We start from the raw sequence: 55,928 nt of genomic DNA, 5'->3' as shown, positions 1-55,928 counted from the left end.
CGGGCGTGAGGACGCATCGAGGTGGCGGAGTGGGATCCCTCGGGCTCCCCGCCGTCGCGGTCGTCCTCGGCGCGCTGATCCTGAGCCGGCCCTGCCGCTCGACAGCGGTGAGTCGGTGGAAGACGGCAGCCTGGCTGAGCCGTGATCCATCCCATGGAGAAGGTCGTGGATCTCGACGAGGCAGCTGCAGAGGTGGCTGCGCGGACGCCTGCTTGGCAGACCGCTGGTCTCGTGGTGGGCGAGGAGACGTGGCGTAATGTAGCGGCGCCATGGCCACATAGCCTTGAGACGGACAGGTCACAGGTGAGCGATCCCGACTCGGTGGGTGTTCTTCTCTCCGGCCCCGCGGAGACCCTGCTGTCCGTGGTGCTCTACCGAGGTGGCTGGGCCGACGTCGACCATCTCGCCGACGTGGATGACGCTGGGACGCTTCCGGGTTCGGAGATCGACTCGGCGGCGGCGTTCGGCACCCGGCTCGACGAATGGGTGGTCCGCGTGTTCGTTGACATCCTTCCCGCCCTCAAGGAGCGGGGATTCCGGCCGCGCCTGCGGCGTGGGGCTTGCGCCCCGTTCCGCTCGCGTTCCGGTGGGTTCCTCGTTCGACGGGCCGTGCCCGGCGTGGGATCGCCACACCGGGACTTGCCGGCCCTCCAGGGGCGTTTAGCCTGTCCGCCTGCCCGGCGGCCAGGATGTTGCGAGCAGCGTTGAGGTCACGGTCGTGCAGCACGCCGCACGCCGTACAGGACCACTCCCGCATGTGCAGGGGCTTGGGGCCGTCGCGGTGTCCGCACTGCGAGCAGAGCTGGGAGGACGGGAACGCGCGGTGCACGACGTGGACGGTGCGCCCGTACCGGGCTGCCTTCTCTTCGAGCAGTCGCCGGAAGGTTGCCCATCCGGCGTCGTGGACGGACTTGGCCAGAGGGCCGCGGGCGAGGCCGCGCACGTTCAGATCTTCCAGGTAGACGGCTTGATTCTCGCCGATCAGCCGGGTGGTCTGCTTGTGCATCCAGTCCATGCGGGCGTCGGCCACCTCGGCGTGCGCCCTGGCGACCTTCCTGCGGGCCTTCGCCCGGTTCTCCGAGCCCTTGGCCTTGCGGGACAGCCGCCGCTGCGCGGCCTTGAGCTTCTTCTCCGCCTTGCGCAGAAAGCGCGGGTTGTCGATCACCTCGCCAGTGGACAGGACGGCGTACGTGGTCAGCCCGAGGTCGATCCCGATCTCGGCGGCAGCCTCGGGCAGGTGCTCGGGTTCCACGTCCACAACGAAGGAGGCGTGGAAACGCCCCGCCGCATCGAGGACGACCGTCACGGACGACGGTTCGGCGGGGAGGGCGCGGGACCAGTTCACCCGCACGTCGCCGATCTTCGCCAGGTTCAGCTTGCCGTTGCCCCGGATGCGGAATCCGTTGCGGGTGAACCGCAGGCTCTGCCGGCTGTCCTTGCGGGACTTGAACCGGGGCAGCCCGACCGGCCGTCCGGCGCGCTTGCCCGACACGGAGTCGAAGAAGTTCCGGTACGCGACATCCAGGTCCCGCAGGGACTGGATCAACGGGTCCACCCCGACCGATGCCAGCCACGCCCGCTCGGCGGTCTTCTTCGCCGCCGTGATCACCAGTTTCTGGAGATCGGTGCTCTTGGGGTACGGCAGGCCGCCCTTCCGGGCGTCCTTCCGCGCGGCAAGAGCGTCGTTGTACACCACCCGTGCACACCCGAACGTCCGTTCCAGCGACGCACGCTGACCAGCTGTCGGATAGATCCGAAAGGAGTAGCGGAGATGCACGGGAGCAACCTACCGAAGGCCACCGACAACGGCTCACGCCAGAACACCCGAAGATCACTCCGCCGCTTCGCGGCTCCGGGCCAAGGAGCCATTCCTCCCCGGCCTGAAGGCCGGGGCATCCTGGGAGAACAAAGGTGAGCGGGTTGTGTGACGCGAGCCTTACCGGAGGTCCGTCAGCCAGTTGTGCCCCGGATGCACCTGTGCAAGGAACGCGGCCAGAGCCTGCCGCTGGGCGTCGTCCATCAGTGGAAGTGCGCTGGCGAAGTCCCACTGGTCCTTGGGGCGGGCCGCCTTGGCCTTGAACAGGAGTACCAGCTCGGCGCGAGGTAGGGGATTCCGTGCGGTGTGGAGCGGATGACCGCGGTGTACGGCAGGCGGATCGACGGATCTCTCCGGCAGATCCAGGTCGGTCCGTCGTGCGGCTCACGGAACACGTCCACCAGGTAGTTCCCCGTCGCAGGGTCACGCAGCCAGGTCTGGTGGGTCAGGTCCGCAACCTCCGGCGTGAGATCCCAGATGCGGCCTGCTACCACAACGTCGAAGGCATGATCAGGGAACCGGGCACGGACTTCGGGGAACCGTGCGGCAGGGACGGCGATCTCGAGGTCACCGTGCTCGCGGGTCTGCTCGCCCTTGAAGAGGTCGATGGCCCAGCCCCCGGCCACGTACCAGGGGGCCGAAAGTCCTGCCAAGATCGGGCGACCTCGATGTCCTCATCGCCTACCGGTACCTGCCCGAGGACCCTCCGGGCGTTTCGGACGAGTGGGCCACCACCTCCCTGGGGTACGAGCCGCTGGTCCTCGTCACCGGCAGGCGGCCGGGCCGTCGCCCGCCGGAACTGGCGGAATGCCTGGGGATGGAATGGACCTCCGGTCATGCCCACAGTCCCGACCGCCGTCTGCTGCACCGCTGGGCCGCGGATCTCGGGATCTCCCCCGACGTGACGCTGGAGACCGAGGACCTGCACAGCATGCTGGCCATGATCGGAGCCGGCTTGGCGGTGGGGCTGATCCCGGCCTCGCTCATCGGCGAGGGGGGCGACCGGTCCGGCGTCGAACCGGTCGCTCTTCCGCCCGGCGTCGCGCCGCTCAACCGCGAGGTCCTGGCCGTGAGCAGACCCGGCGCCCGCCTCCCGATCATCGAGGAGTTGGTCACGCTTCTGGCCGAGGCTCTCGAACGCGTCAGGTCGTCGTACCGGTGAAGAACCCGGGGCGGGCACGCCCCCGCCGGCCACACACGACCGCCCTCCGGCCGACTCTCCACGGACGCTGCCCGAACCGCCGGCGGCAGTAGGACCATGGAATGGCCCGCCACGCTCGACTCCGGCCCGGGACATCCCCCGAACGAGGCCGCGCAGTGCGCTTCCGTCTCCGGGTCGACCACCGGCACCAGGACCGGTTCGTTGTCTGGAGAGACCGGCCGGGAGGGGCGGATCGGGCAACGCGAACAGCGCGCCATGATTCATCTGCCCGTGTGCACCAAGGGCGCGCTCGTGCCCGGACTCGCTCCGCGCCGACCGTCGCCGCGCACCACGCCACCCGCCGGTGCGCAGCCTGGCGGGCGCCGCGGGGATTCACGTCATGGGTGAGCGCCCCCTGGAGGACGCCCCCTGCGCGATCCGCTGCATCCGGGATCGCAAGAGCTGCCCGCGAGCGGTGCAGCACGGGTTGGACGAGGGCCCGGCGCCGGCCAGCGGCGCCCTGGGTCAGAGCTTGAACATCCCGGGGAACGGCCGGGTGATGCGTTCCTGCCGCGACCCGAAGTCGACGAGGACCGCGATGTCGCCGTCGCCTTCGACTCCGATGACCCGGCCGAGGCCGTAGCTGTCGTGAGTGACGCGGTCACCTAGGGCGAACCGCTCGACTGGCGCCTCGATCTTGGCTTTGAACGGGCTGGTGGGCAGAGGCCGCCGGAGTGCTGGTGGTTTCGTCATTCCGTCCAGTATGCGCCAGAAACCACGGGCGCGGGGCCTTCAGGAGGTCTCGGATTCGCACGGGCCCGAATTCGCATGGCGCCGTCCACCGTCTCCACGCTGCCGACGGCGACCAGGCGCCGGGACGCCCGCGACCGTGGCAGCCGGGGCGGGAGCCCACGCGACACGCTGCCCCGGGCCTGTCCGCGTCACCCTGACGAGGGAGTCGCCGGCCCGGACAGCGCCTGCGGACATGCCTTCAACCAGCCTGGCCCCACGGCGTGTTGAGGTTCCTGGCAGCTCGTGGACGGCGGTCCCGGAGACGGCTTCCGAAAAACTGGGGGTGGAATATTCCGCCGCAGCGGTCCAGGGCCTGCTAGAGTCGAGTTAGTTGCAGTAGTGGTTCCCATGAACTTTGTGTGCGCCTGCTGATGTATCGCAGGCGCATTTTTTGTTCCCGGCTTGTCGCCGGGTGGGTGCTCATCGCGGTGACTCGAAGCCCGCGCTGTGCGAGCTTCGGACAGCCCCTTGAAGGAGAATTTTTATGGCTAATGGCACTGTGAAGTGGTTCAACTCGGAAAAGGGCTTCGGCTTCATCGAGCAGGAGGGTGGCGGTCCTGACGTGTTCGCCCACTACTCGAACATCAACGCCAACGGCTTCCGTGAGCTGCTCGAGGGCCAGAAGGTCGAGTTCGACGTCACGCAGGGTCAGAAGGGCCCGCAGGCCGAGAACATTCGCCCGCTGTAGTTTTTCTGCCACGGCACCCGCCTAGCAGCGAGGGGCCCGCACCGCGTACATGCCCGGTGCGGGCCCCTCGGCTTTGCTCCACGACGCTCCTGCCCCCTGGCTCCGCCACGGGCGGCCATACCCATGCGAGACGCACGGCGCCGCGCCCGGTTCGGCGCCCTGCCGTGACATCTCACGGTTCGAGGTTCTGCGCTCCCGCCCGGTCGGGCGAGCGCCAACCATGGGTGATGTGGCGCACGCTTCTGCCGTCCGCGCCCCGCTCTTCACATTTTTCCGGCCCGTTCCCATGCGGTCTCCGCCAGCGCCCCCGCTGCGGAGCCTTCCTCGTGACGCGCCGCCCGAGGAAGGTCTTCCCATGAATCGTTCCAGTCGCTCCTCGTACCAGAACGCCAACTCCCGTCCCGCCGGCGGATCCCGCTCCGGTGGCGGCTCCCGCTCCGGCGGCAGTTCCTTCTACGGCTCCCGGCCGGCCGACGGCCGGCGCTCCTCCGGTCGAAGCGGCCGTCAGGGCTCCTCGCCGCAGGGCGAGTTCGCGATGCCGGAGAGCACCACCCCGGCGCTGCCCGCCGTCTCGTCCTTCGACGAGCTGGACATGCCGAAGGCACTGCAGTCGGTGCTGACCCGTCAGGGCGTCACCTCCCCGTTCCCCATCCAGGCCGCGACACTGCCCAACTCGCTGGCCGGCCGCGACGTGCTGGGCCGCGGCCGCACGGGCTCGGGCAAGACCATCGCCTTCGGCCTCGCCCTGCTGGCCCGCACCGCCGGACGGAGGGCCGAACCGCGCCGGCCACTGGCGCTGGTGCTGGTCCCGACCCGCGAGCTCGCGCAGCAGGTCACCGAGGCACTCACCCCCTACGCCCACGCGGTGCGCCTGCGGATGGCGACCGTCGTCGGCGGCATGTCGATCGGGCGCCAGGCGCAGGCACTGAACCGAGGTGCGGAGGTCGTGGTGGCCACCCCCGGCCGACTCAAGGACCTGATCCAGCGCGGCGACTGCCGGCTGGACGACGTCGCCGTCACCGTCCTGGACGAGGCCGACCAGATGGCCGACATGGGCTTCCTGCCGCAGGTCACCGAGCTCCTCGAGCAGGTCGCCGAGGGCTGCCAGACGATGCTGTTCTCCGCAACCCTGGACCGCAACGTCGACCGCCTGGTGCGCCGCTTCCTCCAGGACCCGGTCACGCACTCGGTCGACCCGTCCGCCGCCACGGTCAGCACCATGGAGCATCACGTCCTGCACGTGCAGAACGGGGACAAGGACGCCACGATCGCGCACATCGCCTCCCGGGAGGGCGGCGTGATCATGTTCACCGACACCAAGCACGGCGCGGACCGCCTGGTGCTCGACCTGCTCTCGAAGGGGGTGAAGGCCGCAGCCCTGCACGGAGGCAAGTCCCAGCCCCAGCGCACCCGAACCCTGGAGCAGTTCCGCACCGGCGACGTCACCACGCTGATCGCCACCAACGTCGCCGCCCGCGGCATCCACGTCGACGGGCTCGACCTGGTCGTCAACCTCGACCCGCCGGCCGACCACAAGGACTACCTGCACCGCGGTGGGCGCACCGCCCGGGCCGGCGAGTCCGGAACCGTCGTCACCCTCGTCCTGCCCAATCAGCGTCGCGAGATGGCCCGCATGATGGCCACCGCCGGTATCACCCCCGAATCCACCCGGGTCCACTCCAGCGACGAGAAGCTGGCCCTCATCACCGGCGCCCGTGTGCCCACCGGCCTCCCCGTGGTGATCGCCGACCCCGTCGTCGAGCGTCCGCGCCGCAGCGCGTCCACGAGCCGCAACCGCCGCGGCCGTCCCAACCACGCCGGCCGCAACGCGCAGGCCACCGGCGGCTCCCGCAGCGCGGCACCCAGGCGCGTCGCCCGCCCCGCGTAGGACGGTGGGCGGGCCGGGCCCGCGTTGTTCACCGGTGGGTGACACCCGATTTCCACCACAGCCGGACGAGGAGCCCGGAGCCGGCGCCGCGGCCCCGTCCGGCGGGCGCCGTCGACCGTCCCGCCGCCAGTGCCCTGATCACCGCCGGCCCCGGCGGGACATACGCGAAGGAGCCCGTCCATGACCGTCATCCCCGAACACCCCGCGACCACCGCCACGGTCGGCGACCTCATGAAACGCCCGGACCTGCAGATCAGCGACGATGTCATGGTCGATACGGCGATGGACATCCTGCAGAGCTCCGGCGAGGACCACGTCCTGGTCCGCGACGAGAACGGCCGCTGCGCCGGCGTGCTGACCCGCCTGCACCTCGCGCCGTTCCAAGCCCGGTCCTGGTACACCGAGCGCACCGCGGTGCGCGACATCGTCCTCGACCGCGCCCCGTTCGCGACCGCCGACCTGCCCGCCACTGCGGCGGCCGCCACCATGCGCTCCCGCGGTCTGGACGCGTGGCCGGTGGTGGACCACGACGGCTACGTCATCGGCCTGCTCAGTTCCTAGGGCCGACCGCAGGCGCCGACACGCCGGCATCCGTGCCGCGGAAGGCGCCTGCTGTCGGCTGCGTCATCTCGCGGTGGTCCCTCGGGGTGCGCTCACTGTTGCGGGTGCGGTCCGGCCGGATCGGCATCAGCAGCCGGGCGGAGTCCAGCGTGTCCGCGACCTTGGCCGAGCCCCATCGGCGGTGATCAGCGCGCACAGGTCCGCCCAGCCGGTCCGGTCGCGGGCCGGCAGGGTGACGCGGGGTGCGGGCTCGTCGACGAGCCCCCCCCCCGGGGGGGCGCGGCCGCAACTCCCCCACCGCGGCACTGCGTCTCCACTGGACTGTGTCGTTGAACCGTTTTCGCCCGAATCGGCATGAATAGCGCGAGACCGGCACGGCACGAGGTTCACGAAGCGGATGTGTCGGAGGATGTCGAGAACGGGCTGGCGGCTCCGTCCCAGCGGCGGATGCGGCCGCCGTGGCCGCACCACACCAAGGAGATCCGGCATGGCGATCCAGCGGATGGACAACGTCCTCATCGTTGTGGACGACCTCGACGCTGCCGTTTCGTTCTTCGTCGAACTCGGCATGGAGTTGGAGGGCCAGATGCCAATCGCGGGACGTTGGGTGGAGCTTGTCATCGGGCTGGACGACGTCCGGCAGGACATCGCCATGCTGCGGACCCCGGACGGCCACGGACGAATCGAGCTGGCGAGGTTCCACACGCCGAAGGCGATCAGCGCCGAGCCGAAGAACGCCCCGACGAACACGCTGGGCATCCGCCGCATCATGTTCGCCGTCGACGACATCGAGGACGTCGTTGCCCGCCTGCGCACCCACGGCGCCGAACTCGTCGGCGAGCTGGCACAGTTCGAGGACAGCTATCGACTGTGCTACGTCCGCGGCCCCGAGGGCATCATCGTCGGACTGGCCGAGCAGCTCAACTGAAGACTGCCTGACGGACTGTGCCCCCGGAGAACCGTCCGGGCACGAAGCCGGGCGTCGGAGATCGGACGCGGACTGGCTGCTGGAGCAACTGCCTGCAGCGCCCGGCGCGAACGACGACCCGGACTGCCTGGTACTGCCGCCCGGAAAGCTGCGCGACGTACAGCGACGCAACCTGGAACTCCGGATCGGCTCAACCGGCCCGACCGGCGACGGACAGGAGGCGGGGGAGACCGGGTGTGTACGGCCCGGCCACCCCCGCGACTGCGCGGTGTACCGGGCCGGACACCCGGGGGGGGTGAGCATCCGGACCGGTGCGCGAGGCGCAGCCTGAACGCCCCCGCGGGGGGTCGGGGACGTCCACACATACAACGACTGGGCGGCACACCAGGACACCCGCCAGACGGCGCGGAGAATTCCGCCCCTCGCCGGACGCATCGAAAGGGGCGCTCACATGGGGAGCGAGCGCAACCGCACCGCTCCCGGCGGCCAGTGCGCGCCGTCGTGCAGCGGCGTCACCATGGTCCGCAGCGGCATGACGACGAGCCGGGATCCGGGCTGTTCCACGACGACGTCGGTGTCGAGCGGGTGCCAGCCCAGGCGCCGGTAGAGCGGTACGAGGGGTGGTCGGCAGAACAGCAGTGCGTGCCGCGGCCCCATCGTGCGGGCGTGCGAGACGGCGGCCGTCACGACCTGCCGGGCCAGGCCGCGGCCCCGTACGTCGGGGGCGACGGCGACCCCGCCGACACCCACCACCTCGGTCTCGGCCTCGCCGATGGTCACGGGCAGCCGTAACAGGCCGGTGTGCGCCACGAGCCGGTCGCCCTGCCGGATGCCGAAGTGCTCGTCCTTGGGCAGCCAGGTCAGGCCGGTGTGGGCGACGCCGAACGGATCGTCGCCACCGCCGAGGATCTCGCTCTGGTCGGCCTTGGTGTACTGGGAGAGCCGTACCACGGTCGGTGCGGCGGGGGTTCGGTTCGCGGGCATCCCCACATGATGATCTTCGCCGCGAGTGCGCGCAACGCTGAAGTGGCCACGAGTCGGCGGCGCGCCAGGACCTCCCGGGAGAGGCTGGCTGGGCCCTGCTGCCCGTGACGGCCCGGTTGGGGACGCCCCGGCCGGACACGAACCGGGCGCCCGGCACGGATGCGGCGGCGGGTGCGGTCAGGGCCGGCCCCAGGTCCTGCACGCCGGCTCGTGCCAGGTCGTCCGGACGACCATGCCGCCCTGGGAGATGTGCTCACTCGACCAGGTCCGGCAACACCCGCCGTCGGCGCCGTTTCCGGCCCGGGCGGGCGTGGCCTGCGGCTCGTGTGTGCGGGCCGAAGCAGCGGGCGCCGGGACGGCACGAGTGTCCGGACGGCGGCGATGGCGGCGGTTCCTGGCAGGAGTCGTCATGCCGCATGGTCTGCCCGCAAGAGTGCTCCGGCGAACCCCGCCGACACCTGAACGGAGTACTCACGGCCTGCGCCCAACCCGCCCTGCGGGCCGCCCAGGGTCCCGGACCGCAGATCGGCCGCCACGTCGTCGGCAGTCCGGGCGGCGGGGGCAAGGGGGGCTGATGTCGGGCCGGTGGGCGAGGTGGCGCACGGTGTCGGGCTCGGCGAGTGCGCGGTGGGGCCGGGCAGGCTCGTGCCTGGCGACCGGGGGGGTCGCGCGGTTCGCTGTGAGAGTCACGCCGCCGGATCGTGCGGATCGTGCCGTCTGGCGGCCTACGTGCCCTGCCCGGCCGCGATCGGGCGCCGGCTCGTCACTGGACCCGGACGATGCTCTTTCCGCGGGTAACGCCGCTCGCCAGGTTCGCGATCGCGGTCTCCACGTCGGCGAGTTGGTGTTCGGCGGTGATGTCGATGTGCACCGAGCCGTCGGCCACCAGTGCCAGTGCGCGGGCTGCGCTGGCGGCGAGCAGGGCCGGGTCGGTCCGGCTCAGGAGGTTGCTGTTGTAGGTCATCAGGGACTGCCCGTTCATCAGCAGGTCGTTCGCCGGGATGTCGACGGGTTCGAAGGTGGCGATGTTGCCGTAGACCGCGAGCCGGCCGTGCGGCGCCAGGTGTGCCAGGTTGGTGATCCGGGTCGCGCCTCCGACGGGGTCGAGGATCGCGTCGAAGGTCTCCCCGGCGAGGGCCTCGGGGAACTCCGCCCGGGTGAGGACCTGGTGGAAGCCGAACCGGCGTGCGTAGTCGGCCCGGTCGGTGGTGCCGGCCACGCCCACGATGCGCCGTGCTCCCGCCGCGGCGGCGAACTGGGCCGCCAGGGTGCCGACTGCGCCGGATGCCGCGTGGATCAGCACGCTGTCCCCGGGTCCGATCCCGGTGACGGTGTTGATCAGGTCGTAGGCGGTCGGGGTGGTCCAGCCGAACCCCGCCGCAGTGCGGAGGTCGACGCCCTGTGCGCGGACGGCCAGTGCGGCCGGCGCGAGCGCGACCTGCGCGTAGCCGCCTGCGCCGATCAGTGCGATGACTCGCTCGCCGATGCGGCTCTCGTCCACGCCGTCGCCGACCGCGACGATCCGGCCCGCGGCCTCGAAGCCGGGCACGAACGGCCGCGGGACGGGGAAGTGTCCGTCACGCACCAGCACGTCGCCCCACTGCACACCCGCATAGGCGACCCGGATGGCCACTTCGCCCGGCCCGGGAGTCGGCTCGGCGGTCTCGGCCAGGCGGAGCTGATCGTCGGTACCCAGAACAACAGCCTTCATCGAGTTTCAACCTTCTGTGGTGACTCAGTAACCTGACACTGACGAACATAGTGAGTCTCAGGCAATTGAGTCAAGTAAGGAAGTTGAGAGATGGATGAGGTGCCCGTCGAGGAACACCTGTGCGCCCGCCTCCGCCGCGCCGAGCAGGCGCTGATGGCCCATCACGAAGCGGTGTTGCGCACCTACGGACTGTCCATGACCCAGTACACGGTGCTCCTCGCCCTCTCCCGTGACGACGGCCAGTCCGGCGCCCAACTCGCCCGCGCCTGCGGCGTCTCCCAGCAGAGCACCGCAACCGTCCTGAACGGCATGCAGGCCAAGGAACTCATCGACCGCACAGCCTCCCCGGCCCACGCGAAGGTCATGATCGCCACCCTCACCGACACAGGCCGGGACCTGCTCGAGCGGGCCTATCAGGAGGTGATCGTGCTCGAACGCGCCCTGACCGACCGCTTCAGCGCCGACGAACACCGCCGGTTCTGCGAATTCCTCGACCGCGCCACCGCCACCCTCGTCGAACAGACACCCACAACTCGAACACGCTGACGACACCCACCGGGCGGAGGAGGCCACCACGCCCACGACCGCAAGGTCGCCCCGAAGCGGCCGGGGGCGGCCCCGTGGGAGTGCCGGGCGGTGCGCGGCCGGCGGCGAACCGGGCCGCGTTCGCGCCGTCCCGCGACGGCTCCCTCGCCACGGTGGATCACGTCGACCCGGGCGCCTCCGTGGGGCCGCAAAGCGGTGAGCGGGGGGTCCGGCGGAGGCGCCGCCGTCGCGGTCGCGGCGACGGGGGCACGGGTCAAGAAGGCCACAGGCCCGCCGGGCCGAGTAGAGGTAGGAACGGCGCGGGCAGCCGGTGGCCCTGCGGCATGGCCATGTCGGTCCCGCGCGGGGCCGGGAACGGTTCGCTCCCCGCCTCCCTCGGCCTCGACACCGACAAAGTCCCGAGCCAGCGGCCCGGTGTCGGGTCGGCTCCGGACGGGCGCGTAGCGGTGCGGGGCCGGCCACTGCGCAGGCACCGGCCACGGCCCTGTGCGGGTTCTCGGCACGCCGGAGCCGGGTACGCCCTCGACGAGTACGGCGCCGCACTCGGCACAGGCCGGGGGCCACGGGCAGCGCCCCGAATAGCTGCGCGTCCATTCCATCGACGGCCTTGAATGCTCGCACGTCGAAACTCTGGTCCATCACCGGACGGAGCAGTTGGTGCACCCTAGAGCACTCGGGCCGCGCCCCGGGCTGCCCAAGCATGCGCAGCCGACCGTGTCGGTCACCGGTGCGGGTGGACACGGAATGCACACGACCGACCCAGGTTCGCACGCGCACCGGGGCTGCACCTTCGAGGGCGTGTCGGAGCGCGGGACGGCCCCGCCGATTGCCCGATCCGGCGATCGGATGGACCGGGCCCCTGTCCACCGCTGACGCCCTGCTCGGCCGCCCGCGCCGACACGCGGGCGCGAGGGCGCTCGGAGAACCGGGTTGTGCGGGCTCGGCCGGGAGCGGCCGCCTCTGCGGCGAGAGGCCCCACCCGGGCCGGCCAGGGGTGTGGCGCGGCGCTCGCCGGCCGGGCGCGGGGTGGGGCGGGATGGAAAGCGTCCGAGATCGCGGCGGTCCGCCGGACAGCCCGCCCGCGGCCCCCGTCCCCGCCTGGCTGCCGGTGCGGATCTTCGCCCCGATCATCGCGCGGCGCGCCTGGCCTGGCGTTCCGCAAACCGCCCAAATGTCCCAAATACCCCAAACGCCAAGGGCGACAGGCGCTTTTGTGACGTACACCGCCTTCACGGCTTTTTGCGGGAAAAGTGTGGACTCCGGAGCCGCCGGAGGGATAGAAAACCCCAACCCCATCGGTCAGTGCACCGACCAGTTGCCGCAGGGACCCGCGCGGCGCCGATCCGCGACCGCACCCGAGCACATCCGCCCCGGTGCGCCCTGCACGCCCACCACGCCGCCCCTCCTGCCGAGGTGACACCGTGACACCATTCGCCGATTCCCCGCGCGCCGAACGATCCCCCGCATCCGGACGATCCCGCCCTCCCCCGCGCCGCCACGCCCGCTCCCGCGTCCCTGTGCGGTGGCCGCCGCCGTTCGGGGGCAGGCCCCCGGCACGAATCCCCCGCACCCTGCGCTGACCCCCGCGCACCCGCTCCCCCGGCTAGCGCGGCCCACAGCGGCGCACACCCCCGGACAGCGCCCCACCCGGCCCGTCGCGCCCGCCGGGACAGTCCGTGCTGCCCGCACCGCCCCTCCCCCAGCCTTCCCGCGCAGCGCTCCCGCGCGTCCCGATCGCGCCGCTGTGCCGCTGTGCCGCTCGGCCGCTGTGCCGCTGTGCCGCTGTGCCGCTGCCGTGTGCCCGTCCCCCGCCCTTGCGACCTGTCGCCCCCGAATACCGGAGCCCCTATGCCCAAGCACGCCCGCCCGCGCCGAGTCCCCGCCGTTCTCCTGTCCGGCCGGTGGATCACCACTGCGGCCCTGGCCACCGCGGCCGTCGCCGTCACCACCGCCAACGCGGCCCCCGGCCATGGCAGCGGCCCCGGTCCCACCGCCGCGACCCGCAGCCAGACCCGGCCGCTCGAACCCACGGCATGGAGCACTCCCTCGCCCACCCATCACGCCGCCGCGGCGCACCACACGACCGGCGCGATCCCCTCGCAGCGCACCGCTTCCCCCGCGAAACGCACCGCCGTCCTGCCCGCACAGCGCGGCACCGCCCCGACGCACACGGCAGCCCCGCCGCCGCACACGGCACACCCGACCACCGCACCGGCGAAGGCGGCCCACCCCCGGACGGCCGTCCACCCCGGCACCGCGACGTCTCCCACGACCGCCCGGGCCACGACGACGCCGACCGCGGCCGCACCTACGACGACACCGACCGCCTCGGCCTCGTACGCCACCGCCGGCAGCCACACCACCACGCACTCCTGGGACGGAACCTCCCTCACCACCCACGCTTGGTCGGAGGAATCCGGCGGTACCACCCCGCAGACCCACGACTCGTCCCGGCCGACCCCCACCTCGTACGGGACCCGGACCGCCGGCGCCCAGCCCGCCGCACAGCCCGCCGCGACGCCGAGCCCCGCACCGACCACCACCACGAGCGCCACCCCGGCCACCGGCGACCTGGACACCTGGATCAACCAGGCACTGACCGTCATGGCCGAGAACCACGTCCCCGGCAGCTACGACGGCATCTACCGCAACATCATGCGTGAGTCCTCCGGCAACCCCAGGGCCATCAACCTCACCGACTCCAACGCCGCCGCCGGCCACCCCTCCAAGGGACTCCTCCAGGTCATCGACCCCACCTTCCAGGCCTACCACGTGCCCGGCACCTCCACGGACATCTACGACCCGGTCGCCAACATCACCGCCGCCTGCAACTACGCCGCGCACTTCTACGGCTCCATCGACAACGTCAACGGCCCCTACTGACCCCGACACCACACCAACCCACCGACACCGCACCCGCCCGGGCCTGCCAGGCCCGGGCGGGTGCGGCAGCCTGACGGAGCGTGAGTGGATCACGTGGCTCCCCGGCTGCACGCCATTGCCCGTCGGGGAGCTCCTCCGTTCACCGCTTACCGGTCGCCGCTTAGCGTTTACCGGTCACCGGGCCCGAGGTCTCACGCGAGGTGCTGGTCGAGGGCCATGCGCAGCAGGGACACGGCGTAGAGGGCGTCCTGGGACAGCCAGGGCTCTCGGTCGGCGGCGTCGACGACCAGGCGGCCAGCGATGTAGGACCCCCAGTGGTCACCGACTGCGGCGACCCATCCGACCGGACGTCCGTCGGCCCGGCGGACCAGCAGCACCCGCGGGTCGTGGTCCCAGCCGTCCACGAGGAGGGTGCCGTCCTCCGCGCTCCAGGTACCGGTCGGGGTGCCCAGGCCCCGGGCGAGTGGCGGCACCGAGGTGCGCTCGGCGGCGAGCGCCAGGCGCAGCGGGGTCTGGGCGGCCGCGCTGCCGGCAGGTGTGGTGTCCGGGGTCGGCGGCGGCGCCTCGGCGGGTGCGGGGCGATGGTGCAGCGGTCGCCGCTTCACCGGGCCCGGGATTTCGACGCGCGGGGAAACAGGACCGGGTTCGACGCGTGCGGTGACGGGCGGCTGCTCGGGGTTCGCTCCGACGCGCGCCGGTTCGCCGGTGGCGGCCTGTTCGTGCCGGGTGGCCTCGGCGGCGTGCGCGGCACGGCGCTCGAGGAGCCTGGCGTGACGCAGCGCGCGGGCGGTGTGCAGCAGGCGCCAGGTGGTGGACGTGACGCTGCGCTCGAGCAGGTCCAAGGCCTGGCCGCCGTCCTCGTCGGGCCCACCGTCGCGGGAGTTCTCCAGGTTTTCCAGGAAGTGGGCCGCGGCGCGCTGCAAACCGGCGGCAACGTCGAGCAGCTCCCGGGCGCCGTCGTCGGCGTCGTCGGGGATTGCGGCGCGTGAGGCGACGAGGGCGTCCGTGACGGCCTTGTGCTGGTCCTCGGCACGACGGCGCCGGTATGCCTTCGAGGAGCAGGAGCGGGAGCAGTAGACCGGTCGACGGCCGGGCCCGGAGGCCCGCACAGCGGTGCCGCACTCCGGGCAGGCCGGCCCCTGCGGCCTGGCCTCGATTCCACCCGCGTCGATTCCGCCGGTGGCCCTGACTGCCCGCGCGTCGAAACTCTGCTCCATGACCGGGGAGGGTAGCCGGTCCGCCCCGCGCCGACCCGGGCCGGGCGGACGATCCCCCCGCGCGGCCCGCTGCCGTACTGCCGTGCGTCATGGCGCGGGCTCCCGCGCACAACCGCTGACCGGGTACCACGAGGAAGCCGGCGCGTTCGGCGGGTTCGTCACCGCGTTGAGGTGACCGGCGGTCAAAGGAAACGGAGGGGAGGCGATTTCCCACTCCTCGCCACTTACAACGTATAGCGCACCGGGGGGCTTGTGGGAAGGCCCCGGTCGTGCTGCAGAATCTGCAGCTCAAGGCAAGAGCCTGCACAGATGGGGGATTCACGGAATGCGTGTGCTGTTGTCCACGTACGGGTCGCGCGGAGACGTCCAGCCTTTGGCGGGGCTCGCGGTGCGGTTGCACGAGCTCGGGGCGGAGGTCCGGGTGTGTGCGCCGCCGGACGAGGAGTTCGCACAGCGGCTGGCCGAGGTCGGTGTGCCGATGGTCCCGGTGAGCGAGTCGGTACGCGCCCTGGTGACAGGGGCGCCGCCGGTGGCGTCGGACTTTCCCCGGCGCGTGGCCGCGCTGGTCTCCGCGTACTACGACGCGATCGTGGCCGAGGCCGAGGCAGGCGCAGTGGTGGTGGCGACCGGACTGTTCCCGAGCGCGGCCGGCGCGCGGTCGGCGGCCGACAAGCTGGGTCTCGGGTACGTGTACCTGGCTCTCCAGCCGACCGTCCTGCCGTCACCGCACCGCCCGCCGTTCCAGTACCCGAGCCATCCGTACCCGCCGGAGGTGACCGACAACCGGGAGCTGTGGGACCTCAACATCCAGACCATGAACGCGTTGTTCGGCGGGGCGGTCAACACCCACCGGGCGTCGGTCGGCCTCCCGCCGGTGGACAACGTCCGCGACCACGTCCTCACCGACCGGCCGTGGCTGGCGACGGACCCCGTCCTGGACCCCTGGCAGTCGGCCGACCTCGACGTCGTGCAGACCGGCGCGTGGATCCTGCCGGACGAACGCGCGCTCCCGGCCGAGTTGGAGGCGTTCCTGAACGCCGGCGCTCCGCCCGTGTTCGTGGGTTTCGGCAGCATGCCACTGCGCGGAGCCGGAGACGTGGCCGGGGTGGCCGTCGAGGCCGTCCGCGCGCAGGGCCGGCGCGTCGTCATCGCACGCGGCTGGGCGGAGCTGTCCCCGACCGACGACAAGGACGACTGCTTCGCTGTCGGCGAGGTCAACCACCAGGCGCTGTTCGGCCGGGTGGCCGCCGTCGTCCACCACGGCGGCGCCGGCACCACGATGGCGGCCACCCGCGCCGGCACCCCCCAGGTGGTGGTGCCCCAGATCGTGGACCAGCCGTACTGGGCGCAGCGGGTGGCCGAGTTGGGTATCGGCGCGGCCCACGACGGCCCGGCTCCCACGGTCGAGTCGCTGTCGGCCGCGCTCAGGACGGCCCTGACCCCCGAGACCCGCGCACGGGCGAGGGCCGTGGCCGACACGATGAGCACCGACGGCGCGTCGGTGGCCGCGAAGCTGCTGCTCGACGTCGCCGGTCGGTAAGGGCCCTCGAAGCCCGCGGCCCACCGGGCGCCCCGCCGTCCCGTTGCCCACGGGCGTGTCTGACATCGCGTCGGACTGATGCACCAGTCCGGCCGGTGCGACATGAGGCGGGGCGCTCGAGCGGGTTCAGCTTGGACGTCCGGGTCCTCTCGTCCGGTTCTGCGGTTCGGCCTCATGGTGCTGGTCGAGCGCGGTTGCGTGGCGGAGTTTCACCGTGCTGTCGAACAGGGGAGCCTGTCGGGCCGCGCTCACGGCCCCCTGCCCGGGGTCACAACCGTCGACAAGACCGTCACCACCGGGCAGCGAGTCGTTCGGTGCGCTGCCTCGCAGTGCCGCCCGAAGAACGGACACATCGCGAGGAGGAAGTGCACGACCACCGGGCCGACGGCGAGACAGCAGGGCAGGCCGTCCTCCGGCCGGTGGCGTTCGTCCAGCGGTGCGGGGCGGGCCACCCTATCGTTCGTGGACGGGGGAATCCTGCGGACCCGAGGTGTGCATGATGCCGAGACACCCAGGCCGGACGATCGCCGCGGTGCTACTGGCCGCGGCCGCGGCCCTCACTGCGTCGGCCGCCCCCGCTTGCGCGGCCCCCGACCCGACCGCCCTCTGCGCGCTGGCGCAGCAGTCGCTCGAGGCCGGACATCTGGCGCAGGCCGCGGCACTGTACACCCAGACGGCCGACGGGAACCCGTCGACCTGCGCGTCGGTCGGTCTCTCCCTCGTCGCTGCACACCACCAGGTCGCCGCCCAGTCGGCTGCTGCCGGGCAGGAGTTACTCCAGGCGGGCGACCTCGCGGCGGCCGAGCGGAAGTTCCGGGAGGCCCTGGCCATCGACGCCGAGAACGCCGAGGCGACGGCCGGCCTCAACGCGATCACTGCCCGTCAGCAGAACCTGGCCCTCTCTCAGTGGGATCTGTTCTACGACCGCTGGGTCCTGCCGATGACCCAGCTGCTCACTGCCGCCGCCATTCTGCTCCTCGTCCTGCTGACGCTGAGCGGGCTGCTCAGTGGTGTCGTGGTGAAGGTCGACTCGATCGCGTGGCCCAGGCCCTGGCGGATCTCGCTGGGCGTCATCGGTTTTCTCCTGCTGGTCGGATCGGCGCTCATGTTCGCGATCTACCAGATGTTCCATCCCTTCGACCCGGGCGACATCAGCGACTGGCCGGCGGACCTGACGGCGCTGGTCGTCTTCCCCGCGGCAGTCACCGTCGCGGCTGCTTGGACCCACGAACGCCACCGAGTCGCCTCCGAGTGGGAGTCGCGCGGGAAGACGCTGATGCGGCTAATCCGCAGCTGGCGGCCCACCTTCGCGGGGGCATGCACCTACTGGTGGCGCCTGCTGGTCCCGCTCGTGATCATCGGCGGCCTCGGCCTCCTCCTCCGCACGGTCGTCCTGCACGACCCACGCCGGCAACTCCTCACCACCTACGCGGTACTCACGCTCGACGGGATCCTGCTCACCGCCGCGACCTTCGGTCAGAACCTCCGCCTTCAGGTGTCAGTGCAGTCCCCGGACGGCGAGAATGACCCGGTCGCCACCGACTACCTGCTCGCCCGGGTCCAGGACCTGGGTATCGACACCCCGCCGATGCGCCTGCGGGCGGTCACCAGCTCCATGCACCTCAGCAAGATCAAGACCGAGGACCTCAGCGCCCTGCCGTCCGGGAAGATCGCCGCGGCTCTCTCCAGCATCTTCTTCGCCATCCGGCCGGACCTCACCTGGCGGGTACGGGCCGCCATCATGGACGACAACCGGATCACCGTGACGCTCACCCGCAACGGCCGCCACGCCGAGAGCGACATCTTCAGCCGCGCCGAGCTGTTCCTCCCGCTGAGCAAGGGCCAGGAGGCCCGGGAGCGCGCAAAGGCCCAGCTCCTCACCGGCGCCGCCGCCGTCACCCTGCTGCGGCTGAGCCGGGCGCACCCCCGGCTCAGGGACCAGCTCTGTGGTGCCACCGCCTGGCGGAGCGTCACCCTGCAGGTCATCGCGACCAGTCGCTCGCTCATCGACGATCCCGACCTGCGAACGGCCTTGCTGGCCCGAGCCGTCGACGAGGATCCGGGAAACGTCCTCGCCCGCGTCGACCATCTCTGGGCCCTCCAGGACGCCACCCCGCACGACAGCGCCGCCTACCGGCAGCTCGCCGAGGAGGCGGACGACCAGTTCGACGACATCAAGGCGTTCTGCCCCGACGCTCTGGTGATCCGTGCGCTCTACCGCAGCGCCTCCCAGTGGATCAACAGCTTCGTGGTGTCGGGCCGCTCGGACAAGCACGCCCTCGGCCTGGCCGAGAAGCGGGTCGAGGAGCTGGAGAGCGCGTGTGAGGACGTCGACACGAACGACATGGATCTCCTGACGCTCGCCAAACAGATCCGCCCCATCGGCAAGGCCATGCGGCACGAGATCAAGGCACTCACCGATGTGCGGTCGGATCGTCACTCGTTCATGGAATCCTCGCCCGCGCCACGGCTGGCCTACGAGTACGCCCGCCTCGCCGGCCTCGACCGGCGGAGCCATCCCATGTCCAAGCGCACCGCCCTCCGCTACCTGCGGATCGCGCTGCCGACCGAGGCCCTCAGAGCCGAGGCCCGCAAGGATCCCTGCCTTCGCGCGCTGCACGACAGCGAGGAGTACCAGGAGCTCACGGCCACCGCCTCCACCTTCGTCGATCTGCCGGTCTTCGACTCCTGCCGGCCGAAGCTGGTCGAGGCCGGACTCAGCGCTCCGACGGATTTCCTGTTCCGCACCGCGACCACCCGGCAGCGCGCCGTGCTGGCCGAGTACCTCGACATCTCGCCGGTGCTCGTCGAACGGTTCGTCCAGATCGCCCAGCTGACCCAGCTGCACGACCGTCTCGACTGCGCCGCCGCCCTGGGCCTGCTGGTGGCCTGCGGCATCGACTCACCGGCCCGGCTCCGCCTGGAGTTCGCCAGGGACAAGGACACATTGTTCGAGGCCCTCAGGGACGCGAACAGAGACGGTCCGCGCATCCAGGAGATCGAGGACGTGGAGTCCTGGCTACCGGACGCGGTCTCCACGGCTGCAGCCGCCCAGCGTTCCCGGAGGGGTCGGCGGGCGGCGGATCTGGTCGGCCGGCTCCTCTAGACGGTTGATGCCAAGGGCTCATGTCGCACATGAGAGGAAGCGAGGGAGTCCGGAGATCGATTGCGACGCCTGATCTGGACTCCCTCACTGCGCAAGGCGGCCGGCCTTGTGCCGTTGAATGACACGCAGCCGGCGCGAATCGAGCCGTTGCTTCCGGAGCGGGTGTTCATCGCACTGATGGCCGAAGCAGATGCCGATGAGGACCTGGACCGGCGGTGCGCCGTGGCAGCAGCAGCGGGGTCGCCAGCAGGAGTACGCCGGCCAGGCCGATGGCCGTGCGCGGGCCGAGCAGGCCGCCCAGCACGCCCCAGACGGCCGTCAGGAGCGCGGTCGCGGCCTTGGTCGTCACTGCCCACGCGGACAGCGTGCGGGCGATCCGGTCGGTTGCGGTGCGCTGGAGGCGGTAGGTGGCGTGGACGGGGTTGAAGACGCCGCAGCAGAGGGTGAGCCCGAACTCGACGCCCATCACCAGGAGCAGCCCTCCGGTGCCCGGCTGCAGGAAGGCCAGGCCGACGGGCCAGAGCGCGCGCAGTGTCCCCGTCGCGATCAGGACCTGGTGCTGTCCGAACCGGGTGACGAGCGGTCGGGCCAGCCGCGAACCGAGCAGGCCGCCGATCGAGGGCGCGGCGAAGGCGAGGCCGTACTGCCACGGTGTGAACCCGAGTCGGCCGAGCATGAGGACGGCCAGCAGTGGCTCGGCGGCCATGACCAGGCCGTTGAACAGGGCGGTGTTGAGGAACAGTGGGCGTAGTGTCGCGTCGGCGAGGATGTACCGCCAGCCGTCGAGCAGGTCCCGGGCCCGCATATGTGCGGTCTCCCGACGCTCGGGCGGCGGCTCGTTCCCGCCCGTCACGCGGATGCCCAGGGCCGAGAGCAGGTAGCTGGCGGCGTCGGCCGTCACCGTCGCCACCGGACCGAGGAGCCCGATCGCGGCGCCGCCCAGCGGCGGTCCGATGATCGTGGTCGTCCAGGCCGTGGACTCGAATCGGGCGTTCGCGACGAGCAGGTCCTCGGCCGGCAGCAGCGTCTTCAGGTACGCGCCGGAGGCGGCGCGGAAGGTGATGTCGGCCGCCGCGACGACGACCGAGACCAGTAGGAGCTGAACGAGGGTGAGCGCGCCGAGTACGAAGGCGGTGGGGATCGTCAGCAGCGCGCCGAACCGCACCACGTCCATCGTGATCAGCACCGACCGCTTGCGGCGGAACTCCACCCACGGGCCGAGCGGCACCGCCACGGCCGCACCCACCGCAGCCCCAACGGAGGAGAGCGCGGCGACTCCGGCCGGTCCGGCGTGCAGCACCTGGACGGCGATCAGCGGGAACGCGCCGAAGGCGAGCCAGGTGCCGAGCGCGCTGGTCCCGTACGCTCCCCAGAGCCACCCGAACCGCCGCCCCAATCGATGTCCCGGCCGGCGCCGCGGCCGGTGCCCGCTCCTCATGCCCGACGCCCCTCGCCACACCCGCACAACCGATCCGCGATCGGAAGCCATCAAAGCGAGGCCCACACCCCGGGATCAAACAACCACAGGGCTTCCAGGACACAACCAGTGGTTGTACCCGTAGGCTGTCGGCATGGACCTCGACACCGTCCGGACCTTCGTCGCAGCCGCCGACGCGGGGCAGTTCCAGGAGGCCGCCGCGGAGCTGGCCGTCACCCAGCAGGCCGTCTCCAAGCGCATCGCCGCACTGGAGCGCGACCTCGGCGTGCGGCTGTTCACCCGCACGCCGCGCGGGGCCGAGCTCACCATCGACGGGCAGGCGTTCCTGCCGCACGCCCGCGAGCTGCTCCGGGTCGCCGAACGCGCGGCCGCGTCCGTGCGCACCGGCAGCCGACCGCTGCGCGTGGACGTGATCGCCTCGCGCGTCGCGCCGTCGGGCCTGATGCGCGGCTTCCACCGCGCGCACCCCGAGATCGAGCTCGACGTGGTGATGCTGTTCGACGTCGAGACGGCCGTCGCCGCCCTTCGCTCCGGCGCGATCGACGCGTCCTTCCGCGCCGTCGCCGTGCCCGGCCGGCCCCTCCCCGCGGACATCGAGTCCGTCCGGGTGCTCGACGAGCCGCTCCAGCTCCTCACCGGCCCCGCGCACGCACTCGCGGGCGCGAGGTCGGTGACCGTCGCCCGGCTCGCCGGGCACAGGATCTGGATGCCCGGCATCGTCCCCGGTACCGAGTGGGCCGCCTACTACGACGACCTCGCCTCCGAGTTCGGCCTCACCATCGAGGCGACCGGCCCCAACTTCGGCTCCGACGCCCTTCTCGACACCATCGCTGACACTCCGGCCCTGGCCACCTTCATGGGCGAGCAGACCCGCCTCGTCTGGCCCGCCGACCACGGCCTGCGCCGCATCCCGGTGACCGACCCGACGCCCGTCTACCCGCACTCGCTCCTCTGGCACCGCGACAACCCGCACCCGGCGCTGGCCACCCTCCGCACCCACCTCGCCGCCACCACGGCCCGCCAGGTCGCCGCCGAAACCTGGGCACCGGCCTGGGTGACTCCGCGCTGAAACACCGCCGAACCGGGGCGCGTGACCGACACGACGAGTCCGGCCGCCACCGCCGACGAACCCCTGCTCACCCGCGCAGTTGCTCTGGTCGTGCCGACACTCCGCTGACACGCGGCCCGGACCGGGGCCACACGGTCGATCCTCCGGACTACCGGCCGGGGTCGGCTCCGTTTCGGCTGCTCCCGCTAGCCACGTCCGCCACACGTGGCGGGTGTTCGGCATCTCGAGCGTCCCAGCTGTTCTGTCTGGCCCTGCGCTGATGCGCGAGCGCCGCGGTCCGCTCGGCAGGATCGTCCGCTATGAGGTCGAAGGCCCAGCCCAACCGTGCTCTCCAGGCATCGGCGTCGTCGCTGCCTGCTCCCGCGCCTGCCGCGGTTTCGTCCGTCACGCCGAAGATCATCCCCCGGCGACCGGAGCGCGTACACCGGTTTTGGCCGGGCGAACCGGACGCCGCGGCACAGCGGCGGCGGTCACGCCCGGCCCCAGGTCCTGCGGGCGACCGTGCCGCGCTGGGAGAGATGCTCGCTCGACCAGGTCCGGCAGCACCCACCGCTGCCCGGTCGGGTCGGGGCGGGCGTTCCTGGTGCGCGGACGGGAGCAAACTCGGCGGATACCGGCACGCCGCCCGGACACCTCGCCCATGGCCCGCCGCCGTTCGCCGGCGTGCGCTCCGAAGAGGCTCTGGCGGGCGCTCGGCTTCCCTCCGTCGCGCTGGTGTGTCGGACGGGCGACTCCGGCGTGCGAGGAGAAGGTGTTGGGAGAGCCCCCGTCCGAAGGAGAGAGAATGCCCGAGGTCACCACTCCGTACGCGACCGGCACTCCGTGCTGGATCGATCTGATGGCGAAGGATCAGCAGGCCGCGCTGGACTTCTACCGCGACCTGTTCGGCTGGCAGGGACAGCCCGGCCCCGCCGAGTTCGGCGGGTACGCGGTCTGCGAGCTCAACGGCAAGGCGGCGGCGGGCATCGGCCCGGCGATGGCGCCCGAGGGTATGCCGGAACCCCCGACCGTGTGGACCAGCTACCTGGCCAGCACCGATGCCCAGGCCACCCAGGACGCGATCGTCGCCGCGGGCGGCACGCTGCTCGTCCCGGTGATGGACGTCGGCAACCTGGGCCGGATGCTGATCGCCGCCGACCCGCAGGGTGCGGTGTTCGGTGTCTGGCAGCCCGGTGAGTTCTTCGGCGCCCAGGTGGTCAACGAGGCGGGCGCGCTCACCTGGAACGAGCTGCACACCAGCGACGTGCCGGCCGCGACCGCGTTCTACGGCGAGGCGTTCGGCATCGAGATCGAACCACTGGACGGCGCGGACTCCTACTGGGAACTGCGGGTCGGCGGCCGCGCGGTCGGCGGCGTCACCCTGCTGGCCAACGACCCGCCCGGTACCCCCGCGCACTGGCTGAGCTACTTCGCGGTCGACGACGTGGACTCCACCGTGGACGCCCTGGTCAAGGCGAACGGCACCGTGCTGGCCCCGCCGTTCGACATGATGGCCGGCCGCATGTCCGTGGTCGCCGATCCGCAGGGCGCCCCGTTCGCGATCATCAATCCGACTCCGCTGTAGGTGGCCGACCGGTCCTGGGCCCGTGGCAGTCGGCCGGGGTGGAGGCGTTTTTGAGGGCCGACAAGGACGACCGCTTCGTCGTCGGCGAGGTCAGCCACCAGGCTCTGCCGGGTGACCCCCCTCGCGCCCCACGGGACACGCCCCGAGGGCCGAGGCCGAACACGGTTCCTCCTCGTCGGAGGCCCGGCAGATCGTCTGCCGGGCCTTCGTCGCGTCCGGGGTGTCCCTTACGCCGCTCCCGGTACTCAGGCGACCGTCAGGACGATCTTGCCGGTGGTGCGGCCCTGCTCGCCGATCTCGTGCGCCTTCGCGGCCTCCGCCAGCGGCAAGACCGTCTCGACCACGGGCTTCAGCGCGCCCCGCTCGACCAGGGCGGCGATCTCGCGCAGGCCCAGGTGGTCCGGCTCGACCAGGACCCACGAGGCCTGCACCCCGTCCGGGGCTGCGGGCACGTCGTCCGGGCCGGGCAGGGTGATCAGCCGGCCGCCGGGCCGGAGCACCTTCAGGGAGCGCTCGGCCGTCTCGCCGCCGAGCCCGTCCAGCACGACGTCGATGTCGGACACGACGTCCTCGAACCGCACCGCCCGGTAGTCGACGACCTCGTCCGCGCCCAGCTCCCGCACCAGGTCGTGCTTGCCGGCGCTGGCCGTGCCGATGACGTAGGCGCCGCGGGCCTTGGCGATCTGTACGGCGAAGTGGCCGACCCCACCGGCCGCCGCGTGCACCAGCACGCGCTCCCCGGGACGGACATCGGCCGCGTCCACCAGGGCCTGCCAGGCGGTCAGTGCGGCCAGCGGCAGTGCCGCCGCCTCGACGTGCGTCAGGCCGGCGGGCTTCGGGGCGAGGTGCCGGGCCGGCGCGACCACGTACTCGGCGTATCCGCCCGCCTGCCGGGGGAACAGCGGCATTCCGAAGACCTCGTCGCCGGGGCGGAAGATCCCCACGCCGGGCCCGACGGCCTCGACGGTGCCGGACACGTCCCAGCCGACCGCCGGTACGGCGCCCCACTCGATGAGGGCGCCGCCGGCGCGGGTCTTCCAGTCCACCGGGTTCACTCCGGCCGCGTGGACCCGTACCAGGACCTCGTTCAGTCCCGGCTCCGGGCGCTCGATCTCGCGCTCGACCAGGTTCTCCGGTCCGCCCCACTGCTCCACGACCACCGCGCGCATGCTGTCCGCCTCGTCCTTCGTTTCGATCTTGGTTTCGATCCTCATGCCGCCGGGTTCCCCCGGCGACGCAGTCCACGATCCGACATGCGGGGGCGGCGCAGTGTTGGCCGTCCGGCCACTATGTGACAGGATCTGGCCATGGGCGGAATGCAGGCGGCACGGAGGGTGGGCGAGCGGGACGCGGAGGCGAAGGCACCGCCCCGGCGGCACCGGATCGCGGTGCTCGCCCTGCCCGGGGTTCCGCCCTTCGAACTCGGCATCCCCTCCCGCGTCTTCGGCAGTGCGGCGGACTCCGAGGGCCGGCCGCTCTACGACGTCACCGTCTGCACCGCCGACGGCGCCCCCGTCCTCAGCGACGCGGGCTTCACCGTGCAGCCTGCCGCCGGCCCCGAGGCGCTGGCCGCCGCCGACACCGTGATCGTCCCGCCCACGCACGCCATGCCCGAGCTGGGCCGCGGTGGCCCGCTGCCGCCCGAGGTCGGCGCGGCCATCGCCGGCATCCGGCCCGGCACCCGGCTGGTGTCCATCTGCACCGGTTCCTACGTGCTCGCCGCGGCCGGGCTGCTCGACGGCCGGCCGGCCACCACCCACTGGAACCTGGCGCCGGAGTTCCGCCGGGCCTACCCCGCCGTCAAGGTCGACGAGGACGTCCTGTTCGTCGACGACGGCGACGTGCTCACCTCCGCCGGTGTGGCAGCCGGCGTGGATCTGTGCCTGCACGTGATCCGCCGCGACCACGGCGCGGCGGTCGCCAACCGGGCCGCCCGCATGTGCGTCGTGCCGCCCTGGCGGGACGGCGGACAGGCCCAGTACATCGACCGCCCGGTCCCCGAACCCACCGTCGCCAGTACGACCGCCACCCGCGCCTGGGCCCTGGAGCACCTCGGTGAGCCCCTGCCGCTCACGCGGCTCGCCGAGCACGCCCGGATGAGCCTGCGCTCCTTCACCCGGAGGTTCCGCGACGAGGCCGGCATGACCCCGGTGCAGTGGCTCACCGCGCAGCGCCTGGAAATGGCCAAGCAACTGCTGGAGACCACCGACCTGCCGATCGACCTGGTCGCCCACCGGGCCGGCTTCGGCTCCGCGAACTCCCTGCGCACGCACATGCGGACGGCCTTCGGCGTCTCACCCGCCGCCTACCGCCGCACCTTCAGCCCCCACGACCCCGCGACCGCCCCCGGCCCGCCCCACGACGAACGAGCGGCGTAGCACTGCGGGTTCACCGGAGCACCCACGGCGGCCTCGGGGGGCCGGATGACGGGGACCCGGATCGACGGCGCGTCAAACATGGATCTCTCCATCAGGGTTGGCGGCAGCGCCCCCGGCGGACCGTTCCGGGGCGGCTGCTATCTTCACGATCATGAAGCTGAAGGGCGTTGTCCGCCTTGCGGTGGCCGCCGCGGTCGTCCTCGCCGGCCTCTGGGTCCGGGGTGGCGCGGCGGCGGGATTCCTGCCGGAGAGCAGTTGGGGGAACTGGCGGTCGGAGGAGGTGGAGCACTGGTCAGTCCACGTCCGGGTCAACACCTGGAGCCATGCGGCCGAGGCCGACCTCCACTACGGCAAGGCCGAAGACACCACGCTCAAGGCCTATGGAGCGAGCGACAGTTACGCCGCCGACCTGGAACCCGTCCGGTTCACGCTCAGTCCGGGTGGCACGCTCACTGTGACGCGGCTCGCCCCGAACGGTGCAGGCGCCGGGGGTTCATAGTTCCTCCCCGCGGCGACGGCGGTCGCCGCGCACGCCCTGCGCACAAGGCCCCGGTGAGCATCGAACCTGACGAGCTCACCGGGTGGTGTGCGGCACGGGCCTTTCGCCCCGCTCGGCCGTGCGCCGGGTCAGAAGTGCGCCGGGTCAGAACCAGTGCAGGCAGTGCGGGGAGCGGTCGGCGCGGAAGAGTGCGTCGGCGAGGGCGGCCGCGCCCGGGTGGTGGGCCGGGATGTGCCCGGCCCGTACGAGCGTGCTCGGTGCGGTACCGCCGAGGTAGACCGAGCCCAGGTCCCGCACGGCCAGGGACAGGTCGGGCTCGCGGTCCGTCGGGACGCAGTCGGCCTTGCCGTCCCGGACGGTCAGCAGGTAGCGGCCGTGCTCGCCGAGGAACGGGTCGTCGACGTCGAGGACGAGCTCGCCGTCCGTGAACCAGCCGCGCGCGGTCAGCGCACGCGGGACGTCCAGCAGCCGCACCCAGAGCCAGTCGGTGTCGTGGCTCACCTCGCCGGCGCGGAAGTCCGCGAGCTGCCAGCGCAGCGGGTGGTCGGGCGGGACGTGCTTGAACACGACCTGAGTGACCAGGTCGTGGCCGATCACGAACCGGGCCAGGGCCGTGAACACGGCGTCGTCGGCGGCGATGGTCTCGTCGACCGTCAGGGTGTCGGAGTCGCCGAGCGAGTAGCTGGCGTACCCGTCCGGGACGCCGTCGGCGTCCCGGTGGACGGCGACGTAGCGCGGCGCCGCGGAGACCGGGGGCTGTCCCGCGCCGAGGGCCCACCAGCGGTGCGGCCGGGACAGCGCGCCGGGCTGGGCTCGGCGGTACCGGTCGTACACCTCCTCCAGGATCTCGCCGCACTCGGCACGCCGCAGCACCTCGACCGAGCCGGTGTCCGCACCGGTCGCCGGTACGTCGGCCGTCCCGCTCGCCCTGGAAGGGCTGAACGCGGCCTGGCGGCGCGGCATCGTCAGCCGCTGCGTGTAGGTCGCCGGTCCGTAGCCGAACCTGCCGTAGATCAGCGCCTCGGTGGCCAGCAGCACGGAGAGGAACTCCCCTCGGGCCCGCAGCTCGGTGAGCTGATGCCGCATCATCGCGCTGAGCACGCCCTGACGTCGGTGCGAAGGCAGGACACCGACGAAGGACACCCCGGCGGCCGGGGCGAGGATCTCGCCGGGCAGGGTGAGCTCGAAGGAGTGCGCACCGGCGGTTCCGACGGGCCGCCGGTCCGCCGTCACGGCGAGCAGGCCGCGGTCCAGTTCGAGCGCCGACCACCAGAGCCCGCCGCCGCCCTCGGCCGGGGTTTCCGGGAAGCGTCCGAACGCGGCATGGAGTGTGTCGACGAAGACGTCGAGGTCCTGCTCGGTCGTGGGACGGATCTCCATCGCTGCCCTGGCCTCCCCGGGATACCGGCACCACCGGTCGCGGCGCCCCGCCACAGTGCAGCGTCGCCCTGTGGACGGGTCAAGCGAATTACGGCCGGTCACAGTCCAGGCCTGCCCCGCCCGATGATCAACTGCCGGTACGCTTGGCCGAGTGACGGTTCCCATGGGCGTGGTCGAACGCATCTGGCGCTACCCGGTGAAGTCGACCGGCGGTGAGCGGCTGCAACAGGTCCCCGTCGACGCCCGTGGACTGCTCGGGGACCGTCTGTTCGCCGTCCGCGACGCCGAAGGCAAGATCGGTTCGGGGAAGAACACCCGCCGCTTCCGCAGGATGCCCGGGCTGCTCCACCTGCGCTCCCGCTACCTGGAGCACCTGGACCGGCCGGAACTGCTCGACCCGCACGGCACGGCCGCGCCCGACCCGACGGCGTACATCCGCGGCTACCTCGGCCGCGAGGACGTCGAGGTCGCCCGTGAGGGAGTCATCTCGCACTTCGACCAGCTACCGCTGAGCGTCCTCACCACCGCCACCCTCGACTGGGTGCGCTCCGCCGCCCCCGACGTTCCCGTCGACGAGCGGCGCTTCCGGCCGAACCTCCTCGTCCGCACTCCCCCGGGCACCCCACCCTTCGTCGAGGACCAGTGGTTCGGCCGCCGGGCCCGCATCGGCGACACACTCCACGTCGACTTCCAACGGTCCAGCGAACGCTGCGCGATGACCAACGCCGCCCAACAGGACCTCCCCCACTCCCCGTTGATCCTGCGCGCGATCGCCGCCGAGCACGACAACCGCCTGGACGCGCTCGCCACCACCGCCACCCCGGGCACCCTTCGGCTCGGCGACGCGGTCGTCCTGCTCTGAGCCCACCGCGGTGCCGCAGCCCTCGCCGAGGCGCCGTTTCGGCGTCGCTATGCCGCCACGTCTCCCGCGGCGGTGCAGAGTGCGTCGACCAGGGCATCGACGAGCGGGTCGACACAGCCGGCGTGCCGGGCGGCGACGACACGGCTCGGCGGGTGGCCGTCCACCGGTACGAAGGCGACGCCGGGCCGCGCGTGCCGCACCGCGGCCCCGGCTGGCAGCAGCCCCACTGCCCCCTCCCACAGGACGCTGTGCAGGCACTCCTCGACCGACGCCACGACCGGGCCCGCGGAGTCGTCCTCGGCGGCGAGCCAGTAGGTGCGCCACCGGGCGTCCGTCCCGGGCGGCAGCCGGAAGCGCGCGCGGTCGGCCAGCTCCGTGACGTGCAGCCGGTCGCGGGCCGCGAGGGGATCGTCGGCGGGTACGGCCGCGACCACCGGCTCCAGCCCGAGCGGGCGGATCGTCAGACCGCCGGTGTCGAAGGGCAGCCGGGTCAGGGCCAGGTCCACGCGCCGCTCCCGCAGCCCGGCCGACGGGTCGGTGATCGGCGCCTCGCGCAGTCGGACCCGCAGGCCGGGGCGGCTGCGCCGGAGCGCCGCCAGTGCCGCCGGGCCTACGTCCAGACCCGCGCCGGCGGCGACGCCGACCACCAGCACCCGCTCGGCCTCGGCGCCGCGCACCCGCTCCCGGGCGCGCTCGACCCGCTCCAGGAGGTCGCGCGCCTCCGCCAGCAGCACCTCCCCGGCCGGGGTGAGCCGCGCCCCGGTGGGGATGCGGTCGAACAGCCGACACCCGAGATCCGCTTCCAGGTCCCGGATCCGGCGGCTGAGCGGCGGCTGGGCCAGGTGCAGCCGGGCGGCCGCGCGGCCGAAATGGCCCTCCTCGGCCACCGTGACGAAACAGCGCAACGCCCGCAGGTCCATGACCGGCCACGATACCCAGAACGGAACCGCCCGACCGAAACCGGTCTTGGACGGGCCCCGGCCGCCCGCGGTGAGGTGGTGTCAGGCGCCGGACATCAGCGTCCGTCGCCACCCGCCCGGACGAGGAGTCCACCCGTGTACGAGCACCCCGACGACCTGCACCGCGCCCGCTCCGTCGGCCGCGCCGCCCCCGCGGAGTTCGCCGCCTGGCTCGCCTTCCAGGAGGCCGTCGACCGGGAGGACGGCGCCGTTCCGCGCCGCTACCGCGAACTGATCTCGGTGGCCGTCGCGCTCGTCACCCAGTGCTCCTACTGCCTCGACGTGCACACCGCCGCCGCCCGCCGACACGGCGTCACCCCCGAGGAGCTCGCCGAGACCGCGTTCGTGGCTGCCTCCGTCCGGGCCGGCGGCACGCTCGCCCACGCCCTGCTCGCCGACCGCCTCTACGAGCAGCACGGACACGCTGCGGCACCCGCGCACGGCTGACCGCCGGCGGGCGGCGCCAACGGGTCAGCGTCCACGGGCGGCCAGTGCCCGGACCGCCGCGGCGGCCGCGTCCCGGACGGTCGGAAAGGGGTCGTGCGCGGCCGACTGCCGCAGCTGCACCGTCGCGTCGTGTGCGCCGACCCGGCCGAGTGCCGTAGCGGCGCGGGCGCGGACCCCCTCGTCGGGATGGGCGAGGGCGCGCTGCAGCACCGGGCCGGCCGCGGGGTCGCCGCGCAGACCGAGCGAGGCCGCGGCCTCGCCGCGGGTGCGGGAACACGGATCGGAGAGGAACTCCGTCAGCATGCCCACCGCGCGGCGTGTCCCGCAGTCCGCGCGTCCGAGGAACCAGGCGAGCGACTGTCGCAGCCGGCGGTCGGCTGCCACGGTCCATGGCACGTACGGGAGCAGCGCGGCCACCGCGGCCGGGCCTGCCGCGACCAGCGCCCGGCTCGCGGCCCGGTGCACGCGCCGGTCGCCCACCGATCCGGTGAACACGGCCGCCAGGGCGCGCACCGCGCCGGAGCCCGGGTGGAGCGTCGCCAGTCCGTCGAGCGCCACCAGGGCGACCGGGCGCGGTCCCGTACAGAGGCGGACGAGCAGCGGGACGAAGCGGTCGTCGGCGAGCCGGACGACAGCCCGCGTCAGCTCCTCGTCCCAGCGGACGTCGACCGCCGTGACCAGCCGCAGCAGCGCGTCAAGGCTCACCGGGTCGTTTCGACGGCACAGGCCGAGGACGAGAAGCCGCACGCAGGTGGGGCACGCGGACGCGGGGGCCGTCGGCGCGGAGGCCAGAGCCCGCGCCACCGCGGTGAGTTCGGCGGGCGACGGCCCGGACCCGCCCACGGGACCGGAGGGCCCCCATGGCCGGCGGCGCATCACGCACAGCGCCGCCGCACCCGGATGTTCGACATGCATGGGTGCGATCCAACTCGCCCGGCACACGGCCGCGCAAAGGAGATTCCGGCGCACGGCGCGTGGCCGGTCGCCCACCGGCACCGGTGCTCTGTGTCGATCACCGGCACCCGCGCCGCGCAGCGGGTCTTCGGTCTCTCGGAGGGCTCCCCGGCCGGCTGTGCCGGCCGGGAAGCCCGCCCCGACAGGTTGTTCAGGCCGTCTGGGAGGAGGTCTCCTTCATGCCGTTGACGATCGCGCGTGCCGTGATGGCCTGGGTGAAGACGACCGTGCCGGGCTTGATCAGGTCCTTCTCGCCGGAGGTGCCCTCGACCTGGACGGTGCGCTCGCCGAGGAAGGTGAACGAGGTCTTGTCGAAGATCCACTCGGTGCGCTGGCCGGAGGTCTTGTCGAGGCGGGCCACCGCGACCCCGTGGCGGCCGACGGCGTCGACCGCGTCGTCCACCTTCACCACACCGGGGATCTTGGCGGCGGCCTTGTAGAGCGCGGCGGACAGCGTCGCCGGCGGGTAGCTCTGGCCGAGCAGGTCGCCGATGGTGGTGAACGCCTCCGCGTCCGGGCCGGAACCGTGGCCCGCGGTCTCCGTGTAGATCTTCTTCAGCAGGGCGTCGGGGTCGGCGGGCAGCGCGGCCAGGTAGTCGTACGACGGTGCGTTGAGGTACGGCTTGACCTTCGAGTCCAGGGACGTGCCGTCGGTGGCGCCCTGCTCGATCAGCCAACCCTTGTGGCCGTCCGGGGACTTCCAGGTCCGCCGGGTGTGCAGGGCGTCGCTGACCAGCGAGCTCTTGCCGTTGACCGTCCGCACGTAGGTGTTGGCGACCTTCGTCTCGAGGTAGACGAACTGTCCCGCGTTCGCCTGCGGGACGGGGGCCCCCTGGGCGGCCAGGGAGATCCGGTCGAGGAGCTGGGTGACGCCCTGCGGGTCGGCGGCACCGACGACGGTGGTCAGGGCGGGGCCGGCGGCCAGGGTGGTGGTGTCGCCCGAGTCGGCGATCATGTTGACCCCGGTCAGGACGGCACCCGCCAGGGCGCACGCCGCCACCGGCAGGACGATCGCGCGGCGCAGGAACGGGTTGCGCGGCTTCGCGGCGCCGGCCCGGGCGGGGCGGGAGACGGGAGTGGTGTCGAGGTCTTCGTGGATACGGGCCATCAGGCGCTCCTTGTGGAACTGGTGGCGGCCCGCCGGCAGATCCCGCTCCACGGTCGGCAGGAGCCTTTCGGCATCCGGCCACTCAGCCGGATGCGGCTGGGAGGGGCTGGCGTTCATCGGTTTCCTTCCTGTACGGGCCGGACCGCTGTTGCGCGGTCGCCATGTATCTGTCGAGTGCGGCTGGTGAGTTCCCGTCTCTCTGCCATCAGTTCCGCGCTTGCGAGCTTGCGCAGTCTGGTACGGGCCCGGGACAGCCGGGAGCGGACGGTGCCGAGCGGGATGCCGAGGGCCTCGGCGACCTCGGCATATTCCAAGCCCTCCCACAGGCACAGGACGAGGACCTCGCGTTCGGAGCGGCGCAGCGAGCCCATGGCGGCGATCGCGGCGGCGATCCGGCGCCGGTCGTCGACCTGGCCGGCCACGTCCTCGGCGTGGTCGGGCACTTCCGTCACCGACGGTCCCGTGGCGGCGAGCGCCGCGGCCGCCGCGCGGTAGCGCCGGTTGCTGCGGCAGTGGTTGCGGGCGAGGTTGGTCGCGATGCCCAGCAACCACGGCCGCAGTGAACCCCCTTCGGGGGTCACCTTGCCGCGCAGCCGCCATGCCTCCATGAACGTCGCCGACATGACGTCCTCGGCGACCGACCAGTTCGCGGTCAGACGGAAGGCGTGGTTGTACACCGCTCGGGCGTAGAGGTCGAACAGCTCCGCGAAGACATCCGGGTCCCCGGCCCGTACCCGGGTTCGCATATTGGTGATCACTCCTGTGCACTGTCCGGCATCCGAGGGCGAGTTCCCGTGACGTGCGTCACACCCCGCGCCGGCACCCGCCCCGGCGGCGCGGCCGGCGCCGCTCGGCGGTTCGGTCACAGGTGCGCGAGCAGATCGTGGAGAGGAACGGGTACCCGCTCGGCGTCGAGGGCCTCGACCAGGAGGCGGCCGTAGCGGATCTTGCGGCCCTTCGTCGTACCGAGGAAGCGCCGCATCTGCTGCTGCGGGGGCCGGCCCAGATGTGCAGGTTGGCTCACGAAGGTCCGCCAGGCTCGGAGGTCGCCCGCTGCCCGGACGATCTCCTCGACCTGTGCCACGCCCAGCGTGCGGATGAGTTCGTCCTCCAGGTCCGTCGCACACACGAAGAACGATTCGCGCGGCACGCGAGCCCTTTCAAAACCGCGGTCGTAGTAGCGCTGCTCGCCCTCGTCGCACAGTCCGGCGAGGCGCAGACCCAACCCCGGCGGCCCGAGGAGGTCGGCGTAGCGGCCGACGTTCATCGCCCCGCCCATGGATACGAGGCACACCCCCTCGGCGGGTAGGTCCCGGCCTCGGCGCGCGGCCAGCGTCTCCACGGCCGCGAGGTCGCTCGGCCCCTCCAGCAGCACCGCGGTCCGCACGCGCAGTCGCACGGCGAGCTCGCCCGCCGGCTCACCGGGGCTGCCCGCCGCCCAGCCGGTGACCGCGTCCCGGAATGCCTGCATGTCCGCCATGGGGCGATTCTGCTCCTGCTCGGAGCGTCGGGGCACGGATTTTCGCGCTGCCGCGTGCCAGGGGCTTCGAGGGAGGAGGAGCGCCGGCAACGCCCCGGTGAACTCGCCCCCTGTCAGTGTGGCCCCGCAGCGAAGCCGTCCCCCGACGCGCCGACGCCGCCGGACGGGTGGATTGCGTTCGGGGCGGCGCGGCGGCCGCCGGAGCCGCCCCGGGCCGTCGAATACTCGCGCCGTGAGGCGGACGGTGGCGCCGTCGGAATCGGGGCCGCGTCGCCCGGACGAGGAGGGACGTTGATGCATCGTCACGGCGTGGCCCGGCGGACCGTCGCCCGGCCGGGGCTGCGTGTCGCCGCGCCGCTGCTGGCCGGCGTGCTGCTCGCCGGATGCACCTCGGCGACGGGCGATCGCGCGGCCGAGCCCGCGCCGAGCCCTTCGTCCGCCCCTGCCACCGCGCCGCCGACGCAGCCGCCGCCCCAGTTGACGGAGGAGCAGGTGTCCTCCGCCGTGGCCCGGATCGACGGCTACGTGCAGGACGCCATGGCGAAGACGGGCGTCCCGGGGTTGGCCCTCGCCGTCGTCTACCGGGACAAGGTCGTCCACGCTAAGGGCTTCGGCGTCCGTCAGCTCGGCAAGCCGGAGCAGGTGAGCCCGGACACGGTGTTCCAGCTCGCCTCGCTCTCCAAGCCGATCGCCTCGACCGCGGTCGCCGGGGTGGTCGGCCAGAAGGCGGTGACGTGGCAGGACCCTGCCACCGCCCACGACCCGGGCTTCGCGCTGGCCGACCCCTGGGTGAGCGGCCACGTGACGATCGCCGACCTCTTCTCGCACCGCAGCGGCCTGCCGGACCACGCCGGCGATCTGCTGGAGGACCTCGGCTACCAGCGCGACTACATCCTGCAGCACCTGCGGGACCATCCGCTCGCACCCTTCCGGGCGAGCTACGCCTACACCAACTACGGCCTGACGGAGGCGGCGGTGGCCGTGGCCAAGGCCAAGGGGGTCGCCTGGGAGGACCTGGTGGCGGACGTCGTGTACAAGCCGCTGGGGATGAGCTCCACGAGTTCGCTGCGCTCCGCCTACGACAGTGCGGCGAACAAGGCGGTGCCGCATGTCCGGACCGACGCCGGCTGGCAGGTCAGCACCACCGAGAACCCGGATCCGCAGTCCCCGGCCGGCGGGGTGAGCTCGAGCGTGCAGGACCTCGCCCGGTGGATGCGGCTGCAACTCGCCGACGGCAGGTTCGAGGGCCGGCAGATCATCGACGCGGCGAGCCTGAACGAGACCCGGCTGCCGCACATCGTCTCCAACCCGCCGAAGGCGCCGGCGGGCAACGCCGGCTTCTACGGCCTCGGTTGGAACGTCAACCAGGACACCCACGGCCGGCTCCGGCTGAACCACTCCGGCGCCTTCGAGCTGGGCGCGGCGACCGTGGTGACCCTGCTGCCCTCCGAGCAGCTCGGGATCGTCGTGCTGACCAACGGTCAGCCGATCGGGGTCCCGGAGGCGGTGGCCGAGGCGTTCTTCGACTTCGCCCAGGAGGGCCGGGAGACGGTCGACTGGCTCGGCTTCATGGGCAAGGTCGTCCCCGCCGCCGCGGTGGTCGGCGTCTCGCCGACCGACTACAGCAAGCCACCGGCCGGCGCCGCCCCGGCCAAGCCGGACGCGGCCTATGTCGGGACGTACGCCAACGGCTACTACGGGCCGCTGACCGTGAGTGCCCGGGACGGCGGGCTGGTGATGAGCCTGGGACCGGACAACCTGCAGTTCCCGCTCCGGCACTACGACGGCGACGTCTTCAGCTTCCAGACCCGGGGGGAGAACGCGGTCGGCCTCTCCGGGGTGACGTTCACCGTGGGCGCCGACGGGCGGGCCTCGACGGTGGTGGTCGAGCAGTTCAACCACGATGGCCTCGGGACGTTCACCCGCTCCTGAACGGCCCGAACGGCCGGAGCGGTCGCGTGGCGGCGGGACCGGCGAGGGCCGCACGGGCCCGCCGCGGCACCGGCGGTGTCATTGACGATTCAACGGTTCTCGTCCGGGTCGGTCACCCGGCGGAGCAGAGGTTGTCGTTCGGACAGAACATCGTCCAGACGTCCGAATCCGCCGGGCGGTGGCCGGTCTCGTTCACGGCCGGTCCGGCCGGGCCTCGCCGACCACGGACCGTACACGCCCGGACGGTGACCGTGCCGCGCGCCGCCGCCGTCGGGACGTACCGCCCGGTCCGTTCTCACAGCGTGTGAGAGGCCCCGGTTGGCGCGTCACGGGACTATCGGCATTGGCCGTACCGGGGCGCCTTCGTGGTGTTGTCGCTCTGGCGTAGTTCCGGTTCGTTGCCTTCGCAGCGCAGCGGGCCGTTGACGGTGTTGGCCCGGAGTGTGGGGACGGCGTCGTCGGGGAGCGGGCCGCTTCGTCGCACTGGAGGAAAGGCACGGAACGGTCCAGCCCGGGGCCCGTGGCGGCCGATTGCGGCGGGGTCAGCCGTGGCCGCCGGCGCTCAGGAGCTGGGCGGCTGCCCGGCCTGCGGCGTCGGCGCCATGGCCTGCGCCCTCCACCTCCACCGCCACGGCCAGGTCGCCGCGGTAGGCGATGAACCAGCTGTTGGGTTTCTTGCCGTCGACCTCGGCGGTGCCGGTCTTGGCGCCGACCTGCCCGGTGAGGCCGGCCATCGGCCCGCGGGCGGTTCCGTCGCGGGCGGTCCTGGCCATCATGGCCCGCAGGGCGCGCCCCACCTCCCCGGGCAGCCGGCCGGGGGCGGCGGTCCGGTCGGTGACGCCGTCCATCACGACCGGCTGGCGGAAGGTGCCGCTCTGCACGGTAGCCGCCACGGAGGCCATCAGCAGCGTGTTCACCTGGATGCCGCCCTGGCCGATGTACTCGGCGGCCTGCTCGTCCCGGCTACCCGGGACGGGGATCCGGGCGTCGAAGCTCTTCAGGCCGGTGTGCCATTCCAGGCCGAGGCCGAACTGCTCGGAGGCGACCTTGGACAGCGTGCCGGGCGCCAGTTTCGCCAGACCCTGGTCGATGAAGGCGGTGTTGCACGAGTGCGCGAAGTCGTCGGCCAGGGTGTAGCCGGGATGGTCGCCGCGCTCGTCGTTGTGCCACACCTTCGGGGAGGTGGTGGTGTCCTTGCACGGCGCCGGGCTGTCCGGGCCCAGGCCTGCCTCCAGCAGCGCGGCGGCGCTGAGCACCTTCATGGTGGAGCCGGGCGCGATCCCGCCTCCGAAGGCGCGGTTGAACATCCCCGCCGGGGCGTTGGCGATGGCGAGGATGCGCCCGGTGCTCGGCTCGACGGCCACCAGCGACCCGGCCCTGCCGCCGGCGGTCTGCTCCTTGAGTGCCGCGTCCGCGGCCCGCTGGAGTGCAGCGTCGAGGGTCACCCGCAACTCGGCCCCGCCCGGCTCGGTGAGGGCGAACAACTGCTCCGGTGGCCGCCCGGAGCCGTGAACGAGCACCACCGCCCGGCCCGGCGTGCCGGAGGCGCCGCCGGGGGTCTTCACACCCGCCAGCAGCGCCTTGACGGGCGAGGAGTCGTCGAATGCGGTGCCGTGCCGGTCGACCAGCCGGCCGGCCGGTGCGTCGACCGGCTGGACCGCGATCGATCCGCCGTTCGCCAGGCTCGGGTGGATCACATCGGGCGCCCAGTGCACGGCCGTCCGCCCCTCGCCGGTGCGGACCACGCCCAGCCTGCCGTCGTACTCCCAGGCGCGACCGGTTCCCTCGAACCGCAGCCGGGCGTGGAAGCCCACCGCGCTCTGCCCCGTCCGTCCCGCCTCGGTGGGGACGGCGCCGGTCGGGGTGAGGGTGAACTCGCTCGGCCGGAGCGCCTGTTGGAATCCGGACAGCGCGCCGGCGGCGATGTCCTGGCGGTCGGTCAGCGCGGCGGCCGCCGTGAAGTCACCTCGTCCCCAGGCGTCGATGAAGTCCTTCGCCGCGGTCACGGCCTGCTCGGCGGTCGGCGCCTGAGTGGCGGGCGTCGACGGCGGCTGCGTCGGCCCGGCAGCGCTGCTCTTGGAGCCGCCCCGGATCGCGTGGGCGATGTTGTACGCGCCCAACCCCCCGACCGCCAGCATGATTCCGCACACGACAGCGACACCGATCCTGACCGCCCGCCGTGCGGGCACGGCCCTCGCCGGCGCGTCCTCCGCGTCGTGCTCGTCATCCGCGTACTCGATCATTCCCGCCCCCGTGGAGAGTCACAACGGTGGTGATCCTCTGCTCCCGAACGGCCGGCCGTCATGAGTACGCGTACTCAGAAACCGGGGCCCCGCCCGGAGAAGAACTACGTGGCTGAGGTCTCGTCACCCGGCGCCTGCCGTCGCCGACCGGCTGACGGCGTACCAGGACCGAACACACCGGCGGTCCGGTCCCGTCTCGGGGCCGGACCGCCGGCAGGCCCGTGGCCGACGGTGGCCTCGACGCGGAGCATCGTCGACGGTGGTCGGCCTATGGGTGGTCAGGCGGTCAGGGCTGCGAGCTCCGCGTTGGCGCGCTCGGTGACCAGGGCGAGGACGCGGCCGGCGGCGGCCAGGTCCTCGGTGGGTATCCCGCCCCAGATGCGGGTGGTGACGGGGGCGGTCTCCGCGCCGACGGCGGCGAGCAGCTCGCGCCCCGCGTCCGTGGGGCGGAGGTGCGTGCCGTCCGCGACGAGCAGCTGCTGGGCGACCAGCTCGTCGAGGGTGGTGCGGAGGTCGGACGGGTCGGCCTTGAGGGAGCCCCGGACCTGGGTGACGAGGTCGTCCGGCGTCTGCGGGGCGTCGGAGGTGACGGCGGCGCGCAGGGCGATCTGCTGCTGGAAGGTGATGCCGTGCCGGGCCAGGACGTGCTCCAGGACGCCGCGGGCGGCGTAGTGGGCCAGGCCGAGGGCGCGGGCGTCGGCGGTGGGTGCGGTGGTGGTCATGGTGTTGTCCCCTGAGTGCTCTCGTCGTTCGGTACGGATGGAGCGAGAGGTGCGTCGAGCAGGGTCGTCAGCTCGTCGGTGAACGCTTGCGTCCGCGGGTCGTCCAGGCCGCCGAGCGGTTCGAGCAGTTGCTGGAGCAGTTCCTGGACGACGGCGATGGCCTGCCGCGTGACGGCCCGGCCCTGCTCGGTGAGGGCGAGCTGTACGGCGCGCGGGTCGCGCGGGTCGCGGGTGCGCTCGATGAGGCCTGCCGACTCGAGGGCGCGCGCCAGCTTCGAGACGTACAGCGCCTCCAGGCCGGTGTGGTCGGCGAGTCGGCGCTGGCTGGGCCGTTCGCCGGTGCGCTGCATGCCGTACAGCGCCGCGACCAGTGAGTACTGCGCGTGGGTGAGGCCCAGGGGGGCCACCGCGCGATCGACCGCGACGCGCCATTTGTTGGCGAGCCGCCACACCAGGAAGCCGGGCGTGGGGCCCGGGGAACCTTTGCTCATGGAATTTAGAGTACATGGCTACTATGTCTATGGCTACTATTTCGAGCCTAGTGACACCCCGAGCCCACCGGTCCACCCTCGCTCAACCTTCGATCACAAGGCCGCAGCGCGATCACAGCCAATCAAATGAATCCCATCGGGCGAACTTTGGTGTAGAATCTAAAGCGCGAGGGCGGCCTCCCGGGCCGGCATCACGGCGATGTCGGCGACCGCTCTCCCAGGGGGAGATCACCATGGGCTACCAGCTCGATGCAGCACGGGCGACGATCGACGAGCGGCTCCGCCAGGCCGAGCAGTTCCGCCTCGCCCGCGCCGCCCGGCGCAAGAACCGCCGCACCCGCAGCACACCTCAGGCCCCGGCCCGCCCGAACGCCTGACCGTCCCGACCTCGACGGGCCGCCACCGCAACTCCGGTGGCGGCCCGTTCCGCACCCGACACCCCGCACCCGGCCCCGCTGGCGCGCCGAGCACCAGCGTGCCGGCGGCGATCGTCGACCTCCGCCTCGCACTGACGATCGGTCAGGACCTGTGCGACATAACCGGTCGACACCCTGATCGTGATGGCGTTGGCTGGGCGGCATGCCCGAACTGCGTACCGATCGCCTCCTGCTCCGGCGGTGGCGGGAGTCCGACCTCGAACCGTGGGCGGCGATGAACGCCGATCCCAAGGTCCGAGAACACCTGGGGGAACTGCTGACGCGGGAGCAGAGCGATGCCGCGGTGGCATCCATGCAGGCCGCGTTCGACGCGCGAGGTTTCGGGTGGTGGGCCCTCGAATCGCGGGAGACCGGTGAGTTCATCGGCCGCGCCGGCTTGGACGAGGTGGGCGAGTCCATGCCGTTCGCGGGCGTGGACATCGGCTGGCGGTTGACGCGTTCGGCGTGGGGGCACGGTTACGCGACCGAGGCCGCCCTGGCCTGCCTGGCCTTCGGCTTCGAGTCCCTCGGACTGCCGGAGGTCGTTGCGTCGACAACCGTCGACAACCGGCGCTCCCAGGCAGTGATGCTCCGGATCGGCATGACCCGGGACCCGGCCGACGACTTCGAGGATCCGAGCGTGCCGGAAGGACCGCTTCGCCGGTGCGTGCTGTACCGGACTCCCCGCAGAGCCGTCCACGACCTGCACCGCCCGGCGGGACCGGCGGGCGGGGAGGCCTCTCGCCCGCGCTGAGCCCGCGGGGTGTCAGAACTGCACGAACTGCCGCTTGGACCCGGAATGCCGATGCGGTGATCCAGCGGTGACCACAAGGTACCCATGAACGTTCCCCCCGGGCCGAGTAACGCACCGCACCACAACCCCGTCGCGCGCACCTGAGTACACCTATTCGGACTCGGCAGTCGGCGAGTCGGTGTCAGCCTTCCATGCCCGATACGCGGGTCAACAGGTCCATGAACCGGTCGCGTTCGGCTGCGGAGAGGGGGGCGAGCAGCGCGTCGTTCGCTTCGCGCGCCGCCTTCTCGCAGCGCTGGAGCAGCCGATCGCCCTCGTCGGTGAGCGACACCGCGTTCTTGCGGCGGTCCTTCGGGTCCGGCTCACGGACGACGAGGCCGGCCGCCTGCAGGTCGTTGAGGACTCCGACCAGGTCCTTGGGGTCGAGGGAGACGCCGCGGCCGAGGTCGGCCTGGGCGACGGGGGCGAGGTCGCGCACGGCCGAGAGCACCACGTGGTGCCACATCTTCATGCCTTCGGCGGCGAGGGCTTCGGCCACCAGGGCGCGGCCGCGCGCGGCCGCGCGGCCGTGGAGACAAATAGGCAGCGAGGGGGTGGGGGGGTTGGGGGGTTGGGGCATGGGTGGAGCCCCGCCCCCCCCTCCCCCCCGCGGGGGCCCCCCGCCCCCCCCCGGCGGCGCGGGCGCGCGCCGCCCCCGCGGCCGGCCCGCGCCGCGCCCCGCGGCCGAGGAGCCAACTCGGCAGCGAGCGGATGGCGGGGAGGGGTGCTTCGGCCATGGCTGCAGCCTAGCGAAGAACTCGTTGGACTTTCCAATGAACCCACGCTTATCGTTGGGGATCCCAACGAACCTGCGTCTCTGGAGGTGCGATGCGTCGCGTCCGGTACGAGTCCACCGGCGGCCCCCTGTTCCTGGAGGAAGCGCCCGTCCCCGCCGCGGGCCCGGGCGAACTCCTGGTGCGCTGCGAGGCCGTCGGGGTCACCCTGCCCGTCGTACGCAAGGTCCGCGAGGCCGCCGAGCCGATCGCGCTCGGCGGCGAGATCGCCGGCGAGGTGGTGGCGATCGGCCACGGCGTCACCCGCTTCCGGCCCGGCGACCGCGTGACCGGGCTGTGTTTCGGACACGGCTACGCCGACTTCGCCGTCCTGCACGAAGCCATGGCCTCCCCGGTGCCCGGCACGGCGAGCGCCGTGGACGCCGTCGCACTCGTCCGCAGCGGCTTGGTGGCGTTCGGTGCGCTGGAGGCCGCACGTCCGGAGCCGGGCGAGTCGGCGCTGGTCACGGCGGCGGCGAGCGGCGTCGGCCACCTCGCGCTCCAACTGGCCCGGGTGCGCGGCGCGGCACGCGTCGTGGCCGCGGTGTCCGATGCCGGCAAGGCGGAGTTCGTGCGCTCGCTCGGCGCCGACGAGGTCGTCGGCTACGACGCCCCCGACTGGGGCGAGCCCGTCGACTACGCGCTCGACGCGGTGGGCGGCGACCTCCTCACCCCGGCGATCGCCGCCCTCGCACCGGGCGGCCGGCTGGTCGCCTACAGCTCGGGCGGCGGGACCGTCCGGGCGTACGACCTGCTGGTGGGCGCCAAGTCCGTGATCGGCTTCCAGATGGCGCTGATCGCCCGCGGCGAGCCGCAGTTGTACGAACGGTGGCGGAAGGAACTGTGGCGACTGTTCGCCGAGGGCGCGCTGAGGCCCGCAGTGCACGCGGAGTTCGCGCTCGAGGACGCGGCGCAGGCGCACGGGGTGATCGAGTCGCGGAGCAACCTGGGGAAGGTCGTGCTCCGCCCCTGACCGCGGCCGGACGACACCCCTCGGCGCCGGCGGGCCGCAGACGCCGGCCCGGGACTCGACGTCTCAGGCGCCCCGCGGCGGGACTCGCAACCCGCCGAGCAACGCGGCCAGGTAGCGGCGGCCGGTGTCGATGCGGTCGCCGGGAGCCCCGCCGTGGACACCCACGGCGTGGGCGATGCCGCACATGAGCGGGACCAGGTCCGCGGCCGCCACGTCGGGGCGGACCGCTCCGGCTTCGCGGGCCCGGTCGAGGAGGACGGTGCCGGCCGAACGGAGCGATGCCTTGAGTTCCGTGGTGCGCGGCAGGGCGTCCGCGGGCGCGGCGGTGACCGGGGACAGGGCGGCGTCAGTGACCTGGGCCTCGACGGTACGGGTCAGGAAGCCTTCCAGCGCCCGCCAGGGGTCGGTGTCGTCCGCCAGCGCCCGTTCGCCGTGGGCGGCGAGGTCCTCGAGGCAGGGGGCGGCGACGGTCTCCAGCAGCGCCTCCGGCGTGGGGAAGTGCCGATAGACGGTGCCGACCCCGAGTCCGGCGCGGCGGGCGACGTCGTTGAGCTGCAACGGCGTTCCCTGGTCGACCAGTTCACGGGCGACGGCGACGATCCGGTCCCAGTTGCGGGCCGCGTCCTTGCGCCGGGGAGTCGTCGTCATGGGGCCATGCTAATCGGATGCCCCATCCGGATGGCCGACCCCACCGCGGTGGCGAATTCGCCCGACGGTCAGGCGGCGGCGAGCGGCGCGTGGCGTTCGCTGAGCCGGCGCACGGCCTCGACGAGGCGGGGGTCGGTCGCCGCGCGGAACGGTGCCACCGGGTGGCCCTGGGCGCCGATGACGATGCCCGTCCGGCCGGTCAGGGCGCCGCCGGTGGCCGCGGTGATCGAGGGCCGGGCCGCCACGGAGGCCGGCCCCGAGGTCGACCGTTCGAACCTGCGGCGCACCAGCGGCCAGAGCAGCCGCAGGGCGGGCGAGACGATCCTCGGGTCGGCCATGGTGCCGTTGGTCATGTCGGTTGCGGCGCCTCCGGGGTCGGCGGCGAAGACCGATACGCCCGTGCCGTCGAGTCGCGCGGCCAGGTCCAGCGCGTAGGCGAGGTTCGCCAGCTTGGCGCGACCGTACCAGTGGAAGCCGTAGTAGCCGCCGGGCGGTTCGACGGTGTCGAACGCACGCTTCGCGAGCCCGACGGCGCCCGAGGTGACGTTCACGATCCTGCTCGGTGCGGCGGCCGTCAGCGCGGGCAGCAGGAGTTCGGTCAGCAGGTACGGCGACAGGTGGTTGACGACGAACGACGCCTCGACGCCGCCCACGTCCTGTCGCTCCGCGAACATCGCCCCGACGTTGTTGACCAGGACGGTCAGCGGCTCGCCGGAGGCGGCGTGATCGGAGGCGATCCGGTCGGCGAGCGCGCGCACCTCGTCGAGGGAGGCGAGGTCGGCGGCCAGGAACCTCCCTGAAAGCGCCGGGTTGACCGCGTTGATCCGCTCGACCGCCCTGGCACCCCGGTCGGGGCTGCGCCCGACCACGGTGACCGCGTATCCCGCGGCGGCCAGCCCCAGCGCGGTCTCCAGGCCGATCCCGGCCGTTCCGGCCGTCACCACAGCCGTCTTCGTCACGGCTCATCCACCCCAATCAGGTAATCGGATAGGTCATCCGCTTGAGTGTCCGACGGTAGCACATGCGGATGACCTATCCGCTTCTCCAGGCCCGAGGCAGAGCGCTCCGCCTTCGACACCGACAACTCCGATTGTCTTGACAAATTTTTTTGTCGGACGGATCCTGGAGTGGTGCTGGACGTCGCTGTGATCGAAGAACCCGCCGCGGCCGAGGCGTCACTGGACCCGATCCGGGCCGGGATCCTCGCCGCCCTGGCCGAGCCCGGCTCGGCCGCCATGCTGGCCGGCCGCCTGGGGCTGCCCCGGCAGAAGGTCAACTACCACCTGAAGGAGCTGGAGCGTCACGGGCTGGTCGAGCTCGCCGAGGAGCGGCGCAAGGGCAACGTCACCGAGCGCGTCTACCGCGCGACGGCCGCCTCCTACGTGATCTCCCCGAACGTGCTGGCCGCCCTGAGCCCGGACCCGTCCCGCTCCCCCGACCAGCTCTCCGCCCGCTGGCTGCTGGCCCTGGGGTCACGACTGGTGCAGGAGGTCGGGTCGCTGCTGACCGGCGCCGCACGGGCCGGGCGGCGGGTCGCCACCTTCGGCATCGACGCCGAGGTGCGGTTCGCCTCCGCGGCCGACCGGGCGGCCTTCACCGAGGAGTTGGCCCAGGCCGTGGCCGCCCTCGTCGGCCGCTACCACGACGAGGCCGCCCCGCAGGGCCGCACCCACCGGGTGGTCGTGGGGCTGCACCAGATCCCCGCCACGGCCGCCGGCCCCGGGCACACACAGGCAAGCGATCCCGAAGCGGAACAGGAGAACTGACGATGACGCACCCGTTCGAGATCGGGCTGGAGACGACGCTGCCGGCGAGTCCGGAGCAGGTCTGGGAGGCGATCGCCACCGGACCGGGGATCGACTCCTGGTTCATGGGCCGCAACGAGGTGGAGGGACACGAGGGCGGCATCGCCGCCATGGAGACCGGCGGCCACCGCGAGGAGGCACTGATCACCGCCTACGAGCCCGGCAAGCGTCTCGCCACCCGCACGGCCACCGCCGAGGACGGCCGGTTCATGGCCTTCGAGTACCTCATCGAGGGTCGCGACGGCGGCAGCACCGTCCTCCGCGTCGTCCACAGCGGCATGCTGGGCGACGACTGGCAGGACGAGTACGACGCGCTGCGCCGCGGCTGGCCCTTCCACCTCCACACGCTGCAGCAGTACCTGGCCCACTTCCCCGGACGCACCGCCGTCCCGGTCTTCGCCGCACTGCCGACGGGCGACCGGTCGGCGCAGGACGCCCGGACGGCGCTCGCCCGCGGGCTGTCGCTCCCCGCCCCGGTGAGCATCGGCGCGCGGGTGCACGCCGAGCCGGCGGGCCTGCCGGCGCTGGACGGCGAGGTGGTGTGGGCTGACGACGAGCGCTTCGCGGTCCGCACCGCCGACGGGCTCTACACCTTCCACCACGGCCCCGGCATCGCGCTGATGTTCCACCACCTCTTCGGGGCGGACACGGCAGGAGCCGAGGACGCCTGGCAGCAGTGGCTGACCGGACTCCTCGGCTGACCACCCCTCCCCGCACCCACTGACCCTCACGACACGAGACAGCAAGGAACCTTCGATGCGTACCCTCATCAGCACCGCTTTCATGTCCCTCGACGGCGTCGTGGAGGCACCGGGCGGCGAGCCCGGATACCGGAACTCCGGGTGGACCTTCAAGGACGTCGAGTTCCTCCCCGAGGCCTTCGAGATCAAGGAGCGCGAGCAGCGGGAGTCCGCCGCGATCCTCATGGGCCGGGTCAGCTACGAGGCCTTCAGCCCCGTGTGGCCGGACATGGCGGAGTTCGCCCGGTACAGGACGATGCCGAAGTACGTCGTCTCCACCACGCTCACCGACGACCGGCTCGTCTCGAACTGGGGCGAGACCCGGATCCTGCGCTCGCTCGACGAGGTCGCCGCGCTCAAGCGGACCGAGGGAGGCCCGATCATCGTCCACGGCAGCGCCACGCTGAACCACGGCCTCTCGGACGCGGGCCTGATCGACCGCTACCACCTGCTCGTCTACCCGCTGCTGCTCGGCGCCGGCAAGCGCCTGTTCAGCACCGCGGACGTGGACACCCGGAAGCTGAAGCTCGTCGAGCACGAGGTCTACGCCAACGGCCTGCAGAAGCAGGTGTTCGACGTCCTCCACTGACCGGCCGCCCGCGTCGCGACCGAAAATCTCGGGCCGGGCTGTCGATTCCCGCTCCGGCCGTTCGTCATAGCTGCACAAGGCAGACCGACGCAACGAGGAGCTCACCTTGACATCCTCCCCGCCCTAAGGGACGGGGATTCCTCCCGCGCCTGTGGCACGGGCCCCCGTGCGTCGCAGGTCGCCGAGGTGGGTTCCCCGTTCAACGGGCCGTGCCTGGCGTGGGATTGCCACGCCAGGACTTGCCGGCCCTCCAGAGGCGTTTAGCCTGTCCGCCTGCCCGGCGGCCAGGATGTTTCGAGCAGCGTTGAGGTCACGGTCATGCAGCACGCCACAAGCACCACAGGCCCACGCGCGGACGGCGAGGGGCTTGGGTCCGTCGTGGTGTCCGCACTCCGAGCACAGCTGGGAGGAGGGAAACGCGCGGTGCACGATGCCGATTGCGCGCCCGTAGCGGAATGCTTTCTCTTCGAGCAGTCGCCGGAAGGTCGCCCATCCGGCGTCGTGCACGGACTTGGCCAGGCGTCCGCGGCCAAGGCCGCGGACGTTCAAGTCCTCCAGGTACACCGCTTGGTTCTCGCGGATGATCCTGGTCGTCTGCTTGTGCAGCCAGTCCATGCGGGTGTCGGCCACCTTGGCATGCGCCCTGGCGACCTTCCTACGAGCCTTCGCCCGGTTCTTCGAACCCTTGGCCTTGCGGGACAGTTCCTGCTGTGCGGCCTTGAGCCGCTTCTCCGCCTTGCGAAGAAAGCGCGGGTTGTCGATCACGCTTCCGTCCGAGAGGACGGCGTAGGTGGTCAGACCGAGGTCGATACCAATCTCGGTGTACAGCTCGGGCAGGTGGACCGGTTCGACGTCCACGACGAAGCTGGCGTGGTACCGGCCGGACGGGTCCAGCACGATCGTCACGGACGACGGGTCGGCCGGCAACGTCCGGGACCACTTCACCCGTACGTCGCCGATCTTCGCCAGGTTCAGCTTCCCGCTGGACCGGACCCGGAAGCCGTTGCGGGTGAACCGAAGAGACTGACGGGCATCGTGCTTCGACTTGAACCGGGGAAGCCCGACCGGCCGTCCGACGCGTTTGCCGGACACCGAGTCGAAGAAGTTCCGGTAGGCCGTGTCCAGGTCACGGAGGGACTGGATCAGCGGGTCCACACCCACCGAGGCGAGCCAGGACCGCTCGGTGGTCTTCTTTGCCTCCGTGATCACGGACTTCTGCAAGTCCGTGAACTTGGGGTAGGGAAGACCGCCCTTGCGGGCTGCCTTCCGCGCTGCCAAGGCGTCGTTGTACACCACGCGCGCGCACCCGAACGTCCGGGACAGCGCAGCGCGCTGACCCGCCGTCGGATAGATGCGGCAGGAGTATCGGAGATACACGGGATGAACCTACCGGGAAGCACTGACAACGGCTCACGTCAGAACCTCCGGAGATCACTCCGCCGCTTCGCAGCTCCGAGCCAAGGACCCATTCCTCCCCGGTCTAGAGGCCGGAGCATCCTGGGAGATCAACGGTGAACGAGCAGCGGGCGGCCCGCTCCGTCGAGGCGGTGTTCCGCGAGGACCGGAGCCGGCTGCTCGCCCTGCTCGCGGCCAGGTTTCGGCGATCTCGACCTCGCCGAGGAGACCGCCTCCGACGCGATCGAGGCCGCGCTGCAGCGGTGGCCGGTCGACGGCGTGCCGGACCGGCCGCTGGCATGGCTGCTCACCACGGCGCGGCGCAGGGCCATCGACCGGATCCGGCGCGACCGCGCGTTCGCCGAGCGGCTGGCGGTGCTGCAGGTGGAGCACGACCGGGCGGCGGCCGCGGCCGCCGACGAGCCCGGTTTCGACGACATCCCGGACGAGCGGCTCCAGTTGTTCTTCACCTGCTGCCACCCGGCGCTGTCGCCGCAGGCGCACACCGCTCTGACGCTGCGCTACCTCGCGGGGCTGACCACCCCCGAGGTCGCCCGGGCCTTCCTGGTACCCACCGCGACGATGGCGCAGCGCATCGTCCGCGCGAAGCACAAGATCCGCAGCGCGCGCATCCCGTTCCGCACCCCGGCGCCGGACGAGCTGCCCGCGCGGCTGCCCAGCGTGCTCCGGGTCGTCTACCTGGTCTTCACCGAGGGCCACGCGGCCAGCGCCGGCAGCGACCTGCTGCGTCCCGACCTCGCCGACGAGGCGGTCCGGCTCGCCCGGATCCTGCACCGGCTGCTGCCCGGCGAACGGGAGGTGGCGGGCCTGCTCGCGCTGCTGCTCCTCGCCGACGCCCGGCGCGCCGCCAGGACGGACGCGGCGGGAGGCCAGGTGCTCCTGGAGGACCAGGACCGTGCCCGGTGGGACGCCGGCCTGGTCGCCGAGGGGCAGCGGCTGCTCGTTCCGGCGCTGACCGGCCCCGGTGTCGGGCCGTACGCCGTGCAGGCGGCGATCGCGGCGCTGCACGACGAGGCGGCCGACTTCGGCGCCACCGACTGGCCGCAGATCGTCGCGCTGTACGACGTGCTGCACCGGATCGAGCCGTCCCCGCTCGTCACGCTGAACCGGGCGATCGCCGTCGCGATGCGGGACGGGCCGGAGGCCGGCCTCGTCCTGCTGGACGGCCTGGCGGGGGCCCGGGAGCTGCGCGGCTACCACCTGCTGCCCGCGGCGCGGGCCGACCTGCTGAGGCGGCTCGGCCGGACCGCCGAGGCGGCCGCCGCCTACCGTGCCGCGCTCGACCTGGTCGGCAACGAACCGGAGCGGGCCACGTTCGTCCGCAGGCTGGCGGAGCTCCCCGGGCCGTGAGCCGTGCCGCCGGGGTCACCGGCCTCAGCAGCGTTCGATGCCGAGGCCGGTGACCTGGAAGAACCCCCGGGCGGGCAGGCTCGACGTGCCGCAGCGGACGTCCTTGGCACCGAGGTCGCGGGACGGGTCGGTGACGCCGCGGGCGACCAGCTCCGCGGTGATCAGCTCGGCCGCGGCGGCGGCCGCCTGCCCGTCCGGGTGCGGGTAGACCGCGCGCCAGCGCTTGCCGTGGCGCTTCCAGCCGGCCGCCGTCATCGCCCTTTCGCCCTCGGCGGGGTCGCCCGCCCGGTCGGGGACGATGAGGTGGAGGGCCCCGGAGGGCTCCAGGGAGACCGCGAGGGTCCGCTTGCGGTCCCGCCGATTGACGATCTTGAACTGGGCGCGCTCGCCCGGCACCTGGACGGGCAGCTGCTCGGCCCAGGCGGCCAGCAGGACCTCCAGACCCTCCCGCAGGTGCGGAACGGTGAGCGCGAGCCGGCCGCCCGGCAGCACCACCGCCTCCTCGCCCGGGCCGCCGCGGTGCAGCTGCCAGGTGTACGGCAGGAGGGGGAAGTCCGACGAGCCGTCGGAGGACGGGCCGCCCCATTCGAAGGTGCCGTACTCCTCCTGCTCCAGCTCCTCGGTCGGCTCGCTCTCCAGCACCACCCGGCGCCGGGTGCCGCGCAGCCGGAGGACGCGGCCGGTGCTGCGCCAGCGGACGTCCGGCCCGCTCGGGCCGCCGCCGAGGGTGGTGGGCTCGCCGAGGACCGCGCAGACGGCCGCCAGCAGCTCGCCGAAGACGGCCGGACGGTCCGCCGGGGTGCCGCCCTCGGGGTGGTCGAACAGCCGGATGTGGTGGTACCCGGCGCCGTTGCGGAGCAGCGACAGCTCCGCACCGCCCGGCCCGACGGTGATCGATCGGCCGGCCGTTCCCTGCCGGCCGCCGAGCTCCCAGTGCGGCTGCTCGGCGGCGAGCTTCTCCAGCGCCTCCTCGTCGAAGGTCCCGGTGGGGTTGTCGTGGAGCAGCGGGGCGAGAGCCGTGACCGCGTCGAGCAGGCGCTGGTCGACGGTGCTGCCGACGACCGCGGGCCGTACGGCGAGCCAGGTCCGTGCGTCGCCGCCGTGCAGCAGCAGTACCCGGCCGTCCTGCCGCCATCGAAGACCGGTGCCGTGCTCGGAGATGCGGTGGGCGACCGGCTCGCCAACCACGGACAGGGCCTCGACCAGTTCGGCGCGCATCCGCCGTACGTCGGCCTCGGGGGCGCCGCCGTGGAAGGCGAGCGCGACCTCGGCCTTGCGGTAGACCTTCGCCTTGTTCTCCCGCGGGGTGAAGATCAGCTCGGGGCCGAGGTGGCCGCGGCCCGGCACCAGGCCGATCGCCAGCGTGTCCGGCAGGTCGCGGTGGAGCTTCCACTCCGGGTGGGCCGCCAGCAGCGCGTCGACGTCCTCGCGGTGCCAGCCCCACCGGGTGTCGTGCAGCAGCCGCACGATCCCGGCGGCCTCGGCCGTGCTCGCGGTCGTCCTGATCGGGGTGGTTCGGTGATCCATACCGGCGATGCTGCCAGTCGGGAGTGACAGCCCGTCACCCGGGTGGTCCGGCGGGAATCCGATTCGGGCGCGCCGTCTCACATTTCGCCGGCCTGCGTCGTCGGACAGGGGAACAACCGACACCGCGTCGCCGCCGGGCGGCGGACGAAGGGAGCGCACCATGGCCGTACAGACGACAGCAGGACGCCGAGGCGTCACCTTTCTGCAGGTCGCGATCGCCCTGCAGACCCTGACGATCCTCTTTCAGGCCGTCACCGCAGGGCTGTTGCTGTCCACGTCCTACGGCGAGGTCCTGCACAGTGCCGGGGCGCGCGTGATGTACGGGGCGTCGATGCTGTACGTGCTCGCCGCGGTCGTGGCGTGGCGGCCGGGCGGCGGGTCACCCCGCCCGATCCTGTACTCGACCGGCTTCCTCGTGCTCGCCTCGGTGCAGGTGGTGCTGGGCATCGCCCACCGGCCTGCGCTCCATGTCCCGTTGGGCGTCGTGATCTTCGGCCTCAGCGTGCTCGCGCTGGGTCAGGCGCTCTCCACCCGTGTGCGGGGACGCGCCGACGCCCGGCCGTAGAGGCCGACCGGCGGCGTCACTTGCACGGCACGCACTGGACGTAGTGTGCGGACCTCGTCCAGTCGTCGGCGCGCGAGTGCAGTAGCCGCACGCCGCAGCCGCACTCCCCGTTGCCCAGGCGCGTGTCGAGGACCAGGCTGTTCACCTTGTGCCTCTCACGCTCGAAGAGGTCCCGCAGGAACTTCTCCGGCGCTGCCCGGAGGTCGGAGAGTTCCTCCTCGCTGAGTTCGACGTCGCAGACCTCGACCTTGGCGATGTCCGTCTGGTCCGTCCGATAGAGGTGAGCCGCGTGAACGGCGGCGTCGGCTGCCGCCTCAGACGTGCAGGGTGCCGGTCAGCACCGTGACGGCGTCCCCCGTGAGGTGGACGCGGTCGCCGCGCAGGGCGGTGCGCACCAGGCCGGTGCGCGGGGACACCTGGAGGCCCAGGAGTTCGTCGCGGCCGAGCCGGGCCGACCAGTACGGGGCGAGCGCGATGTGGGCGCTGCCGGTGACCGGGTCCTCGGGAATGCCTCTGGCCGGTGCGAAGAAGCGGGAGACGAAGTCGTGGCCCGCGCCGGCGGGGGCGGCGGGGGCCGTGACGATGACGCCGCGCAGTCCCTCGCGTTCCGTCAGGTCGGCCACGGCGTCGAGGTCGGGCGCCAGGGCGCGGACCGCGGCCTCGTCGGGAAGGACGGCGAGCAGGTCGCCGACGCCGTCGGTGCGGAAGACGGCGTCCGGGACGGCCCCCAGCGCCGGGACGAGCCCGTCCGGCACGGGCGCCGCAAGGGTGGGGGCCGCCGGGAAGTCGAGCGTGATGCCGCCCTCCGCGTCGGCGTGGCTGACGAGCACGCCGTGCTGCCGGCTCAGGAAGCGGACGGCTCCGACCAGGCCCCGCTCGGCGCGCAGCGCGTGTGCCGTGGCGAGTGTGGCGTGTCCGCACAGGCCGGCCTCGACGGTCGGGGTGAACCACCGGATCGCCCAGTCGGCCTCGGCCTCGGCCGGGGCGGGCAGCGGGAGCGCGAAGGCGGTCTCGGGATGGTTGGTCTCGGCGGCGACCTGCTGCATCCACGCGGTGTCCGGCCACGGACCTTCGGGCAGGAGGCACACCGCGGCCGGGTTCCCGCGGAAGGGGCGATCGGTGAAGGCATCGACGACGTAAAGGCGCATGCCCGGGACGGTAACGACGCCGGGACCGGCGCTGAAAGGGCCAATCCGGAACAAGTGGACCGGTCGGCCCCCGGTGTGCACCGGAGGGCGAGGGCGGGGGTGCGTCGGGGTAGGCTCCGCTGCGTGATCGTCGATTCGGATCTGGTGCAGGACCTGGCGCCCACCGGTGTGCTGCGCGCGGCCGTGAACCTCGGCAACCCGGTCCTGGCCCAGGGCACCCCTGACGCGCCGTCGGGTGTCACGGTGGACCTCGCCCGGGAGTTCGCCGCACGCCTCGGCGTCCCGGTGGAGTACCGGTGCTTCGACGCGGCCCGCAAGTCCTACGAGGCGATGGCCGAGGGCCGGGCCGACCTGTGCTTCCTCGCCGTCGAACCCGCCCGCAAGGCCGATGTCGCCTTCACCGAGCCGTACGTGGTGATCGAGGGGGTCTTCGCGGTGCCCCGCGACTCCGTCCTCTCCACGGTCGCCGACGTCGACCGTGCGGGCGTCCGGATCGGGGTCAAGCAGGGCTCCGCCTACGACCTCTACCTGAGCCGGACATTGCGGCACGCCAGCGTCGTACGCGGCGTGGAGGGCACCGAGGTGTTCCGCGACCAGGCCCTGGAGGTCGCGGCCGGCATCCGCCAGCCGATGACCGCGTACGTGGCGGCGGACCCGGGCCTGCGGCTGATCGGCGAACGCTTCATGGAGATCCGCCAGGCGGTCGGCACCACCCGGACCCGCCGCCCGGAGAGCGTCCGTTTCCTGCACGCGGTGGTCGAGGAGCTCAAGGCCTCGGGCTTCGTGGCCGACTCCCTCCGCAGGGCCGGCCAGTCCGACACCCTGGCCGCCCCTCCTGCCTGACACCCACCGGTACCTCCCTCCACCGCGCCGGGCAGGCGCGCGCGCCGGGACCAGACCTGCTGGATCGTTCGGTAGTCGATCACGCGGATGTCCTCCTGCCGCAGGAGGTCACGGGCGTACGCCGACGTCAGGAACGCGTGGTCCGTCCGGCGCACGAGCCAGCCGCTGTCGACGAATCGCGACTCCTCGCCGCCCAGACTCGGGTGCACCGCCCACTCGTTGAGCCCGGCCGGCAGACCGCGCAGCAGCTGCGCGTAGCGGGCCGCCTTGCCTTCGGTGTCGAGGGCGAAGCTGTCCAGGAAGTCGTTGTCGACGACCGGGAGCCCGCGCCGCCGCATCGCCTGTCTCCCCGCCTCGAGCCAGACCCGGACCGCGAGGCCGTACTCCGCGGCGAGCACGACGGCCAGGTCGAGGATGTCCCCGCGTCCGCCCGGTACGCTGTGGCGGCCTGCAGGGCTTGGGGGAACCGGGGGGAACCATGGGCGGGGCCGAACTCGCGGTGGCGCTGGTGATCGGTGCGGTGATCGGCGTCCCGCTCGGGCTGTACATCCGGGCCCGTGGCAAACACGGCCGGCACTTCACGCCCGAGGAGATCCGGGCGTTCGCCGACGGGCTGCGCGCCGAACTCCTGGAACGGGCGAGCGTGCCCGGGGAGTGGGTCGACCTCGGCGAATTCCTCGGCCGCCAGCCGTACGTCGGCATGCCGACGTGGCGCGGCGCCGTCATCGGGGCCCTCATGTCGGACGGCACCCTGGCGGAGATGCCCAAGCCGTTCTCCGACGTGGACGGCGGCCTGTCGTTCCGGCTCTCCGCCCGCGCCTGGACCGAGTTCCACACCGCACGAGCGGTGGGTCCGAGGACCGAACTTCCGTCCGAGGGGCAGGAGTAGGCGCTTTCGGGGGCCGACCTCTCGACAGCGGCTCGGCCTCACCCGGCGGGGAACGCCTCGCGGCGGGCGAGGTAGCGGGCGCGGGCGGCACTCAGGTCGCGGCGCAGCTCGTCCTCGGGTGTCTCCGTGAGCCGGCCGCCGGTGCCGGGGTTCTGTCGCCGGCAGTCGCAGGGACGGCGGTAGGTGCGGCCGTCCGCGGTGGTGTTCAGGGCGGTCATCAGCCGGGCGATGCCGTTGAGGCCGTAGTGCTGCGCCGCCTCCCAGGCCCGGTCGGCGGCGGACAGCAGCCGCAACTCCCAGCGCAGGGCGCAGGCGAAGCAGGCGGGCACCGACTCCCGGTTCACCAGGGCCAGTTCCGCCAGTGCGGCGGCGGCCGGGGTGGGGAGGGTGCCGCCGTCGACGGCCTGCTGCAGCAGGAGATCGAGCATGGGCGGGTCGTGCGGGTCGCACCAGGCTAGGCTCAGCATCCGCGAGGCGAGCACCTGGTCGCCGTGGTCCGGATCGGGCGCGACCAGGTGGATCCGGGTCAGCAGCTGCGCCGAGCCCGACTCGTCGGCTTCACCTTCTGCGCGCCGCACCTGCCAGTCCACCTCGTACCGCGCTCCGCGAGCGCCGTCCACGGGCTCCACCGGGTACTCGTGGACGTACTGCCGCGCGGCGCGCACGACCGGTTCGAGGTCGCGGCCTGCCACTGTCCCGTCCGCGGTTTCCTGCACCAGCCGGACCCGCACCACCGGGCGGGCCAAGGGCATCACCAAGCGCAGCACCACCCCGTGCCGCGGCCACCCCGGCCCCGACGGCACCAGCCTCACCTCGGACCGCCCGCCGTCCAGTCCGATCGGCGCGTACTCCTCGTGCCGGACGATCAGTTCCCAGTCCATCCCCGAACCCCTCCCGACCGGTTGCACACTGCCCCCACCGCCTCGACGGTAGTCCACGGCCGCGCCCCGCTTCCGGCAGCGGACGGGCGTGGGGGGCGTGCGATCACGCCGCGAGCGGTGTTCGTGTGCGTGTCCGGGGTCGTGGCGATACCCGTGGCCGGGCTGATCCCGTAAGGTCGGGCAATGGCGAAGTACTTCGACGTGCACCCGCAGACCCCCCAGTCGCGCACCATTGCCACCGTGGCCGACAGCCTCCGGGCCGGTGCCCTCATCGCGTACCCGACCGACTCCTGCTTCGCGCTCGGCTGCCGCATGGGCAACCACGACGGAATCGAGCGGATCCGGTCGATCCGGCGACTCGACGACCGCCACCACTTCACCCTGGTCTGCGAGAACTTCGCGCAGCTGGGGCAGTTCGTCCACATCGACAATGACGTCTTCCGGGCCGTCAAGGCGGCGACGCCGGGCAGCTACACCTTCATCCTGCCCGCCACCAAGGAGGTGCCGCGCCGCCTGATGCACCCCAAGAAGAAGACCGTGGGCGTCCGGATCCCCGACCACACCGTCACCCGCGCGCTGCTCGCCGAACTCGGCGAACCGCTGGTCTCCAGCACGCTCCTGCTCCCCGGCGAGGACGAGCCGATGACGCAGGGCTGGGAGATCAAGGAGCGGCTCGATCACGCACTGGACGCCGTCGTCGACTCCGGCGACTGCGGGACCGAACCCACGACGGTCGTCGACTTCTCCAGCGGCGAGGCGGAGATCGTCCGGCACGGGGCCGGCGACACCACGCGCTTCGAGTAGCAGGCTCGCGGTCGCGCGGGCCTGACACGCGGACGGGGCGGCGTATCCGACGGGATGTCGGTGTACGCCGCCCGCCGGTGGGACGGGGTTGCGCGGGCCGTGCACCTCGACGGTCAGAGGCTGCGGGCGGTGATGTCGCCGTAGGCGGTGGTGGCGCGGACGGTCAGGGCCGCGGCGGCACCGTCGGCGTTCTGCAGCGCGTTGTGGATCCGGCCGTAGGCGGTGCCGGCATCCAGCGAGGCGGAGACGCCGCGGGCGGCGCCGACCTCGATCCCGCCGGCCTCGGTGCGCAGGGTCACCGCGCCGCGGACGGCCTCGGTGATCCGGATGTCGCCCTTGGTGGTGCTGATCTCGGCGGGGCCGGTGAGGCGGCCGACGGCGATGTCGCCGGCGAGGAGGGTGAGGTGGGCGCTCGCGGCCTCGTCGAGCTTGATCGAGCCG

General features: G+C 72.6%; 50 protein-coding genes and 3 pseudogenes. 27 read left to right on the top strand and 26 right to left on the bottom strand.

The annotated features are described in order from the left end of the window. Positions 1-520: 520 nt before the first annotated feature. Complete coding sequence (locus AB0P35_RS29445; protein ID WP_363516660.1) at positions 521-1,777, bottom strand: RNA-guided endonuclease TnpB family protein; 1,257 nt, start codon at positions 1,775-1,777, stop codon at positions 521-523. Between the two features lie 159 nt (positions 1,778-1,936). Next, positions 1,937-2,469 (bottom strand): annotated as a pseudogene (locus tag AB0P35_RS29440) (hypothetical protein); the annotation flags it as partial. Between AB0P35_RS29440 and AB0P35_RS29435 the strand changes: the two are divergent. Continuing rightward, a complete protein-coding gene (locus AB0P35_RS29435) occupies positions 2,463-2,978 on the top strand; it encodes a LysR substrate-binding domain-containing protein (protein ID WP_363516671.1) in 516 nt (171 codons plus the stop codon). The pseudogene AB0P35_RS29440 and the gene AB0P35_RS29435 overlap by 7 nt on opposite strands. Before the next feature lie 504 nt (positions 2,979-3,482). On the opposite strand, the gene AB0P35_RS29430 is transcribed toward AB0P35_RS29435, so the two are convergent. Then, entirely contained in the window at positions 3,483-3,710 is a 228-nt protein-coding gene (locus tag AB0P35_RS29430) for a hypothetical protein (protein ID WP_095877842.1), read from the bottom strand. 523 nt (positions 3,711-4,233) lie between these two features. Between AB0P35_RS29430 and AB0P35_RS29425 the strand changes: the two genes are divergently transcribed. The 4 genes from AB0P35_RS29425 to AB0P35_RS29410 all read left to right on the top strand — a co-directional run bounded on the left by AB0P35_RS29425 (position 4,234) and on the right by AB0P35_RS29410 (position 7,814). Further along, a complete protein-coding gene (locus AB0P35_RS29425; protein WP_045694210.1) occupies positions 4,234-4,437 on the top strand; it encodes a cold-shock protein in 204 nt (67 codons plus the stop codon). 355 nt (positions 4,438-4,792) lie between these two features. Continuing rightward, entirely contained in the window at positions 4,793-6,325 is a 1,533-nt protein-coding gene (locus tag AB0P35_RS29420; RefSeq protein ID WP_363516656.1) for a DEAD/DEAH box helicase, read from the top strand. A gap of 180 nt (positions 6,326-6,505) precedes the next feature. Further along, positions 6,506-6,886 (top strand): CBS domain-containing protein, encoded by a 381-nt coding sequence (locus AB0P35_RS29415; RefSeq protein WP_363516653.1) that lies wholly within the window; start codon positions 6,506-6,508, stop codon positions 6,884-6,886. A 487-nt stretch (positions 6,887-7,373) separates the two neighbouring features. After that, a complete protein-coding gene (locus tag AB0P35_RS29410; protein ID WP_363516650.1) occupies positions 7,374-7,814 on the top strand; it encodes a VOC family protein in 441 nt (146 codons plus the stop codon). Between the two features lie 447 nt (positions 7,815-8,261). Here the strand turns inward: AB0P35_RS29410 and AB0P35_RS29405 are convergent, their stop codons facing one another. Both AB0P35_RS29405 and AB0P35_RS29400 read right to left on the bottom strand, forming a co-directional pair. Then, complete coding sequence (locus AB0P35_RS29405) at positions 8,262-8,798, bottom strand: GNAT family N-acetyltransferase (protein WP_363516647.1); 537 nt, start codon at positions 8,796-8,798, stop codon at positions 8,262-8,264. 763 nt (positions 8,799-9,561) lie between these two features. Then, positions 9,562-10,509, bottom strand: coding sequence for a zinc-binding alcohol dehydrogenase family protein (locus AB0P35_RS29400; RefSeq protein ID WP_363516644.1), 948 nt, complete (start codon positions 10,507-10,509; stop codon positions 9,562-9,564). Positions 10,510-10,599: 90 nt separating this feature from the next. On the opposite strand from AB0P35_RS29400, the gene AB0P35_RS29395 reads away from it, so the two are divergent. Both AB0P35_RS29395 and AB0P35_RS29390 read left to right on the top strand, forming a co-directional pair. Continuing rightward, a complete protein-coding gene (locus tag AB0P35_RS29395; protein ID WP_363516641.1) occupies positions 10,600-11,055 on the top strand; it encodes a MarR family transcriptional regulator in 456 nt (151 codons plus the stop codon). Between the two features lie 1,848 nt (positions 11,056-12,903). After that, positions 12,904-13,938, top strand: a complete 1,035-nt coding sequence (locus tag AB0P35_RS29390; RefSeq protein WP_363516638.1) for a transglycosylase SLT domain-containing protein — start codon at positions 12,904-12,906, stop codon at positions 13,936-13,938. Positions 13,939-14,129: 191 nt separating this feature from the next. Here the strand turns inward: AB0P35_RS29390 and AB0P35_RS29385 are convergent, their stop codons facing one another. Continuing rightward, a complete protein-coding gene (locus tag AB0P35_RS29385; RefSeq protein ID WP_363516635.1) occupies positions 14,130-15,155 on the bottom strand; it encodes a hypothetical protein in 1,026 nt (341 codons plus the stop codon). A gap of 325 nt (positions 15,156-15,480) precedes the next feature. On the opposite strand from AB0P35_RS29385, the gene AB0P35_RS29380 reads away from it, so the two are divergent. Further along, positions 15,481-16,695 (top strand): glycosyltransferase, encoded by a 1,215-nt coding sequence (locus AB0P35_RS29380; RefSeq protein WP_363516632.1) that lies wholly within the window; start codon positions 15,481-15,483, stop codon positions 16,693-16,695. A 499-nt stretch (positions 16,696-17,194) separates the two neighbouring features. Further along, positions 17,195-19,801, top strand: coding sequence for a hypothetical protein (locus AB0P35_RS29375; RefSeq protein ID WP_363516629.1), 2,607 nt, complete (start codon positions 17,195-17,197; stop codon positions 19,799-19,801). A gap of 166 nt (positions 19,802-19,967) precedes the next feature. On the opposite strand, the gene AB0P35_RS29370 is transcribed toward AB0P35_RS29375, so the two are convergent. Continuing rightward, positions 19,968-21,239: an MFS transporter gene (locus AB0P35_RS29370; protein ID WP_363516626.1), complete on the bottom strand. Its 1,272-nt coding sequence runs from the start codon at positions 21,237-21,239 to the stop codon at positions 19,968-19,970. A 133-nt stretch (positions 21,240-21,372) separates the two neighbouring features. On the opposite strand from AB0P35_RS29370, the gene AB0P35_RS29365 reads away from it, so the two are divergent. Further along, a complete protein-coding gene (locus AB0P35_RS29365; RefSeq protein ID WP_363516624.1) occupies positions 21,373-22,308 on the top strand; it encodes a LysR family transcriptional regulator in 936 nt (311 codons plus the stop codon). Positions 22,309-23,092: 784 nt separating this feature from the next. Beyond that, the gene (locus AB0P35_RS29360; protein WP_363516621.1) at positions 23,093-23,872 is read left to right on the top strand and encodes a VOC family protein; all 780 of its coding nucleotides are present in this window, start codon (positions 23,093-23,095) and stop codon (positions 23,870-23,872) included. A gap of 245 nt (positions 23,873-24,117) precedes the next feature. Here AB0P35_RS29360 and AB0P35_RS29355 read toward each other — a convergent pair whose 3' ends face one another. After that, the gene (locus AB0P35_RS29355; protein ID WP_095878141.1) at positions 24,118-25,041 is read right to left on the bottom strand and encodes an NADP-dependent oxidoreductase; all 924 of its coding nucleotides are present in this window, start codon (positions 25,039-25,041) and stop codon (positions 24,118-24,120) included. A 147-nt stretch (positions 25,042-25,188) separates the two neighbouring features. Between AB0P35_RS29355 and AB0P35_RS29350 the strand changes: the two genes are divergently transcribed. Both AB0P35_RS29350 and AB0P35_RS29345 read left to right on the top strand, forming a co-directional pair. Then, positions 25,189-26,250, top strand: coding sequence for a helix-turn-helix domain-containing protein (locus AB0P35_RS29350; protein ID WP_363516668.1), 1,062 nt, complete (start codon positions 25,189-25,191; stop codon positions 26,248-26,250). Between the two features lie 151 nt (positions 26,251-26,401). After that, on the top strand, positions 26,402-26,749 hold the full coding sequence (locus AB0P35_RS29345) for a hypothetical protein (protein ID WP_363516618.1): 348 nt from the start codon (positions 26,402-26,404) through the stop codon (positions 26,747-26,749). Positions 26,750-26,893: 144 nt separating this feature from the next. Here the strand turns inward: AB0P35_RS29345 and AB0P35_RS29340 are convergent, their stop codons facing one another. Beyond that, on the bottom strand, positions 26,894-28,129 hold the full coding sequence (locus AB0P35_RS29340; protein ID WP_363516615.1) for a GNAT family N-acetyltransferase: 1,236 nt from the start codon (positions 28,127-28,129) through the stop codon (positions 26,894-26,896). Positions 28,130-28,280: 151 nt separating this feature from the next. Here AB0P35_RS29340 and AB0P35_RS29335 point away from each other — a divergent pair, with 151 nt between their 5' ends. Continuing rightward, the gene (locus AB0P35_RS29335; RefSeq protein WP_363516612.1) at positions 28,281-28,991 is read left to right on the top strand and encodes an MOSC N-terminal beta barrel domain-containing protein; all 711 of its coding nucleotides are present in this window, start codon (positions 28,281-28,283) and stop codon (positions 28,989-28,991) included. A 47-nt stretch (positions 28,992-29,038) separates the two neighbouring features. Here the strand turns inward: AB0P35_RS29335 and AB0P35_RS29330 are convergent, their stop codons facing one another. After that, complete coding sequence (locus AB0P35_RS29330; RefSeq protein ID WP_363516609.1) at positions 29,039-29,911, bottom strand: LysR family transcriptional regulator; 873 nt, start codon at positions 29,909-29,911, stop codon at positions 29,039-29,041. Between the two features lie 135 nt (positions 29,912-30,046). Here AB0P35_RS29330 and AB0P35_RS29325 point away from each other — a divergent pair, with 135 nt between their 5' ends. Then, the gene (locus tag AB0P35_RS29325) at positions 30,047-30,397 is read left to right on the top strand and encodes a carboxymuconolactone decarboxylase family protein (protein ID WP_095877862.1); all 351 of its coding nucleotides are present in this window, start codon (positions 30,047-30,049) and stop codon (positions 30,395-30,397) included. A 24-nt stretch (positions 30,398-30,421) separates the two neighbouring features. Here AB0P35_RS29325 and AB0P35_RS29320 read toward each other — a convergent pair whose 3' ends face one another. The 4 genes from AB0P35_RS29320 to AB0P35_RS29305 form a co-directional block, all read right to left on the bottom strand. After that, a complete protein-coding gene (locus AB0P35_RS29320) occupies positions 30,422-31,102 on the bottom strand; it encodes a HEAT repeat domain-containing protein (RefSeq protein ID WP_363516605.1) in 681 nt (226 codons plus the stop codon). Between the two features lie 400 nt (positions 31,103-31,502). Then, complete coding sequence (locus AB0P35_RS29315) at positions 31,503-32,576, bottom strand: CU044_5270 family protein (RefSeq protein WP_363516602.1); 1,074 nt, start codon at positions 32,574-32,576, stop codon at positions 31,503-31,505. Further along, positions 32,573-33,217, bottom strand: a complete 645-nt coding sequence (locus AB0P35_RS29310) for an RNA polymerase sigma factor (protein ID WP_363516599.1) — start codon at positions 33,215-33,217, stop codon at positions 32,573-32,575. The genes AB0P35_RS29315 and AB0P35_RS29310 overlap by 4 nt, the downstream gene beginning before the upstream one ends. A 104-nt stretch (positions 33,218-33,321) precedes the next feature. After that, positions 33,322-33,939: a TOPRIM nucleotidyl transferase/hydrolase domain-containing protein gene (locus tag AB0P35_RS29305; RefSeq protein ID WP_363516596.1), complete on the bottom strand. Its 618-nt coding sequence runs from the start codon at positions 33,937-33,939 to the stop codon at positions 33,322-33,324. A gap of 294 nt (positions 33,940-34,233) precedes the next feature. On the opposite strand from AB0P35_RS29305, the gene AB0P35_RS29300 reads away from it, so the two are divergent. Continuing rightward, on the top strand, positions 34,234-35,871 hold the full coding sequence (locus AB0P35_RS29300; protein WP_363516593.1) for a serine hydrolase: 1,638 nt from the start codon (positions 34,234-34,236) through the stop codon (positions 35,869-35,871). 542 nt (positions 35,872-36,413) lie between these two features. On the opposite strand, the gene AB0P35_RS29295 is transcribed toward AB0P35_RS29300, so the two are convergent. The 3 genes from AB0P35_RS29295 to AB0P35_RS29285 all read right to left on the bottom strand — a co-directional run bounded on the left by AB0P35_RS29295 (position 36,414) and on the right by AB0P35_RS29285 (position 39,327). Beyond that, positions 36,414-38,009 (bottom strand): penicillin-binding transpeptidase domain-containing protein, encoded by a 1,596-nt coding sequence (locus tag AB0P35_RS29295; protein ID WP_363516590.1) that lies wholly within the window; start codon positions 38,007-38,009, stop codon positions 36,414-36,416. A 383-nt stretch (positions 38,010-38,392) separates the two neighbouring features. Beyond that, positions 38,393-38,836 (bottom strand): MarR family transcriptional regulator, encoded by a 444-nt coding sequence (locus tag AB0P35_RS29290; RefSeq protein ID WP_363516587.1) that lies wholly within the window; start codon positions 38,834-38,836, stop codon positions 38,393-38,395. Continuing rightward, positions 38,833-39,327 carry a MarR family transcriptional regulator gene (locus AB0P35_RS29285; protein WP_095877872.1) on the bottom strand — a complete coding sequence of 165 codons (495 nt, stop codon included), beginning with the start codon at positions 39,325-39,327 and terminating at the stop codon, positions 38,833-38,835. The genes AB0P35_RS29290 and AB0P35_RS29285 overlap by 4 nt, the downstream gene beginning before the upstream one ends. A gap of 233 nt (positions 39,328-39,560) precedes the next feature. Here AB0P35_RS29285 and AB0P35_RS29280 point away from each other — a divergent pair, with 233 nt between their 5' ends. Together AB0P35_RS29280 and AB0P35_RS29275 are read left to right on the top strand one after the other, a co-directional pair. Next, a complete protein-coding gene (locus AB0P35_RS29280) occupies positions 39,561-39,704 on the top strand; it encodes a hypothetical protein (RefSeq protein WP_363516584.1) in 144 nt (47 codons plus the stop codon). A 202-nt stretch (positions 39,705-39,906) separates the two neighbouring features. After that, complete coding sequence (locus AB0P35_RS29275; RefSeq protein WP_363516581.1) at positions 39,907-40,497, top strand: GNAT family N-acetyltransferase; 591 nt, start codon at positions 39,907-39,909, stop codon at positions 40,495-40,497. Positions 40,498-40,678: 181 nt separating this feature from the next. Here AB0P35_RS29275 and AB0P35_RS29270 read toward each other — a convergent pair whose 3' ends face one another. Continuing rightward, complete coding sequence (locus AB0P35_RS29270) at positions 40,679-41,116, bottom strand: MarR family transcriptional regulator (RefSeq protein ID WP_363516578.1); 438 nt, start codon at positions 41,114-41,116, stop codon at positions 40,679-40,681. Positions 41,117-41,364: 248 nt separating this feature from the next. Here AB0P35_RS29270 and AB0P35_RS29265 point away from each other — a divergent pair, with 248 nt between their 5' ends. After that, positions 41,365-42,282: a zinc-binding dehydrogenase gene (locus AB0P35_RS29265; protein ID WP_363516575.1), complete on the top strand. Its 918-nt coding sequence runs from the start codon at positions 41,365-41,367 to the stop codon at positions 42,280-42,282. A 63-nt stretch (positions 42,283-42,345) separates the two neighbouring features. Here AB0P35_RS29265 and AB0P35_RS29260 read toward each other — a convergent pair whose 3' ends face one another. Next, positions 42,346-42,930, bottom strand: coding sequence for a TetR/AcrR family transcriptional regulator (locus tag AB0P35_RS29260; RefSeq protein WP_363516572.1), 585 nt, complete (start codon positions 42,928-42,930; stop codon positions 42,346-42,348). A gap of 68 nt (positions 42,931-42,998) precedes the next feature. Beyond that, the gene (locus AB0P35_RS29255) at positions 42,999-43,889 is read right to left on the bottom strand and encodes an SDR family NAD(P)-dependent oxidoreductase (protein WP_363516569.1); all 891 of its coding nucleotides are present in this window, start codon (positions 43,887-43,889) and stop codon (positions 42,999-43,001) included. Between the two features lie 171 nt (positions 43,890-44,060). Here AB0P35_RS29255 and AB0P35_RS29250 point away from each other — a divergent pair, with 171 nt between their 5' ends. The 3 genes from AB0P35_RS29250 to AB0P35_RS29240 are packed head-to-tail and all read left to right on the top strand — an operon-like array spanning position 44,061 to position 46,064. Next, complete coding sequence (locus AB0P35_RS29250; protein ID WP_363516566.1) at positions 44,061-44,696, top strand: helix-turn-helix domain-containing protein; 636 nt, start codon at positions 44,061-44,063, stop codon at positions 44,694-44,696. A gap of 2 nt (positions 44,697-44,698) precedes the next feature. After that, on the top strand, positions 44,699-45,436 hold the full coding sequence (locus tag AB0P35_RS29245; RefSeq protein WP_363516563.1) for an SRPBCC domain-containing protein: 738 nt from the start codon (positions 44,699-44,701) through the stop codon (positions 45,434-45,436). 55 nt (positions 45,437-45,491) lie between these two features. Next, the gene (locus AB0P35_RS29240) at positions 45,492-46,064 is read left to right on the top strand and encodes a dihydrofolate reductase family protein (protein ID WP_363516560.1); all 573 of its coding nucleotides are present in this window, start codon (positions 45,492-45,494) and stop codon (positions 46,062-46,064) included. Between the two features lie 123 nt (positions 46,065-46,187). Here the strand turns inward: AB0P35_RS29240 and AB0P35_RS29235 are convergent, their stop codons facing one another. Further along, positions 46,188-47,441 (bottom strand): RNA-guided endonuclease TnpB family protein, encoded by a 1,254-nt coding sequence (locus AB0P35_RS29235; protein WP_363516557.1) that lies wholly within the window; start codon positions 47,439-47,441, stop codon positions 46,188-46,190. A gap of 134 nt (positions 47,442-47,575) precedes the next feature. Here AB0P35_RS29235 and AB0P35_RS29230 point away from each other — a divergent pair. Then, positions 47,576-48,830: pseudogene (locus tag AB0P35_RS29230) on the top strand (DUF6596 domain-containing protein). 24 nt (positions 48,831-48,854) lie between these two features. On the opposite strand, the gene AB0P35_RS29225 reads toward AB0P35_RS29230, so the two are convergent. Continuing rightward, positions 48,855-50,357, bottom strand: a complete 1,503-nt coding sequence (locus tag AB0P35_RS29225; protein WP_363516554.1) for a hypothetical protein — start codon at positions 50,355-50,357, stop codon at positions 48,855-48,857. 160 nt (positions 50,358-50,517) lie between these two features. Here AB0P35_RS29225 and AB0P35_RS29220 point away from each other — a divergent pair, with 160 nt between their 5' ends. Continuing rightward, positions 50,518-50,922 (top strand): hypothetical protein, encoded by a 405-nt coding sequence (locus tag AB0P35_RS29220; RefSeq protein WP_363516551.1) that lies wholly within the window; start codon positions 50,518-50,520, stop codon positions 50,920-50,922. A 314-nt stretch (positions 50,923-51,236) separates the two neighbouring features. Here AB0P35_RS29220 and AB0P35_RS29215 read toward each other — a convergent pair whose 3' ends face one another. Next, the gene (locus AB0P35_RS29215) at positions 51,237-52,070 is read right to left on the bottom strand and encodes a PhzF family phenazine biosynthesis protein (RefSeq protein ID WP_363516548.1); all 834 of its coding nucleotides are present in this window, start codon (positions 52,068-52,070) and stop codon (positions 51,237-51,239) included. Positions 52,071-52,193: 123 nt separating this feature from the next. On the opposite strand from AB0P35_RS29215, the gene AB0P35_RS29210 reads away from it, so the two are divergent. Then, on the top strand, positions 52,194-52,913 hold the full coding sequence (locus AB0P35_RS29210; protein WP_363516545.1) for a transporter substrate-binding domain-containing protein: 720 nt from the start codon (positions 52,194-52,196) through the stop codon (positions 52,911-52,913). 44 nt (positions 52,914-52,957) lie between these two features. Here AB0P35_RS29210 and AB0P35_RS29205 read toward each other — a convergent pair. Further along, positions 52,958-53,344: pseudogene (locus AB0P35_RS29205) on the bottom strand (hypothetical protein); the annotation flags it as partial. 47 nt (positions 53,345-53,391) lie between these two features. Between AB0P35_RS29205 and AB0P35_RS29200 the strand changes: the two are divergent. Continuing rightward, positions 53,392-53,802 (top strand): hypothetical protein, encoded by a 411-nt coding sequence (locus AB0P35_RS29200; RefSeq protein ID WP_363516542.1) that lies wholly within the window; start codon positions 53,392-53,394, stop codon positions 53,800-53,802. 38 nt (positions 53,803-53,840) lie between these two features. Here AB0P35_RS29200 and AB0P35_RS29195 read toward each other — a convergent pair whose 3' ends face one another. After that, positions 53,841-54,683 carry a hypothetical protein gene (locus AB0P35_RS29195; RefSeq protein ID WP_363516539.1) on the bottom strand — a complete coding sequence of 281 codons (843 nt, stop codon included), beginning with the start codon at positions 54,681-54,683 and terminating at the stop codon, positions 53,841-53,843. Between the two features lie 183 nt (positions 54,684-54,866). On the opposite strand from AB0P35_RS29195, the gene AB0P35_RS29190 reads away from it, so the two are divergent. Further along, the gene (locus AB0P35_RS29190) at positions 54,867-55,487 is read left to right on the top strand and encodes an L-threonylcarbamoyladenylate synthase (RefSeq protein WP_363516536.1); all 621 of its coding nucleotides are present in this window, start codon (positions 54,867-54,869) and stop codon (positions 55,485-55,487) included. A gap of 113 nt (positions 55,488-55,600) precedes the next feature. Here AB0P35_RS29190 and AB0P35_RS29185 read toward each other — a convergent pair. Beyond that, positions 55,601-55,928 (bottom strand): DUF4097 family beta strand repeat-containing protein (locus AB0P35_RS29185; RefSeq protein ID WP_363516533.1); only part of this gene is annotated, 328 nt, incomplete at its 5' end.

This window comes from Kitasatospora sp. NPDC085879 (assembly GCF_040686255.1).
Taxonomy (GTDB): domain Bacteria; phylum Actinomycetota; class Actinomycetes; order Streptomycetales; family Streptomycetaceae; genus Kitasatospora.
This window is presented reverse-complemented; position numbering and strand designations above follow the sequence as displayed.

Coding starts and splice junctions, on each gene's coding strand:
- AB0P35_RS29430 (WP_095877842.1), bottom strand. CDS start 3,710: ATGACGAAACCACCAGCACTCCGGCGGCCTCTGCCCACCAGCCCGTTC.
- AB0P35_RS29425 (WP_045694210.1), top strand. CDS start 4,234: ATGGCTAATGGCACTGTGAAGTGGTTCAACTCGGAAAAGGGCTTCGGC.
- AB0P35_RS29420 (WP_363516656.1), top strand. CDS start 4,793: ATGAATCGTTCCAGTCGCTCCTCGTACCAGAACGCCAACTCCCGTCCC.
- AB0P35_RS29415 (WP_363516653.1), top strand. CDS start 6,506: ATGACCGTCATCCCCGAACACCCCGCGACCACCGCCACGGTCGGCGAC.
- AB0P35_RS29410 (WP_363516650.1), top strand. CDS start 7,374: ATGGCGATCCAGCGGATGGACAACGTCCTCATCGTTGTGGACGACCTC.
- AB0P35_RS29405 (WP_363516647.1), bottom strand. CDS start 8,798: ATGCCCGCGAACCGAACCCCCGCCGCACCGACCGTGGTACGGCTCTCC.
- AB0P35_RS29400 (WP_363516644.1), bottom strand. CDS start 10,509: ATGAAGGCTGTTGTTCTGGGTACCGACGATCAGCTCCGCCTGGCCGAG.
- AB0P35_RS29395 (WP_363516641.1), top strand. CDS start 10,600: ATGGATGAGGTGCCCGTCGAGGAACACCTGTGCGCCCGCCTCCGCCGC.
- AB0P35_RS29390 (WP_363516638.1), top strand. CDS start 12,904: ATGCCCAAGCACGCCCGCCCGCGCCGAGTCCCCGCCGTTCTCCTGTCC.
- AB0P35_RS29385 (WP_363516635.1), bottom strand. CDS start 15,155: ATGGAGCAGAGTTTCGACGCGCGGGCAGTCAGGGCCACCGGCGGAATC.
- AB0P35_RS29380 (WP_363516632.1), top strand. CDS start 15,481: ATGCGTGTGCTGTTGTCCACGTACGGGTCGCGCGGAGACGTCCAGCCT.
- AB0P35_RS29375 (WP_363516629.1), top strand. CDS start 17,195: ATGCCGAGACACCCAGGCCGGACGATCGCCGCGGTGCTACTGGCCGCG.
- AB0P35_RS29370 (WP_363516626.1), bottom strand. CDS start 21,239: ATGAGGAGCGGGCACCGGCCGCGGCGCCGGCCGGGACATCGATTGGGG.
- AB0P35_RS29365 (WP_363516624.1), top strand. CDS start 21,373: ATGGACCTCGACACCGTCCGGACCTTCGTCGCAGCCGCCGACGCGGGG.
- AB0P35_RS29360 (WP_363516621.1), top strand. CDS start 23,093: ATGCCCGAGGTCACCACTCCGTACGCGACCGGCACTCCGTGCTGGATC.
- AB0P35_RS29355 (WP_095878141.1), bottom strand. CDS start 25,041: ATGCGCGCGGTGGTCGTGGAGCAGTGGGGCGGACCGGAGAACCTGGTC.
- AB0P35_RS29350 (WP_363516668.1), top strand. CDS start 25,189: ATGCAGGCGGCACGGAGGGTGGGCGAGCGGGACGCGGAGGCGAAGGCA.
- AB0P35_RS29345 (WP_363516618.1), top strand. CDS start 26,402: ATGAAGCTGAAGGGCGTTGTCCGCCTTGCGGTGGCCGCCGCGGTCGTC.
- AB0P35_RS29340 (WP_363516615.1), bottom strand. CDS start 28,129: ATGGAGATCCGTCCCACGACCGAGCAGGACCTCGACGTCTTCGTCGAC.
- AB0P35_RS29330 (WP_363516609.1), bottom strand. CDS start 29,911: ATGGACCTGCGGGCGTTGCGCTGTTTCGTCACGGTGGCCGAGGAGGGC.
- AB0P35_RS29315 (WP_363516602.1), bottom strand. CDS start 32,576: ATGAACGCCAGCCCCTCCCAGCCGCATCCGGCTGAGTGGCCGGATGCC.
- AB0P35_RS29305 (WP_363516596.1), bottom strand. CDS start 33,939: ATGGCGGACATGCAGGCATTCCGGGACGCGGTCACCGGCTGGGCGGCG.
- AB0P35_RS29300 (WP_363516593.1), top strand. CDS start 34,234: ATGCATCGTCACGGCGTGGCCCGGCGGACCGTCGCCCGGCCGGGGCTG.
- AB0P35_RS29295 (WP_363516590.1), bottom strand. CDS start 38,009: ATGCTGGCGGTCGGGGGGTTGGGCGCGTACAACATCGCCCACGCGATC.
- AB0P35_RS29290 (WP_363516587.1), bottom strand. CDS start 38,836: ATGACCACCACCGCACCCACCGCCGACGCCCGCGCCCTCGGCCTGGCC.
- AB0P35_RS29285 (WP_095877872.1), bottom strand. CDS start 39,327: ATGAGCAAAGGTTCCCCGGGCCCCACGCCCGGCTTCCTGGTGTGGCGG.
- AB0P35_RS29280 (WP_363516584.1), top strand. CDS start 39,561: ATGGGCTACCAGCTCGATGCAGCACGGGCGACGATCGACGAGCGGCTC.
- AB0P35_RS29275 (WP_363516581.1), top strand. CDS start 39,907: ATGCCCGAACTGCGTACCGATCGCCTCCTGCTCCGGCGGTGGCGGGAG.
- AB0P35_RS29270 (WP_363516578.1), bottom strand. CDS start 41,116: ATGCCCCAACCCCCCAACCCCCCCACCCCCTCGCTGCCTATTTGTCTC.
- AB0P35_RS29265 (WP_363516575.1), top strand. CDS start 41,365: ATGCGTCGCGTCCGGTACGAGTCCACCGGCGGCCCCCTGTTCCTGGAG.
- AB0P35_RS29260 (WP_363516572.1), bottom strand. CDS start 42,930: ATGACGACGACTCCCCGGCGCAAGGACGCGGCCCGCAACTGGGACCGG.
- AB0P35_RS29245 (WP_363516563.1), top strand. CDS start 44,699: ATGACGCACCCGTTCGAGATCGGGCTGGAGACGACGCTGCCGGCGAGT.
- AB0P35_RS29240 (WP_363516560.1), top strand. CDS start 45,492: ATGCGTACCCTCATCAGCACCGCTTTCATGTCCCTCGACGGCGTCGTG.
- AB0P35_RS29225 (WP_363516554.1), bottom strand. CDS start 50,357: ATGGATCACCGAACCACCCCGATCAGGACGACCGCGAGCACGGCCGAG.
- AB0P35_RS29220 (WP_363516551.1), top strand. CDS start 50,518: ATGGCCGTACAGACGACAGCAGGACGCCGAGGCGTCACCTTTCTGCAG.
- AB0P35_RS29215 (WP_363516548.1), bottom strand. CDS start 52,070: ATGCGCCTTTACGTCGTCGATGCCTTCACCGATCGCCCCTTCCGCGGG.
- AB0P35_RS29200 (WP_363516542.1), top strand. CDS start 53,392: ATGGGCGGGGCCGAACTCGCGGTGGCGCTGGTGATCGGTGCGGTGATC.
- AB0P35_RS29195 (WP_363516539.1), bottom strand. CDS start 54,683: ATGGACTGGGAACTGATCGTCCGGCACGAGGAGTACGCGCCGATCGGA.
- AB0P35_RS29190 (WP_363516536.1), top strand. CDS start 54,867: ATGGCGAAGTACTTCGACGTGCACCCGCAGACCCCCCAGTCGCGCACC.